The following is a 57520-nucleotide window of genomic DNA, read 5'->3' as shown; positions in this document are numbered from 1 at the left end:
CGACCTCCGCGTGTACCTGGCCGGGAACGCGTACGAGACCGATCCGCACTTCCCCGGCCTCTACTTCCAGGCCTGCTTCGTCATCGGGCCCACCGGCGATGTCGTGCTGCGCTACCGGCGCCTGCACTCGATGTTCGCGCCCTCGCCGTACGACGTGTGGGACCGCTACCTCGACGCGTACGGCATCGACGCCGTCCTGCCCGTCGCCCGCACCGAGCTGGGCAACCTCGCCGCCGTCGCGTCCGAGGAGATCCTGTACCCCGAGCTCACCCGCGCGCTCGTGCTGCGCGGGGCGGAAGTGCTGTGCCACAGCACGTCCGAGGCGGGCAGTCCCCGGCCGACCGCGAAGGCGGTCGCGCGGATCGCGCGGGCGTCGGAGAACCTCGCGTACGTCGTCTCCGCGAACACCGCGGGGATCACCGGCACCGCGATCCCCGGGGCGTCCACCGACGCCATGTCGCAGATCGTCGACTTCGACGGAATCGTGCTCGCCGAGGCCGGGCCCGGGGCGAGCATGGTGGCGCACGCCGAGCTCGATCTCGCGGCACTGCGCCGGGCACGCCGCCGACCGGGCATGGGCAACCTGCTGTCCCGCGGCAAGCCGGGGCTGTGGGCACAGGAGTTCGCGCGTGCCGAGGGCGAGCGGCCCAACGGACTCGCGGACGGTACCCCTCCGGACCGCGCGTGGTTCGCGCGCAGACAGGCCGAGACGCTGGAACGCCTCGTGAGGGCGGGAGTGATCACGTGACCGAGAGCCAGGCAGATGACCGGGCGGATGACCGGGCGGATGACCGGGCAGAGGGCCGGGCGGCAGGCTCCGTCGCAGGATTCGCGCGCGACGCCGCGCTGCGCGTACGGGATCCGCGGACCGGCCGGGACGAGCGCGCGCTGTGTCCGCCCTCTCCCGAGGCGCTGGACGCCGAGATCGCCCGTCTGCGGGCCGCGCAGCCCGCCTGGGAGGCGCTGGGCCCGTCCGGCCGTGCCGACGCGCTGCGCCGTTGGGGCCGCGAAATCGCGGCGCGCCAGGACGACATGGTGGACGCGCTGCTCCAAGACACCGGGCGACGCACCGAGTCCGTGATGGAAGTCCAGGTCCTGCTGAGCGGCATCGCCCGCTGGAGCGCCGCGATCGCCGGGCCGGGCGGCGACGGCGGTGCAGGCGGCGGTCACGGCAACCCGGTCGGCCGCGACCAGATCCGCCGCGACCAGATCGGCCGCAACGAGATCAGCGGCGACGACACGGACGGCGACACGACCACCTCCCTCCCCTGGATCGCGGTACGGACCGGCGCCCGCCCGTACCCCCTCGTCGGCGTCATCAGCCCCTGGAACTTCCCGCTCCTCCTCGGCACGATCGACCTGCTCCCCGCCCTGGCGGCCGGGTGCGCCGCGATCGTCAAGCCCAGCGAGGTCACCCCGCGGTTCCTCGGCCCGCTGCGGCGCGCTCTGGACGCCGTCCCCGAACTCGCCGCCGTCGTCGGCCTGGTCGAGGGCGGGGCGGAGGTCGGGGCCGCCCTGGTCGACCGCGTCGACGCGGTGTGCTTCACCGGTTCGGTGCCGACCGGCCGTGCGGTCGCCGAGCACGCCGCCCGCGCGTTCATCCCCGCGTACCTCGAACTCGGCGGCAAGGACCCTGCGATCGTCATGCAGGGGGCCGACCTGGCCCGCGCGGCCTCGGCGGTCCTGTGGGGCGCGACCGCGAACGCCGGGCAGTCGTGCCTGTCGATCGAGCGCGTGTACGTGCACCGCAAGGTCTTCGACGAGTTCACCGGCCTGCTGTCCGACCGGGCGGCCAAGGTGGGGCTGGCCTGGCCGGAGCTGGACAGCGGCCGGCTCGGCCCGCTCATCGACCCCGCGCAGGCGGACGTGGTCCGCGCGCACCTGGACGACGCGTACGCCCAGGGCGCGGTCGCCCTCACCGGCGGCGAGGTCGAGGAGTTGGGCGGCGGGCTGTGGTGCCGTCCGACCGTGCTGACCGCGGTGCACCACGGCATGCGCGTGATGACGGAGGAGACGTTCGGCCCGGTGATCCCGCTGATGCCGTTCCACGACACCGACGACGCCGTCCGTCTCGCCGACGACTGCACGTACGGCCTGTCCGCCGCCGTGTTCGCCGCCGACGAGGACACCGCGCTCGCCGTGGCGCGCCGCCTGCACGCGGGTGCGGTGAGCATCAACGACGCGGGGCTGACGGCGTTCGTCCACGAGGGCGAGAAGCAGTCCTTCGGGTTCTCCGGTCTTGGCGCGTCGCGCATGGGGGCGGCGTCGATACGCCGATTCCTGCGCCGCCAGGCCTTCCTGGTCAACCGCGGTCCGGTGGACGACCCGTGGTGGTGGGACTCGGACGACTGAGTCGCATCCGACGAGGGGGCAAACGAGCGGGCAGCCAAGAGCCCGAGCGAGGGATCCGAGCGAGAGACCCGAGCGAGAGATCAGGGAGGTCCAGCAAGGTGTCCATCAAGGACGAGATGCCGCTGCTCGCCCGGCACGAGGGCGAGTGGGAGGGCGAGTACATCTGGGTCGACGCCGACGGCAACGTGACCGACCGGCACGCGACTCACCTGGCCTGCACGTTCCCGGCGGACGGCGAGTGGCCGTACTACCAGGTCAACACCTACACGTGGCCCGACGGCCGGACCGAGGTCATCCACTTCCCGGCCGCCTACAAGGACCGCAACATCTGGTTCGACACCGACCGCATCAACGGCCGGGCCTGGGAGGTCGACGAGCGGACCATCTGCCTCACCTGGACGCGCAAGGACGACCCGAACGGGTTCTTCTACGAGATGATCCAGCTCGACGAAACCGGTACGAAGCGCTCGCGCGTGTGGCAGTGGTTCGAGGACGGCGTGTGCACGAAGCGCACGCTGATCAACGAACACCGGGTCGCCTGACGGTCTGTCGAGCGACGCCGCAAGATCGCCCGGACGGTGTCGAGACGCTCCGGGAGGCCGCAACATGCCGTTCGGCGGCCCTCCGCCGCCGATTCGCCCGGGTCCGGACGTCTGAATTCCGGACCTGGGCGGCGGCAGACCCGCCGAGGCGGTAACACTTCTGTCCATGACGACCCTCATCGCCGGTGCCAACGTTCCCGTCCCCGCGGGGGACCTCACCCTCGTGGTCCGCTGGGCCGCCGGCGCGCACGGCTACGGCGGCTCCGCCGTGGACGCCTCGGCGCTCCTTGTCACGGCCGACGGCCGGGTGCGCTCCGACGACGACTTCGTCTTCTACAACCAGCCGCAGGCGGCGGGCGGGGCCGTGGCGCACCACGTCGGGCAGGCCGGCACGGAGTACCTCGCCGTACGCCCCGCCGAACTCCCGGACGCCGTCGACCGCGTCGTGGTGGCGGCGTCGGTGCACGCCGGGACGTTCGGCTCGGTCACCGGCCTTGCCCTCGACCTGGTGGACGCATCCGGCACGCTGCTGGCGACGTACCCGGTCGAGGCCCGCGGCACCGAGACGGTGCTCGTGCTCGGCGAGCTCTACCGCCGCGCGGGGACCTGGAAGCTGCGGGCGATCGGGCAGGGCTACGACTCGGGGCTGGCGGGCCTCGCGTCGGACTACGGCGTGACCATCGCCGAGGACGAGGACGACCCGAACACCGCCGCCGGTCCGGCGGCCGCCGCGCAGCCCTTCGCGACGCAGCCCCCCGCAGCGCCCGCCCCCGCTTTCGGAGTTCCGGCGCCCGCCGAGCCCGGCTTCCAGGTCCCGTCCGCGGCCCCCGCGGCGTCGGCCACGGTGTCCGCCGGGCCGTCCGCGCCTCCCGGCGTGCTCCCCGTGGCGCCGCCCCCGCACGCCGGAGGCTGGGCCCCGCCCGCATACGCGGACGACACGACCATGCGGCTGCCGAACCCGGCGTCCGACCCCGACACCGCCGGACTGCCGCCCGCGATGGGCTCGTTGGTGTCGCTCCGCAAGGAGGCCGTCCGGGTCACCCTGGAGAAGAAGGGCATTCCGGGCGTCCGGGCCCGGGTCGCCGTCGTGCTGGACCGCTCGGGCTCGATGCGGCAGTTGTACGGCGGCGGCACCGTGGGCCGCCTCGTCGAGCGCATGGCTCCCGTCGCGGCCAAGCTGGACGTCGACGGCGCGCTGGACGCGTGGATCTTCGCGGACGACTTCGCCCGGCTGCCGTCGCTGCGGGTGCCGGACCTCGCCCGGTGGATCGACGCCAACGTCTACATCTCGTCCCGCAACGGCCAGTTGCCCCCGCTGCCGGGCGGCGGCGAGCGCCACCCGGACCACCTGGCCGGGGTACGCGGCGGCAACAACGAGCCGCTGGTGATCCGCGACATCATGGACTTCTACCTGGCGCAGCCCGGTGACCCGGTCCTGGTGATCTTCTACTCGGACGGCGGCGTCAACCGCAGCCGGCAGATCTCCCAACTGCTGACCGAGGCCGCGCACCTGCCGATCTTCTGGCAGTTCGTCGGCCTCGGCCGCGCCGAGTACGGGATCCTGGAACGCTTCGACACGATGCCCGGCCGGGTCGTCGACAACGCGGGATTCTTTCGCGTCGACGACTTCGACGCGGTGAGCGACACCGAGCTGTACGACCGGCTGCTGGGCGAGTTCCCGCAGTGGCTCGCCGCCGCACGCGCGCAGGGCATCGTGCGGTGATCCTCCGCCCGGCTGGGTAGAACCAGAAGCGGAACGGCGCCCGTCCACGCGTGCGCGAGGCCACGTTGCGCGACGCCACGCGTGCCTGTCCGCAACACTCCGCCACCCGACTCCCGCTCGAACGAAGGAGGTTCGTCCGGTGATCCGGCTGCGCACCACATACGGCCCCTGGGGCGAAACCCCGACCGGTGGCGCGCCGGTCCCCGGTGCCGCGGAGGTGGCGGCGTGACGACCGCGACGCACCTCACGCTGTGGGCGCTGGGACTCGGCGAGGACAACACCCCCGACGAAGTGCGCGACGCAGCCTGCCGCCAACTGCTGGACGGGGTGGGCAACGCCATCGCCGCGGCGCGGCTCGGCGCGGCCGAACCGGCGCTCGCCGTGGCCGCCGCGCTCGGCGGACCGCGCAAGGCGTCCGTCATCGGGTCGTCCGGGCCGCGCATCTCCGCACCGGCCGCCGCGCTCGCCAACGGGACGCTCGTCCACGCGCTCGACTTCGACGACACGCACGTGGGCGGCCTCGTGCATGCCACGGCGCCGGTGCTGCCCGCGGCGTTCGCGGTCGGGCAGGAGATGCGTGCGTCCGGTTCCGAGGTGCTGTTCGCGGCCGTCGCCGGAATGGAGGCGGTCTGCCGCATCGCGGCGGCCGTGCCGCATGCGTTCCACGCGCGCGGCCTGCACGCGACAGGCGTCGCCGGGGTGTTCGCCGCCGCGCTGACGAGTGCGCGGCTGATGCGGCTGGACGTCCGCCGCACCGTGAACGCCTTGGGGATCGCCGGGAGTTCGGCAGGCGGGCTGCTCGAATTCCTGAACACCGGGGCCTCCACCAAGCAACTGCACCCCGGCATGGCGGCGGCCAACGGCGTGCTCGCGGCGAAGCTCGCGGCGGCCGGGGCGAGCGGCCCGGAGAGCGTGTTCGAGGGGGAGTTCGGCTTCTACCGTGCGTACACCGACCGGTCCGTGCCGCAGCACCAGGTACTGGGCGGGCTCGGCGAGCGCTGGGAACTGCTCGGCGTGACGGCGAAGCCGTACCCGTGCTGCCAGCTCATCCATCCGACGCTCAACGCGGGTGAGCGCGTCGTGACGCAGATGGCCGAGGCGGGGGTCGGTGCGTCCGACATCGAGTCCATCAAGGTCACGGTCCCCAAGGAGACGATGGCCCTGGTGTGCGCGCCGGACAAGGCGTTCCCGCGGACCGTCTACGAGGCGAAGTTCTCCCTGGCCTGGACACTCGCGGCGATGCTGACGGACGGTTCGGTCGGGGTCGACACCTACTCCGAGGGCTGCACGCGGCGCACCCAACTGAGCGTGCTGGCCCAGCGCGTCCGCTTCGTGCAGGCTCGCGGCGGCGGACCCGCGGCGAGCGAACCGGGGCGCCTGACCGTGCGCTTCCGCAGCGGCCGCCAGTTGCGCGTCGAGGAGCCGGCCACCACGTCCGTCTCCGATACCGCGCTGATGGCGAAGTTCCACGCGAACGTCGGCGGGATGACCCCGGACTCCGAGCAATTGGCCGCGCAACTGAGGGCCTTGGGGACGGTACGCACGCTCGGGCCGCTGCTCGACCTCACCGCCACCGTGGCCGCCGGGAAGGCGGCGAAGTGAAGCTGCCGGTGGCCGTCGGCGTCGTCGGCTCCGGCCTCTTCCGGCATGCGGGCTGTGGATAACTTGCCGCGGCCGGGGTCGTGCGACGCGGCGGCGCGGCCGTACCGGACGGCCGGCCCCGGGCCGGAGGACGTCGACGTCGCGGAGGTCCGCGACCCGTTCCCGATCACCGCGCTGCTCAGCCGGCGGGCGCCGGGTTTCCGCGGCCAGGGGGAGGGACCGGATGGTGTCGCGGTCGGGGCGGCTGCGGCCCGGCCTGGCGCTGCCCTTCGACACCAACGGCGGCGGTGTCTCGTACGGCCAGCCGGGCATGTACGGGCTGTTGTTGCAGGTAGAAGCGTTGCGGCAGGTTCTCGGCGAGTGCGGGACCGCCAAGTGGCGGATCCTTCGGCGGCCGTGGCGCATGGCACCGGCGGCATCTTCCCGACCCGTGCCACAGTGCTGTCGGGGCCGGGACGGTTGAGGCGGGTGGGCATGGCGGAGACGATCGGTACGGATGAGGTCGCGGTGCCCGACGAGGTGACCGCGCCGTGGCGGAACACGACCCGGGAACGACGGTTTGTGCTGCGGCGATGCCCGGATCGCGGCCATGCGCGGTGCCGTTCCCGAACGTTGTGCACAGCCTGTGGAAAACTGACCGGCGACGACCGCGCGAGGTGCCTGTGGAATTCGAACTGAACGAGGAGCAGCGCCTCTTCCAGCGCACGCTGCGCGACTTCGTGCACAAGGAGGTCGACCCGGTCGCCGCCGAGTGGGAGCGGACCGGCCGCTATCCGACCGAAATCGTGCAAACCATGCGCGCGTTGGGGCTGTTCGGCCTGACCGTGCCGGAGGAGTACGGCGGACTCGCCGTCGACATGGTCTCGTTCGCGCTGGTCTTCGAGGAGATCTCGCGCGGCTGGATGGGCGTGGCCGGCATCCTCGGCTCGCACTCGCTCGCGTGCTGGATGATCGCGCGCCACGGCACCGCCGAGCAGCGGTCCCACTACCTGCCGAAACTCGCGACCGGCGAATGGCGTTCGGGGATCGCGCTGACCGAGCCGGACGCCGGCACCGACCTCCAGGGCATCCGCACCACCGCGCGCCGCGAGGGCGACGAGTACGTCGTCAACGGCGCCAAGACGTGGATCACCAACGCCCGGCACGCCGCGGTCCTCCCGGTGCTCGTGAAGACCGATCCGGAGGTGGTGCCCGCACATCGGGGCATGAGCGTCCTGCTGATCGACACCGACACCCCCGGGTTCGAGGTGCTGCGGGACCTGCCGAAGCTGGGCTACAAGGGAACCGAGTCCTGCGAGTTGCTGCTGGACGACGTGCGCGTGCCCGCCGACCGGCTGCTCGGCGGGGTCGAGGGCGTCGGCATGAAGCAGGCGCTGTCGGGGCTGGAGACCGGACGGATCAACGTGGCGGCGCGGGCTGTCGGGGTCGCGCAGCGGGCGTACGACGAGGCGCTGGCGTACTCGCGGCAACGCGCGGCGTTCGGTCGGCCCATCAGCTCGTTCCAGGCGATCCAGCTCAAGCTCGCGGACATGGCGACGAACCTCCAGGCGTCGCGGCTGCTCGTCTACTGGGCGGCGTCGCGGGCGGATGCGGGCAAGCGCATCGACATGGAATCCGGCATGGCCAAACTGCTGGCCTCGGAGACCGCGCTCACCAACTCCCTCGACGCGATGCGCATTCACGGCGGCTACGGCTACTCGCAGGAGTTCGTCGTCGAACGTCTGTACCGCGACGCGCCGTTGATGGCCATCGGCGAGGGCACGAACGACATCCTGCGCACGGTCATCGCGAAGTCCCTTGTGGCAGGTGTCGAGGCGATCGGCGGCTGAGGCGCGTCACGACTCGGATAGCGGTGGCGGGATGAGCATCGGCGTGCCGCGTTCGTCGCAAGTGAAGCCCACCGGAGGCGGGTTGAGCGGCATGGCCACGAGCGAGTCGTCGTGGCCGAGTGACGCCGAGCAGCGGGAGAAGGGGCCGGTGTCGGGAGCCCGTAATTTCCTGAGCTGCGGGTCGGCGCGGTACAGCAGCCAGTCGGATATCGAGCCTTCGGCGTGGTGGGCTTCGTAGGCCCTCCACAGCGTGGTCAGGCGCGCGATCGCCTGACCGTGCCGCCACCACTCCGGACACCACGCCGACTCGGTGTCGTCCGGCGCGGACTGGAAGACACCGGCTATGTAGAGGACGACGAACTCCTCCAGGGACTCGAAGACCAACGAGGGGCCTTCCGGCGCCTCGTCGTCGGCATGGAGGCTGAACGGCTGGCCCCGCAGAACGGCCGGCGGTGCGGGTGCCGTCGGCAGCGCGGCCATCGCGTCGGTGTGCCCGTGGGTCGGGGAGCAGCGGGAGAAGGTGCCGGAAACGGGGTGGCGAAGCTCGGCCAGATGCAGATCGGCTTCGCGGTACCAGCGTTCGAGGCCGGTGGCGGGATCCTCCGTGCTGCGCTGCTCGAACGCGTTCCACATCGCCGACAGGCGTACCACCGCCTCGGGGTGCCGCCACCAGTCGGGACACCAGGCGTGCACGCTGCGGGACAGGTCGATCGGGAACATCTCCGCGACGTAGGAGACGAACGCTTCGAGCGAGGGGAAGACCCGTTCCGCATCGGAGCGATCGGAGCGGCGTTCCGCGGGCTTCGCGTCGGCGGCCGCGGCGTCGGTACCACCGCCCTTGGCGTGGACGCCGCGACTGTCGTCGTACGCGGTTGCCGCCGCACGGGCCGCCACGCTGACGGGGTGGTCGGGGCCGAGCACGCGTGCGGTGTCGGCGGCGAGTTGGTGGTGGGCGCGGTGTGCCAGCTTCCGCGAGTTCCGTTCCGACTCGGTGATGGCCGCGTCCGCGACCACGTTACCGACCGCACGCACGCGCAGGGCGAACTCGTGTTCCTTGCCCAGGAGTTCGGAGGCATCCGAGAACACCTCCCGAAGCAACTCCCAGGACCGGAAGCGGTCTCCGGCATCGCAGACGGACAGTGCGTGGAGCACGCGCACGGCGAGAACATCGGTCGTATGACGACCCGCATCTCCTCCGGACAGCAGCAGTTCCAGTTCCTTCAGGCGCTCCGTGCGCATGGCCGCGGGCTCGGCAAGACAGGCGTCCAGCGCCGCGCGTGCCTCGGCGGAGAGCATGTCCTCGATGCCGTACAAGTGCCCCCCAGATCCGCCGGTTTCCTTCCGCAGCATGAGATCACCCGAGATACGAGGGCAGGCCCGGTCCGCGCCTAATGGACACCGTCGGCCGACGGCCGGTGTCAGCGCCGTGTGGTCAGCGTCGCGTTCGCCAGGGCTTCGAGGCCGGCGCTGATGCGTTCCACCGCGGTGCCCTGGTCGCGCTGGTAGCGGTACAGCTCCGGGGCCAGCGGGGCGAGCAGGAGGTCCGCGAGCGTGTCGGCGTCCTTGGCCCCGGCCTGCTGCGCAAGGTGGCGTACGTGCAGGCGCCAGAAGGCGTACGCGCCCGTCGTGTACCGCGCGGCGCCGGTTTCCGCGCCCAGCAGCAGGTGCACGTGCGTCTCCAGCAAGTCGACCATCGCCGCGTAGAACGCCGCCAGGCGCTCGGCGGGGGACGTCTCCGGCTCCGGGCCGAGCGGCGCCGGACCGCGCATGAGCTTTTCCTGGAGGGCGCGTTCGTGTTCGTCGAGCAGCGCGCGGGCGATCGAGACGCGGTCCGGGTAGCGGCGGTAGAGCGTGCCACGGCCGATGCCCGCCGCTTTCGCGATGTCGTCCATGGTCACGGTCGCCGGGTCGCGTTCGGCGAAGAGGCGTTCGGCGGCGGCGAGCACGCGGGCCCGGTTGCGGGCGGCGTCGGCGCGCTCGCGCGGCTGCGGTTCTCCGGCGAGCGGGAGGTCGGGCAGTCGGGTCATGCCCTGCACTCTAGAGCACCCGGGCGAAGAAGTGGACACATCGTCCGGTTGTGGGTATGGTCCTGCCATCGCTCAAGCGGACATAGTGTCCGCTTATGCCGCGGCGCTCCGGTGTCCGCGGCCGCCGCCACGACCAGGGGGTTTGTGCCATGTCCCAACTTCTCCACCTCGACAGCAGTGCGCGCACCGCATCGTTCTCGCGCCGCCTGGGGGCGGTGTTCGCGGACGAGTGGCAGGCCGCGGGCGGCGGATACACGTACCGCGACCTGGCCGCGGACGCCCCGCCGCCGATCCGCGAGGGCTGGACGCGCATCTGCGACACGCTGCTGCGCGAGGGCATCACCGACATCCACCGCTACGCCGAGGCCGTGCGGACCGAGGAGGAGCGGGAGGCCTGGGCGGTGGTGGAACCGCTGCTCGGCGAACTGGTGGCGGCGGACGTGGTGCTGATCGGGGCGCCGATGTACAACTTCGGCGTCCCGGCCGCTCTCAAGGCGTGGATCGACCAGGTGACCTTCCCGAAGATGGTGCTCGCGCCGCGGCGGTTCGTGGTCGTGTCGGCGCGCGGCGGGGCGTACGGCCCGGGCACGCCGCGCGAGCCCTACGACCACCAGACGCGCTACCTGCGCGACTTCTTCGCCGGGCACTACGCGGTCGATCCGGAGGAGGCGGTCCACGTGGTCCACGCGGAACTCGTCAACGCGCTGGTCGACCCCGCGCTCGCGGGCCGGCTCGGGCAGCACGAGGAGTCGCACGCGGCCGCGCTGCGGTCCGTGCGGGAGCTCGCGTCCGGGCTCGCCGACCGCACCGTCCCGAAGGAGGCCTGACCGTGCCGTGGATATGGCTGCTGCTGGCCGGCGCCGTCGAGGTCGCCTGGTCGCAGAGCATCAAGCCGACCGAGGGCTTCACCAAGATCCCCCAGACCGCGCTGTGCATCGCGCTCATGGCCACCGCCGTGTTCCTGCTGTCGGTGGCCATGCGGGACCTGCCGGTCGGGACCTCGTACGCGGTGTTCACCGGCATCGGCACGGTCGGCGCGATCGTGCTGGGCGTGGTGGTCCAGAACGATTCGCTCAACTTCGCGCGGGTGAGCGCACTGGTCCTGCTGCTGGCCGGCCTGGTCGTCGCGAAGCTGGCCTCGTCGCACTGAGGCCACCTCCCCGTCGGGGGTCCGGGAATAGCCCCGGGCCCCCGACCTGTTTGATTGGTTCGTGTCTCTTGTCGGTACGGCCGTCGCGGCCGTCGTGCTCCTCGCCGCCACTGCGGTCGGGTTTTGGCGACGGCGCACGGACGGGAGGATGCGGATCGTGAAGCCCTCCGCGGTGCCCTCGGAGGTCCCCGGGCCCCTGCTCACCGCCGACGAGATCGGCGCGGAACTCGGCAGTCGGGCGACCTTCGTGCAGTTCTCCTCGGCGTTCTGCGCGCCGTGCCGTACGACGCGGCTGCTGCTCGGACAGGTCGCCGGCGAGACGGACGGCGTCGTGCACGCCGAGATCGACGCCGAACACCACCTCGACCTGGTCCGCCGCCTGGGCGTCACGCGTACGCCGACCGTGCTCGTGCTCGACGCCGCGGGCCGCGAGGTCCGGCGGGCGACAGGCGTGCCGCGCCGCACCGAGGCCCTTGCGGCCGTCGCCCTCGCCTCGGCCCCGACCACCTGATCCGGAGACGCCTCCCTCATGGGCTTGATGGGCCTCGACCCGCGCGGACCGCGCTTCGCCGCCGCCGTCACCTCGCTGGTGCTGGCGGTCGTCCTGGTGACCGGCAGCGGGTGGCTGCTGGCGGCGCAGGCGGTCGTGTTCGCGGTCACGGTGTTCGCCGGGCCCGGCGCGTCACCGTACGGCTGGGTCTACCGCACCTTCGTGGCACCGCGCCTCGCACCCCCGACCGAGCGCGAGGACCCGCGGCCGGTGCGGTTCGCCCAGGGGGTGGGACTGGTGTTCGCCGTGGTGGGCGCGGTCGGCTACCTGGTCGGCCCCACCGCACTAGGCATCGTGGCGGCGGCGTTCGCGCTGTTCGCCGCGTTCCTCAACGCCGCCTTCGGTTTGTGCCTGGGCTGCGAGATGTACCTGCGCTTCCGCCGCGCGACCGCCTGACACCCACGGGTCGGACGCGCAAGGTGGTTCTCCCCGTCCCAGGCTCCACAGAGACCTGGGCGGGCACCCCACGGGAGCGGCAGGCTCCGTACCGAACGACCGACGACAAACGACAGAACCCCCGACAGAACCGGAGACAACCCCTCCATGAGCACGACCGACACCACCACTGTCGCCGCTTACGCCGCCCCCGCCGCGAAGGCGCCGCTGGAGCGCGTCACCGTCCCGCGCCGCGCGCTGGGCGAGCGCGACATCCTGATCGAGATCAAGTACTGCGGGATCTGTCACTCCGACATCCACCAGGTGAAGGAGGAGTGGGGCGAGGCTCCCTTCCCGATGGTGCCGGGCCACGAGATCGCGGGCGTCGTCGCGGCGGTCGGCGGCGGCGTGACGCGCCACCGGGTGGGCGACCGCGTCGGCGTCGGCTGCTTCGTCGACTCGTGCGGGACCTGCGAGAACTGCGTCGAGGGCCAAGAGCAGTTCTGCCTGAACGGTGCGACCGCCACGTACCCGATCGGCCCCGACGGGCAGCCGACGTACGGCGGCTACAGCACACACATCGTGGTCACCGAGGACTTCGCGCTGAAGATCCCGGACGGCATCAGCCTGGAGGAGGCCGCACCGCTGCTGTGTGCGGGCATCACGCTGTACTCGCCGCTCAAGCGCTGGGGCGCGGGCCCGGGCAAGAAGGTCGCGATCGTCGGGCTCGGCGGTCTCGGGCACATGGGCGTGAAGATCGCCGCCGCGATGGGCGCCGAGGTGACGGTGCTGAGCCAGTCGCTGCGGAAGAAGGACGACGGACTCGAACTCGGCGCGGAGCACTTCCACGCCACGAGTGACCCGGAGACGTTCGAGAAACTGGCCGGGACGTTCGACCTGATCGTCAGCACGGTGTCGGCGAACATGGACTTCGACGCATACCTCGGGCTGCTCAAGACGCGCGGCACGATGGTGAACGTGGGCGCGCCGTCGGAGCCGACACCGATCGGGCTGTTCTCGATCATCTCCGGCAACAAGACCCTCGCCGGATCGATGGTCGGGGGCATCCCGGAGACCCAGGAGATGCTGGACTTCTGTGCCGCACACGGGCTCGGGGCGGAGATCGAGGTCATCGCGGCGGACCGGATCAACGAGGCGTACGACCGCGTGCTGGCGTCGGACGTGCGCTACCGGTTCGTCATCGACACGGCGACGATCTGACGGAGTCGAGGAACAGGTTCCACGCTCCGCCGGCGAGGGAGAGGTGTCCGCGACGGCGATCCTTGCTGTCGCGGACACCGGTGGTCGCGGACAGGAACGCGACCTCGACACAGTCGTTGTTGGCCGTCGAGGAGTACGACGACTTGCGCCAGACCTGACCGGTAGTCACAGCTCTCCCAATCTGGTGACGAGGAACGCGTGCGATTCCTCGGGCGACAACGCGTTGTCCTTCAGGTAATCCACCATACGTCGGTGCCTTCGCACGTCGATAGCGCCGTCCCGGGCCTGGAGCCCGTTCGCGTGCTCGGCGTAGGCCACCGACGGGTCGAGTGGGTCGGGGAAGTCGAACACCGTGATGCCGCCGGAGAGCAGGGCCGACGTGGCGGTGAGCGGCACGATGTGCACGACGCAATTGGGCAGTTCGCCGATCTTCAGCACGTGCTCGACCTGTCCTCGCAGGACATCGTGTCCGCCGGTCTCGTAGCGGAACAGGCTCTCGCCCAACACGGCGGTCAGTTCCGTCGGATCCTCGCCCCGCAAAATGTGCTGCCGCCGCATGCGCACTTCGACCACGGACTCGGCGATGTCGGGGTCGGGCGTGAACGGAGTCGCGTACGTCACCGCGCGGCTGTAGCCCTCGGACTGCAACAGGCCCGGAAACATGGCCATGTTCGCCACCGCGATGCTCGACGCCTGCGCCTCCAGCGACAGGTACTCCTCCAACTCGGCGCCGATGACGTCGTATTGACGCCACCACCGATGGTCGCGGCCCTCTTCCAGCCAGCGTTCCAGACGGCCGACCTCTTCCGGGGCGACCTCGTACAGCCGACACATCACATGCAAGTCGTGACGGCTCACCGACGATTGCCCCGCCTCGATCCGGATGACCTTCCAGCGGCTCCATCCGCACGCCTCGGCCACCGCGTCGACGGTGAGGTGCGAGCCGTTGCGCAGCCGCCGAAGTTCCGCGCCCAGGCGGCGCCTTGCGTAGGTGGGTGTCGCGGACATCTGGACCTCCTTCGTCGTGCGCACGGTACGCGCATGCATGGTCACAGGTAGTCGAAACGCGAAAAGAGCACTCAATGGTGGTCAGGCACTTGGAGTGCACCGGTGCGTGCGGATACCTTTCCAGCCACATGAACCGCGTTCCCTGGCCGGGAGGTTCCATGTCTCCATCCGTCGCGTCCCACCACCACTTCCCCACGGTCATCACCGCCGTGGAGTGCGAGCCGCTCCCCGAACTCGCACGTCCCATCCGCGACTTCGTCACACGTACCGCACGACGCCTTGCGGTGTCCGACGAAACCGCAGAAACCGCCCGCTTGTTGGTCGGCGAACTCGTTGCGAACGCCGTCGTGCACAGCCGTACGTCCGCCCTCATCCGCGTCGAGGTCCTGCACGACCCCGACTGCGGACACCTCATCGTCTCCGTCGAGGACCGCGGCTCCGCCGTCCCCAAGATGCCGACCGACATGCACACGGCCCCCGACGACGAGTCGGGACGCGGACTCGCGTTCGTGCAGTCCCTGTCCGCCGAATGCGGCGTGGCCGCGTGCGTCGGTGGCGGAAAACGGGTGTGGTTCGCGCTGTCGCTGAACTAGCCGCTGGACGGACCGCTGGACTGTCCCGTCAGTCTTCCGGTGGTCCGTGCTCCCGGACCACCGTGCTGCCGTCGGCCCGGTGGTGGATGTGCGTCACGCTGCCGTACCGGCCCGCGCGGAAGCCGCGGGTCCGTTTTCAGCGGTGCTCGTGCCCGCGTCCTCAGCCGAACGCCGCCTGCACGTAGACGGTTCGGGGGGCCTGGTACTCGACCACCGTCACGAGCCGGCCCGGCTCGAAGCTCTCGCCCGGGGTCACCGGATACGCCAGGAACGCCTCCGAGCCGCCGCGCACGCGGATCATGACCTCGCCCACCAGCCCGGGGCCGACGCGCCCCGTCACCTTGCCCCGCAAGCCGACCATGCGCCCATTGTCGGGCCCGTCGGGTGCCGGGCGCTGTGCGGAACTCCCTCTGGTCGCGGGCGGCGGGCGTATGCCAGGGTGTATGTCGACAGATACACGCGGGAGCTCGGGGCACCGGGCTGAGAGGGCGTTGACGCCGCGCCGACCGCAGAACCTGACCGGGTAATGCCGGCGTAGGGAGCTTTCACATGTCGACGCACGACGCGTCCCAGCCTGTCCAGGGCACGATCGGCACGATCACCACGGGCGCGATCTCGCCCGCGCACCACAAGCAGTACCTCGTCGGATCGCGCGAAGACCTGCGCGTCCCCGTCCGCACGGTGCACCTGACCGACAACTCGACGGTGCGCCTGTACGACACCTCCGGCCCGTACACCGACCCCGCCCATGAGGTCGACGTACGCCGCGGCCTTCCGTCCATCCGCGACGCGTGGATCGACGAGCGCGGCGACACCGAGCGCTACGACGGCCGTATCGCCGCCCTCGGCGCGCTGCCCGGCACGGACGTCGTGCGGCCGCGTCGCGCGGTCGGCGGCAAGGCGGTGACGCAGCTCGCGTACGCCCGGCGCGGCGAGGTCACGCCGGAGATGGAGTACGTCGCGATCCGGGAGGGCCTCTCGGCCGAGACCGTGCGCGAGGCGATCGCGTCCGGCAAGGCGGTGCTGCCGGCGAACATCAACCACCCGGAGATTGAGCCGATGGTCATCGGCAAGGACTTCCTGGTGAAGGTCAATGCCAACATCGGCAATTCCGCGGTGACTTCGTCGATCGAGGAGGAGACCGACAAGCTGGTGTGGGCGATCCGCTGGGGTGCCGACACGGTCATGGACCTGTCGACCGGCGACGACATCCACACCACACGCGAGTGGATCGTCCGCAACTCACCGGTGCCGATCGGCACCGTGCCGCTCTACCAGGCGCTGGAGAAGGTCGACGGCAAGCCGGAGGCGCTGACCTGGGAGCTGTACCGCGACACCGTGATCGAGCAGGCCGAGCAGGGCGTCGACTACATGACCGTGCACGCGGGCGTGTTGCTGCGGTACGTCCCGCTCACCGCCCGCCGCAAGACCGGCATCGTGTCGCGCGGCGGATCGATCATGGCGGCGTGGTGCCTCGCGCACCACGAGGAGAACTTCCTCTACACCAACTTCCGCGAACTCACCGAGATTCTGCGGCAGTACGACATCACCTACTCGCTCGGCGACGGCCTGCGGCCCGGCAGCACGTTCGACGCGAACGACGAGGCGCAGTTCGCCGAGCTCACCACGCTCGGCGAACTCGGGCGCATCGCGCGGGAGATGGACGTGCAGGTGATGATCGAGGGACCGGGCCACGTACCGATGCACAAGATCAAGGAGAACGTCGACCTCCAGCAGGAGATCTGCGACGAGGCGCCGTTCTACACGCTCGGTCCGCTCACCACCGACATCGCGCCGGGCTACGACCACATCACCTCGGCGATCGGCGCGGCGATGATCGGCATGTGGGGCACGGCGATGCTCTGCTACGTGACGCCGAAGGAGCACCTGGGCCTGCCGGACCGGGACGACGTCAAGGCGGGTGTGATCGCGTACAAGATCGCCGCGCACGCCGCGGATCTCGCCAAGGGCCACCCGACCGCCCACGAATGGGACGACGCGCTCTCCGACGCCCGCTTCGAGTTCCGCTGGCAGGACCAGTTCGACCTGGCCCTCGACCCGGACACCGCTCGGGCCTACCACGACGAAACCCTCCCGGCGGCCCCCGCCAAGACCGCCCACTTCTGCTCCATGTGCGGCCCGAAGTTCTGCTCGATGAAGATCTCCCGGCAGATCCGCAACGACCACGGCGACGGCTCCTCCGCCGTCGACACCGCCTACGACGCCGACGCTTTGGCAGGCATGCACGCCAAGTCCAAGGAGTTCGCCGCGCAGGGCGGGAGGGTCTACCTCCCACTGGCTGCGGATTGACCCGAGTGAGGTCGTGAACACCGGGTTGCGCGGGTATGCGGATCGGCGCGAGTGGGCCGCTCGGCGTGCCCGACACTTCGAGGCCGCCCAGGGCTGGGACTACGAGGGGTGGCAGCGGGTGGCAGTGACTCCATGATGCGGAGAAGCAGGGTGAGCGGTGAATCGGTGCGTCGCCGACTCCACGGCCTTGTGGCGAAGACCGCGGACGAGGTCCTCGCATCATCTTTGCGGGGGTGACGTCCTGCGTTCTCGAACGCAACGCGCCTGATGCCGGTCGGTGAGGGCGCCCCGGTCCTGGGGTGCCCTCACCGACGGTTCGGGATGGGAACGCTCGGTGCGGCGTCGGGTCGGCTGATGTCAGCGGGTGCTTCGGTAGCGGGTGCTGAGGATGATGCCGGTGGCCAGGAGGAGGGCGCCGATGGTGATCAGGGCCGCGACGGGGATGCCGGTGCGGGCGAGCAGGCCCTTGTGGGCGTTGCCGTCGCCCTCGTGGTTCGGCGGGGTGTCGGGGGCGGGGCGAGCGGGGTCGTCGGGTGAGTCGCCGTGGTTGTCGTCGGGGCCGACGACGGGCGGGTCGTCGGTTGTGGTGGGGGACTTGGTGACGGTTCGGGTGGCGGTCACCGTCTCGGTGGCCGTTGCGGTCGTGGTGGCCGTTGCGGTTTCTGTCTTGGTCGCTGTTGCGGTGGTGGTCGCGGTGGCGGTTTCCGTCTTGGTCGCCGTGACGGTCGCGGTGGCGGTTTCCGTCTTGGTCGCGGTGGCCGTGACGGTGGCGGTTGCCGTTGCGGTGACGGTCGCGGTGGCGGTGACTGTGGGGCAGGGGCCCGTCGTCTTGATCTCGGCGTGGGCGGGTGGGGAGGTCAGCGCGCCTGCGTGGGCTGTTGCCTGGTTGCGTACGGTTCCTGCCTCGACGTCGGCTGCGGTGACCGTGTAGGTGCCGCGGCACACCGTGCTGTCGCCGGGGGTGCCGTGCGGCGCGAGGCTGGTGGTGTCGCAGACGACCGGCGACACCCGGTCGTCGGTGACGGACACGTCGCCGACCGGGTCGGACGTCGTGTTCGTGACGACGTACTCGTACGCGACCGTGTCGCCGACCGCGTACGTGCGGGTGTCGTCGACCGTCTTCGTCAGGCCGAGCCCGCCCAGCGGGAGCGTGACGTCGGACGGCGGCGAGGTGACCGGTTCGCCGTCCGACGTCCCTTGCGCCACGGCCTCGTTGGTGAGGTGGCCGCGGGCGATGTCCTCCGCGGTGACGGTGTAGGTGCCGGTACAGGTCGTGGTCTCGCCCGTCGCGAGTGTCGTGGTCGGGCAGGAGACGGTGCCGACGACCGGGTCGGAGACGGTCAGGTCGGCGATGTCGGTGCCGCCGCTGTTCGTGACCACGAACTCGTACGGCACGGGCGTCCCCACGACGACCGGCGTGGGCAGGGGCGGGGACTGCCGGATCTGCTTGACCAGGTTGAGTTGCGGCAGGGGGTTGGTGGGCTGAACCACGACGTTGCGCACCAGGTGGACGTCCGTGAACAGCCCCGATGAGGCGGCGAATCCGAACTTCAGCGTGGTCGGCATCGGCTGCGGCGCCGGCGCGTCCAGCACCCGTCGGAACCCGGCGCCGTCCTGGAAGTCCACGTCCACCGTGACGCGCGGGTCGGGCGCGGGCGTCACGCGGACGGTGACCGTGCGCTTCGACGGTTCCAGCAGCGTCTGCGCGTCCTGCGGTGTGGTCCCGGGCGGCAGCGAGGTCAGCGGTCCCTGCAACGTGCCCGGGAGGGTCGAGGGCCACGGCCCGGTCGTGGTGAAGTTGCTGGTCGTCGCGGTGAGGAAGCAGAAGCCCGAGGTGCCGTGGCCGGGCCCGCGCAGGGTGACCATGTTGCCGCCGGGGGCGGGGACGTGGAACTGGGTCCCGGCCGGCGAGCGCACCGGGCAGCCGTTGCCGCGCTGCTCCCAGTCACCGAAGTAGTTGCCCAGGACGTCGAGCCCGACGCCGAGGTACCCGCGGTCGACGCCGGGAAGGAACGGTTCGGCGGGGTTGTCGTCCGGACGCTTCTGCGCGTAGCCGAGGCTGCCGCCGAAGGCGCCCGGCGCGGTGAGCGACGCGGCGCCGTCGACGAGGAAGAACGCGATGCCGTCCGCGGGGGTGGCGGGCGTCGTACTGCCGTACTGCCATTGCTCGAACGTGACTTCCACGCCCTCGTTGGCGGGCAGCGGCCGGTCGTAGAGGACCGCGGCCGACTGGTCGTTGGACGCGTCGGTCAGCCGCAGGTAGCCGAACGGGGCCGCGTTGTTCGGCGGTACGGGCCCCGTCGCGGCGGCCGGGCAGCCGGTCAGGGGGTGGGTGCCCGTGCCGGGCGGGGCGGTCGCGGCGCCGGTGAGGCAGGCCGGACCGACGGCCTGGAAGCCCGCGTCGGCCGTCGCCCCGGTGAAGGTCTCCTGCAACAGCGGAGGCCCGGCCGCCCGGGGGGCCGCCGCTTCGGAGCGGGCGAGGGCGATCCCGAGGAGCGGCCCGCAGGCGGCGGCCACGAGGGCGAGGACCAGCGCGGAGATGTATGCCGTGGCCCGCCGCGCCGAGCCCCGACCGGATTCCGACAGTGATGAGACCATGACTTACGGTAATCGTACAAACTGCTCGATCGCCGTCAGGCGCGCCGGGTGCGGTCGTAGACGAGGGCCAACTCGCCGTGCTCGCCGGCGGTCTGGCTGACGAGGGTCCACCTGTTCGCCGGCAGGTCGTCGGCGAACAGGTGCGTGCCCTCGCCCAGGAAGATCGGGAAGACCATGAGCGCCAGGCGGTCGACCAGGTCGGCGGCCAGCAGGGCCTTGATGACACTCGCGCTGGAGAAGACCACGATGTCCCCGCCCTCGCCCGCCTTGAGCTCCGCGGCGACCTCGGCCGTCGGCCGGTCGACGACCGCGGCGCGCTCCCACGGCGCCTCGCGGAGTGTCGAGGACAGCACGACCTTGTCCGCCTCCACGAGCCACTTCGCGAACGCCTCGTCGCGCGGGTCCGCCCCCTCCATCCCGATGACGGTGGGCCAGAACCCGAGAAAGCCTTCGGCGTTGACCCGCCCGAGCAGCGCGGTCGTCGCGGGCTCCCACAAGCTGGTCAGGTGGGCGCGTGCGACGTCCGTGACGGCGTACGGCATCACCCACCCCATGTCGAGCGGATCCGACTTCGCGTAGCGGCCGTCGAGCGAGAGGGACATGTTGGCGACGACGCGGCGGCCGGTGGTCTGCCGGGTCATTTCGTGCTCGGTCATTTCGGGCTCCTGGTGTCAGTTGTGTCCGACGTGTCAGATGTGTCGGTCGAGTCGGTGGTGCCGTGGCCGGTGTCCCCCGTCTCGGCGGCGAGCACCGCCGCGAGGTTGTCGAGGCTCTGTCCGAAGCCGATCTCGATGCCCGCGATGAAGTCCGCGGACTCGACCGCGCTGTCGGTGACCCGGAACACCACGTCCAGTTCGGTGCCGGCGCCCGCGTCGGTGCCCGCCCGCAGATCGAGCGTGAGGTGGGCGGTGAGAGCGAGGCCCCCGCCCGGGAGCAGCGGGGAGAGGCGGTACGCCAGGTGCTCGGCCGGCCGGGCCTCGTCGACGGTGCCCTCCGCCCGCCCCGCGACCGCGTCGGTCCCGTCGGCGTCCTCCGCGTCGCGGTACTCCTGGACGATCCGCCCGCCCGGTCGAGCCTCGAACACGAGTTCCGAGACGCGCAGGTCGTCGGGTGTCCACCAGCGGGCCAGCAGCGCGGGCTCGGTGAGGTGCCGCCACACGGCCTCGGGGGGAGCCGGCAACGACCGCCGGAAGGTGAACGACCGGTCGTCCGCCCACCCCGGTACGGCCGCGGCCCGGCGCTCCGCGTCCAGGCTGCGGCCGTACCGCTCGTACGTCTCCCGCGCCCCCTCCGGCCGCTCCGCCGTCTCCGCGAGGCGGCCGAGTGCCTCCGCGAGGTCCCGCAGCGGCCCCGGCCGCAACGCGTAAATGCGGCGCTGACCGGTGCGTCGGGAGGTGACGACGCCGGCGCGCTCCAGGGTCTGGAGGTGCTTGGTCGTCTGCGGCTGCCGCGCCTCGGCGAGCTGCGCGAGAACACCGACCGACCGCGGGCGCTCGGCCAGCAGCGTGACAAGCCGCCAGCGCGCCGGGTCGGCCAGTGCGGTGAGGAGTGCGTCCATGACCAAAGTATTCGCTGGAACGAATATTCGTGTCAAGGAATATCTTTGGATGTGCGGAAGCAGGCGTCGGGCCGCCTGCTTCAGGCGGCCGGGTTGTCTTCCGTGGTCGGCGCGTAGTCGAGGTGCGGCGGATACGCACACGTCCGCGTCGTCAGCAGGTCGACCGCGGCGGTCAGCCCGTGCTTCCGGCCGGTGCGCCGCTGGCTGTGGGCCCAGTCGCCGCGGGCGAGGACGTCCGCCGCGGTCCCGCGCACCCACTCGTGATCCCCGTGGTACCGCAGTTCGGCCTCGACCGTGCGCAGCAGGCGCCGTACCACGACCGCGGCCGGCAGCGGGCTGCTCGACATCGGGTCGACCAGGTCGCCGGACAGCCCGGTGCGCGCGGCCCGCCAAGTCATGGCGCGCAGAAAGCTGTTCGGGAACCGCGGTGCCGGACGGCCGGCCCGGACCGCCGCGCAGGCGTGCGCGACCAGGGCCCGGAACAGCGCCGCGATCAGCACCGTGGTGTCAAGGTCCGGGACGGCGTCGCACACCCGCAGCTCGATGGTCGGCACGTGCGCCGACAGCCGCAGGTCGTGGTAGATCATCCCGGCGTCGCCGACGACCTCCGAGCGGATCAGCCTGGCCACCAGGTCGTCGTACTCCGCCGCCGACGCGCAGTACGGCGCGGGGCCCGCGGTGGGCCAGCGCTGCCACAGCATGGTGCGCCAACTCGCGTAGCCGGTGTCGTTGCCCAGCCAGTAGGGCGAGTTCGCGCTGAACGCCAGGAGGACCGGCACCCACGGCGAGATCCACGCCATCGCGGGCGCGGCGACGTCGCGGTCGTCGATGCCGACGTGCACGTGCATCCCGCAGATCACCTGTTCGAGCGCGATCTGCGCGAAGTTCTGCACATTGTCCAGATAACGACGCTCGGGGGTGGCGACCGCATCCTCCAGCCGCATCAGCGGCATCGTCCCCGCGGCGGCCGGCTTCAGGCCGAGGCCGAGGGCGGCACCCGCCAGGAGGGCGCGTTTGCGTGCCAGGTCGTCCCTCAGGCGCGAAAGATCGGTGTGCGGTTCGCTGTTCGTCTCGACTGTGGTTTGCTTGCCTTCCAGCGTGAATCCGGCCGCGGGCAGGTGCGCCAGCACGGCCGTGGCCGCGGGACGCAAGTACCGGGTGCCGCTGTCGACGAGGTGGAATTCTTCCTCGATCCCCACAGTTGTCACCTAGGGCAACTCCCTTGTACGCATGAGTGATAGGCCCGAGGGTGAGCAGCGGGCGGACAATGGTGACCCGGTGTGGCCCGCCGTCACAATCCACTATGCGAGACAAAGCGCGCGACGTCTGCGGCGCGCCGGTTCGCGTCCAGTCGGCATCCGGTCAGCGGCCGGTCGACAGTCGATCGATATCTGCCGCCGGATGACCGGACGGCGGATCCTCCCCCGCGTGGTCTGTCTGCCGCAGGACGAGTTGCTGGGCACACTGGCTGGGTGACTGCGACTTCTCTGGGCAAAGGCGCGAACATTCCGGTGGCCGCCTCGGCCGTGCACGCCGTCCTGGCCTGGACGCGGCGGCCGGGTACGCCCGATGCGGACGCGTCCGCGCTGCTTCTGACCGGCGCCGAACGCGTGCGTGACGACGACGATTTCGTGTTCTACAACCAGCCGCGGCACGCTTCCGGCGCGGTACGGCACCTCGGCAAGCAGACCGCGGGCGAGGCGGCGTGGGACGCCGTCGAGGTCAACCTCGCGAGGGTCGAACCGGGCATAGAGCGGATCGTGCTGTGCGCTTCGGCCGACGGCGGGACGTTCGGCCAGATGAGCGGGCTGGTGCTGCGGCTGTTCGAGGCCGGAACGCAGGTCGAGATCGCCCGGTTCGAGATGACGGCGACCACGGAGACCGCGTTCGTCAGCGGCGAGCTGTACCGGCGGGGCGGGCAGTGGAAGTTCCGCGCGGTGGGCCAGGGGTACGCGGCCGGACTCGCCGGGATGGCAACCGACTTCGGCATCACCGTGGACGACCCGCCGTCGGCGGCCCGGCCCGCGACCACGTCGGCCTCGACCACGCCGCCCGCGGCTGCCCTGCCCGCGCCGGCCTCGCGTCCCGCCGCACCCCCGGCCCCGACACCCCCGCGGGCCACCCGGACGACCGCCCCGCCCCCGCCCCCGCCCCCGCAGCCCACGCCCGCGTCCCCGACTCCGGCAGCCGCCGGGAGCCCCGGAGTTCGCACCGCCAAGGGCGAGGACCGCCTGCCCGTCGACATGCGCAAGCGGCTCTCGCTGCGCAAGGAGCAGGTCGCCGTCAGCCTCCGCAAGCACGGAGCCGAGGGCGTCCGCGCGCGCGTCATCCTGGTCCTGGACGCGTCCGGCTCGATGAGCCCGCTCTACGACAAGGGCATCGTCGCCGACGTCGTGGAGCGCATGGCAGCCGTCGCCGCGCAACTGGACGACGACGGCGCGATGCAGGCCTGGACGTTCGCCACCCACTCGATGCGGCTGCCCGACCTCGTGCTCGGCGAGCTCCCCGAGTGGCTGCGGCTGCACGTGCGAGTCGGCGAGATCAGCCTGTTCGGCCGACCGTCCAAGCGCAAGAAGGGACTTCACCCGCTCCAGGTCGACATGCGCATGGTCGGCATCCAGAACGAGGAGCAGAAGGTCATCGCGGACGTGCGTACGTACGTCCGCCGGACCCCGGCCCAGGACCCGACTCTCGTGCTGTTCTTCTCCGACGGCGGCGTCTACCGCAACAACGAGATCGAGAGCGAGCTGCGCGCGGCCGTCGAGGAGCCGATCTTCTGGCAGTTCGTGGGCCTCGGACAATCCGACTACGGCGTGCTCGAACGCTTCGACACCATGCCGGGGCGCCGCGTCGACAACGTGGGCTTCTTCGCGGTCGACGACATCGTCCAGGTCTCCGACGCCGAGTTGTACGACCGGCTGCTCTCCGAATTCCCGTCCTGGATCAAGGCCGCCCGCGCGGCCCGGATCCTCTGAACCGCCGCTGCCCGAGGAGCCGCCGATGAGCCCCCGACGACGGAAGCCGAACCAGGACCTCTTCGCCAGAATGGCCGAGAAGTTCTCGGACGAACACGGCGTCGACACGGGAACCATGTTCCGCAGCCCGGGACTTCGCGTGGACGGCAAGGTCTTCGCCTTCCTCGGCCACGACGGCGGCCTCATCGTGAAGCTCCCCGAGGACCGCGCCCGTCTGCTCGTCGACGAGGGCACCGCCGAGCGCGTGACGATGGGCACGCGGTCCATGCGCGAGTGGGTCGCCTTCCCCGCGCAGGCCGACGAGGCGGCGACGCTCGCGCTCTGGCAGCGCATGGCACGCCAGGCCAGGACGTACGTCGGCTCCCTGGGCGACGCAAGCTGACCCGCGCCCCGCGCCCGAACCGCCTCCCCCCCCGACGCCTCCGCCGTCGCACCCGCACGCGCCGCCCGGCACCGCGGGCCGGGAGCGCGGAGCGGCCGGGTCCGTCAGCGGACCACGTCGGTGGGGTGGTCGCCTTCCGGTTCGTGCCGGCGTTCGCGTTCGCGGTTGCGCGGGCGGCGGCCGTTCCCGTTGCGCGGCGACTGGAGCGGTATCACGCGCGCGTCCGTCCCCGCCGCGGTGGCGAGCATGGTGGCCATGAACGGCAGAACTCCCCGGTGCAGTACGGCGGCCTGCCATTCCTCACGGGCCAGCCGGACTTCCGTGTCCACCGCGGGAGTACGCCGGTTCCGCCCCGCGTGCAGCAGCATCGCCAGGCCCGCCAGCATCGCCGCGGCGAGGGCGATGACCAGGGAGGCCACCCCGACCAGGCGTACCGGCGCGACGCTCTTGTCGTGGTCGGTGGTCGCCTTGATGACGTAGTAGGCGACCAGGAACACCGCCGCCGAGACCGCCGCGACGATGATGGTGATCGACGTCGCCAGCGCGAAGACGCCGACGCCTTCGGGCGTCTCCGCAAAGGGAGTTGCCGCCTGTTCGCTCTGCGAGGGATTGGCGCGTTCCTCGCTGTCGACGAGGCGCCGGTACTCGCCCGGGGCCTTGGCCGCGATCGCGTCGGCGTGCGCGAGCGTCGCGGTGCGCAATTGCTCGGCGTTCAGTTCCGGCGAATCCGCCAGTGCCTGGGCGATGTCGTCCAGGTGCAGCGCGTCGTCGACGATCCGCTCGAACTGCCGCCGGTGTTCCTCGTAGTGGAACGGGTGAGGGTGCTGGTCGTTGTGCATCGGATCCCCCGAGATCGACCGCGCGAATGGGCCCGCGTCTGCCCCCGTTCCGCCGAACCCTCGGGAGGCGACGCGTCGGAGCCCGGTACGACGACCGGCTCGGGTCGATCGTTCGCCCGCCTCGCAACCCGGCGGCGGCGGAGCGGATAACCCGATGGTAAAGCCCGGAACGGTGGTTTTGCCCCAGGGAATTCCCTCTTGTGTGCCAGGGTTGTGTTTTTCGGCGAAATAGGCTCCCGGCGAATCGACATCACGCCGACGGCCACCTGGCGAACCGGTTGTCAGCCGTATTCGGGATCCTCGTCGATGTCGTAGACCATCCCGATCGTCTCCTCGTCCGCGCTCGTCGGCGCCGGTGCCGGGCGTTCGCCCAGCGGCAGCCGGGCGACCAGGCACGGCCCGCCCAGGTAGATGCCGCCGTCGAGGTTGATGACCTGCCCGTCCGCGTACACCCGCGGGCCGGTGATCGTCGACGGGTCCTCACCGGTCTGGTACGGGATCGGCGTGTGCCCGTGCACGATGTGCCGTCCGCCCAACTCGCCCAGCAGGTCGGCGGCGGCGTTCGCCCCGGCCTCGCCCATGAAGGCGCCGCGTCGGGTCAGATTGCGGAACAGGTCCCAGCACGGCAGGGGCTCGGGGTCGCGCAGCATCTCGGCGATCTCGCCGTCGATGTCCTCGATGGTGCTGCCGTATTCGAGGTACGCGTTGCTGTCCGAGTGGATCAGCAGATACCCGTCCACCACCGCCGCGACGGGCTGCGAAGCGAGCCACTGCGCCTGCGCCTCGGTGAACCGGTCCAGGTCCCACTGCAGGCCGCCGTTGCGCAGCCAGATCTCCCGGAACGTGGTGGCGCCCCCGGCGACCGGCACCGGGTGGTCGCCGAAGAAGTACACGCCGAGCAGCAGGATCTCGTGGTTGCCGAGCAGCATCCGCGAACTGCCGCCGTCGGCCGACGCCTCCTCGGCCAGGCGCATCGCGAGCTCCACGACGCCGATGCCGTCCGGGCCCCGGTCGGTGAAGTCGCCCAGGAACCACAGGCGCGAGGCACCCCCGCTCCAATGCGCGTCCTCGTCGATGAGGCCCTGCTCGCGCAAGGCGGCCTCAAGCTCGTCGAGATGGCCGTGCACGTCGCCCACCACGTACAGCGGCGCGTCCTCGACGTCGACCGCGCCGCCTGTGCCGGGCGCTCCCGAGGCGATGCTCACGAGACGATTCCTTTCTTCCGCGCCCCCACGCCTGCCCAGCGACCGCGGTGGGGGTGACGCCTGTCATGAAGCATGACGCACCGCGGAGCTGTACGGCTGCGGTGGCCGGGGTGCGAACACCATTCGATCACCGTCCGATTCGCCGTCGTTGTCACCGTTCGATTCACCGTCTGATGAGGACGCCGTGCCGTGACCGTATCTTGCGCGGGCGAATCGGGGAACGGTACTGCCCCCAGACATGGCGCGTCCCGCGTAATCCGATGCGTGTCGCGGACACCGGCTGCACCGTACGGGCGGGATCGCCAAGCGGACAAACCGTCAGAACCCGGTGGTGCCACGGCGTGTCGAGGCCCGCACCGACAGCCGGATGGGCACCGTGCGCTGCGCGGGAACCCGCGGGCCGACGCGCGCGGCGTCCTCCTCGATCACCCCGACGAGCAGCTCGACCGCGCTGCTTCCGGCCACCCGCGGCTGGAGGCTGAGCGTGGTCAGCCCGGGTTCGGCGGAGTGCGCCGACTCCTCGCCGCACGCGGCCACCAGCAGGTCCTCCGGTACGCGCAGCCCGCGGGCCCGGGCGGCGGCCAGCAACTCGCCGCCGCAGCCCTCGTGCAGGCCGTACACGGCGTCGGGGCGCAGCGCGGCCGGCAGGTCGAGCAGCCGGCCCGCGGCGGCGCCCGCGGCACCGGAGGTGTTGGGCGGGTACGCCTCGACCAGCGGCTCGCGCCCGCGCCCGGCGCACCAGGCGCCGTACGCGTCGACGCACCGCCGCGCGTACGTCCCCTCCTGCGACGTGAGCAGCGCGATGCGGCGTGCGCCGGCGTCGGAGAGGTGGTCGAGGACGGTGTCCATGGCGAGGGCGTGGTCGATGTCGACCCAGCCGTGCACGGTGCTGTCCCCGGGATGCCCGCCGGTCACCACGGGCACGCCGCGCCGCAGCAGTTCGCGGACCATGGGGTCGTCCTCGGCCGGGTCGACGACGATCGTCCCGTCGAGCGCCACGTTGCTCCACACGTCGTGCCGCGAGGAGGTGGGCAGCACCACGAGGGCGTAGCCGCGGTCGAGGGCGGCGCCGGTCGCGGCGCGCACCAGCTCGGTGAACCAGCCGTACTCGGTCAGCGCGAACGGTTCGGCGGCGTGGTTGGTCGTGGTGAGCCCGATCAGCCCGGAGCGCCCGGTGCGCAGCGTGCGGGCGGCCGCGGACGGCCGGTAGCCCAGCCGGTCGGCCACCTCGCGCACGTGCACGCGGGTGGAGTCGGGCAGTCTGCCCTTGCCGTTGAGGGCGTCGGAGACGGTCGTGATCGACACCCCGGCCGCGGCAGCGACGTCCCGGATGCCGACGCGTGCGGGCCGCCGTCCGGGAGCCCCCTGGTCAACAGTCATCGGCAACGACAGTAGGGCCGTTCGGGTCATCTGACGCCGGGCATGGGCTTCCTTTTGCGAAGAAACCATTTTCCGCATACCTGGTCCTGAAGATGCCCTTTGCAGGAACGCCGCCGCCCGGTCGGTCGGGGGGCGGTCGGGGCAGTGCGGATGTCGGGCCGCGAGGGGGCGGGAACGCCGCCGCCCGGTCGGTCGGGGGGCGGCCGGGGCAGTGCGGATGTCGGGCCGCGAGGGGGCGGGAACGCCGCCGCCCGGTCGGCCGGGGTCGCCCGGGACTCGGTGGATGTCGGGCCCGCTAAGAGGCGGGAACGCCGCGGGGCGGGTCGGGGGTCGGCCGGGGACGCGGTGGATGTCGGGCCGCGAAAGGGCCGGGGGTCGGCGGCGCCGGTTCGGTGTGCCCGGCGGCGCTTCGTCGGTTGGGGGAAACGTAGGGTGAGGCAGGGTCCGCAGCGGTCGGGGGTCGCTTTGCCCGCGGATCGGGGTGGGGGGCTCGGCCGTTCCCATCCCCTTCGACCCATCCCTTCGACGGCCATCTGTGGAGGACGACGGTGACCCACGACAACCCTGCCGGCGGCGGGCCTCGCCTGCGCGGCGTGCTCGACACCCTGCCCGCGTACAAGCCGGGGCGTCCCGCCGCGGCCGGGTCCGGGGCGCCGTCCTACAAGCTCTCGTCCAACGAGAACCCCTACCCGCCGCTGCCCGGCGTGCTGGAGAAGGTGGCCTCGGCCGCGGCGTCGTTCAACCGGTACCCGGACATGTCCTGCGGCGAGCTGACCGCGGAGCTGGCCGCGCACTTCGGGGTCCCGCCGGAGCACGTCGCGACCGGCACCGGCTCGGTGGGCGTCGCGCAGTCGCTGCTCCAGGCGACCTCGGGGCCGGGCGACGAGGTCGTCTACGCGTGGCGGTCGTTCGAGGCGTACCCGATCATCACGCAGATCTCCGGCGCCACTTCGGTGCAGGTGCCGCTGCTGCCGGACGAGGGCCACGACCTCGACGCGATGGCCGCGGCGATCACCGACCGGACCCGCCTGGTGTTCGTCTGCAACCCCAACAACCCGACCGGGACCGCGGTACGCCGCGACGCGCTCGTGCGGTTCCTGGACCGCGTGCCGTCCGACGTGCTGGTGGTGCTCGACGAGGCGTACAAGGAGTTCGTGCGCGACCCGGAGATCCCGGACGGCGTCGAGCTGTACCGGGACCGGCCCAACGTCGCGGTGCTGCGCACGTTCTCCAAGGCGTACGGCCTGGCCGGCCTGCGGGTCGGGTTCGCCGTCGCGCACGAGCCGGTGGCCGAGGCGCTGCGCAAGACCGCGGTGCCGTTCGGGGTGAGCCAGCTCGCCCAGGACGCCGCCGTCGCTTCGCTGCGCTCCGAGGACGCGCTGCTCGAACGCGTCGACGCGCTCGTCGCCGAGCGCACCCGCGTGGTGGACGCGCTGCGCGCGCAGGGCTGGACGGTCCCCGAGACGCAGGCCAACTTCGTCTGGCTGCGACTCGGTGCGCGGACCCTGGAGTTCGCCGCCGCGTGCGGCGCCGCGGGCGTCACGGTGCGCCCGTTCGACGGCGAGGGCTGCCGCGTCACGATCGGGGAGAAGGAGGCGAACGACCTGTTCCTGGACGTCGCCTCGCGCCTGGTCTGAGCCCGGGGACGGGTGCATCCGGAGATCTCCACGGGGGTCGGTACACGAGCCGCAAAGGCCGCGTACCGACCCCCCGTGTTTGGTACGGGGACCCCCTCGCTAGAGTTTGTGAACGGATGCACAAGCGCGACTTTGTGAATGCATGCACAAAGTCGTCGTGCCCATCACGCCGTCCGCGGTGCCGCTACCTCCGGGTTCCTCCCGGTATGGGGCCCGGCCAAGGGGTGCGGCGTGTTTGATCCCGGCCGGATCATGTGCCGTGCATCGTAAGGAAACGCAGTAACAAGTGCATTGATGATCAAGAAGTTTCAAAAACCAGCAAGCCCGGCTTAAGGCTTCAAGCAGCAGCAACCCATGCATACCGACCAGAACGACTTTTCGGAGGAGGTCGTCCGTGGACCTCGCCCTCGATCCGCTGGACGTCGCCAGGTGGCAGTTCGGCATCACGACCGTCTACCACTTCCTGTTCGTCCCCCTGACGATCGGGCTGTCGACGCTCGTCGCCTGCCTCCAGACCGCGTGGTATCGCACCGGCAAGGAGCACTACCTCCGGGCCACGAAGTTCTGGGGCAAGCTCTTCCTGATCAACTTCGCGATGGGCCTGGTCACCGGCATCGTGCAGGAGTTCCAGTTCGGCATGAACTGGTCGGACTACTCCCGCTTCGTCGGTGATGTCTTCGGCGCCCCGCTCGCGATCGAGGCCCTGGTCGCGTTCTTCCTCGAATCGACCTTCCTGGGCCTGTGGATCTTCGGCTGGGACCGCCTGCCGAAGCGGATCCACCTCGCGACCATCTGGGCCGCCGCGATCGGCACGATCCTGTCGGCGTACTTCATCCTCGCCGCGAACTCGTGGATGCAGCACCCGACCGGTTACCGGATAAACCCCGAGACCGGCCGCGCCGAGCTGACCGACATCGTGGCGGTGCTCACCCAGAACACCGCCGTCAGCGCCTTCGCGCACGTCATCACCGCGGCCTTCCTGACCGCCGCGGCGTTCATCGTCGGCATCAGCTGCTGGCACCTGCGCAAGCGCAACGAGGTCGAGGTCTTCCGGCCCTCGCTGCGCCTGGGCCTGTGGGTCGCGGTGGTCGCGGGCCTCGGCGTCGCGGTCACCGGCGACTTCCAGGGCAAGATCATGTACGAGCAGCAGCCCATGAAGATGGCCTCGGCCGAGGCGCTGTGGGACACCGAGCAGCCCGCGCCGTTCTCGATCTTCGCGTACGGCGACGTCGGCAAGGGCCACAACAAGGTCGCCATCGAGGTGCCCGGCGCGCTGTCGTTCCTCGCCAAGAACGACTTCGACGCCGAACTGCCCGGCATCAACGACCTCCAGCGCGAGATGGAGGCCAAGTACGGGCCCGGCGACTACCGGCCGAACATCCCGGTCACGTACTGGGGCTTCCGCCTCATGATCGGCTTCGGCATGACGTCGTTCGCCGTCGGCGCGATCGGCTTGTGGCTGACCCGCAAGAAGCGCGCGCTGCCCACCAACAAGTGGATCTGGCGCGCCGGCCTGTGGACGCTCGCCTTCCCGCTCGCCGGCAACTCCTTCGGCTGGATCTTCACCGAGATGGGCCGCCAGCCGTGGGTCGTCTTCGGCGTCCTGAAGACCGAGTCCGCGGTGTCCCCGAGCGTGTCCGCGGGCGAGGTGCTGACCTCGCTCATCGTCTTCACGCTGCTGTACGGCGTGCTCGCGGTCGTCGAGGTCGGCCTGCTGCGGCGCTACGTCATCGCCGGCCCACCGGAGATCGAACCGGAGAAGCCGCGCGAACCGGGTGGTCCCGACGGCGGCCCGGACGCGGACGCCGGGCGGGACGCCGAGGACGACGCCGACCGCCCGCTCGCCTTCGCGTACTGAGCGCGGGCCCGGACCCCAGCAACTCGAACGAGGCTTGCGATGGAACTCACCACCGTCTGGTTCATCCTGATCGCCGTCCTGTGGATCGGTTACTTCTTCCTGGAGGGATTCGACTTCGGCGTCGGCATACTCACCAAGGGGCTCGCGCGCGACGAGACCGAGCGCCGCGTCCTCATCAACACCATCGGGCCGGTCTGGGACGGCAACGAGGTGTGGCTGATCACCGCGGGCGGCGCCACGTTCGCCGCCTTCCCCGAGTGGTACGCGACGCTCTTCAGCGGCTTCTACCTGCCCCTGCTGATCATCCTCGTGGCGCTGATCCTGCGCGGCGTGGCCTTCGAGTACCGGGCGAAGCGCGACGACGCCAAGTGGAAGCGCAACTGGGAGAACGCGATCTTCTGGGGCTCACTGGTCCCGGCGTTCCTGTGGGGCGTCGCGTTCGCCAACATCGTGCGCGGCGTCAAGATCGACGCCGACAAGGAGTACGTGGGCAACGTGCTCGACCTGCTCAACCCGTACGCCCTGCTGGGCGGCCTGGTCACGCTCGTGCTGTTCACGTTCCACGGCGCGGTCTTCGTCGGGCTCAAGACGGTCGGCGAGATCCGCGAGCGGGCCAACGCGCTGGCCTTCAGGCTCGGCCTTGTGACGGCGGCGCTCGCGCTGGCGTTCCTGGTCTGGACGCAGGCGGACAGCGGCAACAACAAGAGCCTCGTCGCGATGCTGGTTGCCGTGGTCGCGCTGCTGGCGGCACTCGCGCTCAACCGGATCGGGCGCGAGGGGTGGACGTTCGCGATGTCGGGGCTGACGGTGGTCGCGGCGGTGGCGATGCTGTTCCTGGCACTGTTCCCGGACGTGATGCCGTCGAGCATCGACTCCGCCTACAACCTGACCACCTCGAACTCGGCGTCCACGTCGTACACCCTGAAGATCATGACCTGGGTCGCGGTGATCATGACGCCGGTCGTGCTGTGCTACCAGGGCTGGACGTACTGGGTGTTCCGCAAGCGCATCGGCACCAGGAACATCCCGACCACGGTGCCGCACGGGGCGGGCTGAGACCGGACGGCCCGCTCGGGCCGGAACGCACCACGAGCACACGGGACGCCGCGACCGAGCGGCCCGTACGACGGAAGAGAAGATGAAGCCCGTAGACCCGCGCCTGCTGCGCCACGCCCGAGCCACCCGGGGGTTCCTCGCCCTCACGGTCGTCCTCGGGGTGGTGGGCGCGGGCCTGGTCATCGTGCAGGCGGGGCTGCTCGCGACGCTGATCGTGGGGGCGTTCGAGGACGGCAAGGGCCTCGCCGACCTGCGTACGCCGCTGATCGCCCTCGCGTTGGTCGCGGCCGGACGGGCGCTGACGGCGTGGCTCACCGAGGTCGCCGCGCACCGCACGTCGGCGGCGGTCAAGTCGCAGTTGCGCCGCAAGCTGCTCGCGCACGTGATGCGGCTCGGGCCGACGTGGCTCACCGGTGCCCGGACCGGCGAACTGACCACGCTGGCCACGCGCGGCATCGACGCGCTCGACGGCTACTTCGCCCGCTACCTGCCGCAGCTCGTGCTCGCGGTCGTGGTCCCGGTCGCGGTCGTCGCGCGGATCGTCACGGGCGACTGGATCTCGGCCGCCACCATCGTCGTCACGCTGCCGCTGATCCCGGTGTTCATGGCGCTGATCGGGATGGCGACGCAGAAGTACATGGACCGGCAGTGGGACGTGCTCGCGCGCCTCGCCGGGCACTTCCTCGACGTGGTGGCGGGGCTGCCGACGCTCAAGGTGTTCGGGCGCGCGAAGGCGCAGGCCGCGTCGATCCGGAAGATCACCGACGACTACCGCAAGGCGACGCTCAAGACGCTGCGGGTGGCGTTCCTGTCGTCGTTCGCGCTCGAACTGCTCGCGACGATCTCGGTGGCACTGGTCGCGGTGGGCGTCGGGCTGCGGCTCGTGGACGGCGAACTGGACCTGCACACGGCGCTGGTCGTGCTGATCCTGGCGCCGGAGGCGTACCTGCCGCTGCGCCAGGTGGGTGCGGAGTACCACGCGAGCGTCGAGGGGCTGACGGCGGCGGAACGGGTGTTCGCGATCGTCGAGACGCCGGTGCCGGGGGACGGGCTCGCGGGCGGGGCGGAGGTGCCGGGGCCGGGCGCGGTGGTGCGGATCGAGGACCTGACGGTGCGCAGACCCGACCGGACCGAGCCCTCGGTCGCGGGCGCCTCGCTCGTCCTGCGGCCGGGGGAGACGACGGCGCTGGTCGGGCCGAGCGGCGCGGGCAAGTCGACGGTGCTGGCCGCGCTGCTGGGGTTCGTGGCGCCGGACTCGGGGCGGATCACCGTCGGAGGGGTGGACCTGGCGGACCTGGACGGGGACGCGTGGCGCTCGCAGATTGCGTGGGTGCCGCAGCGGCCGTACCTGTTCGCGGGGACGATTGCGGAGAACCTGCGGATGGCGGCCCCGAAGGCCGACGACGCGGCGCTGCGGCGGGCCCTGCGGGCGGCGCACGCCGAGGAGTTCGTCGCGGCCGCGGGCGGGCTGGACACCGTGTTGGGGGAGGACGGCGCCGGTCTGTCGGCCGGTCAGCGCCAGCGCCTGGCGCTGGCCCGGGCATTCCTCGCAGACCGTCCGGTGCTGCTGTTGGACGAGCCGACCGCGAATCTGGACGGGGCGAGCGAGGCGGCGGTGGTCGACGCGGTCCGGAAGCTGGCGCTGGGGCGCACGGTGCTGCTGGTGGCCCACCGCCCGGCGCTGCTGGCGGTGGCGGACCATGTGGTGCGCCTGGAGCCGCCGGTCGGATCATCCGACAACGCGCCCCCACTCCGGGGGTCCGACGGAGTGGTCGCCGAAAAGCACAGGCGTCGTCCACAGGACGAGGTCGTCGGTCACATTGACGAGACGTTGCCCACCGCCCGCACGACGACAGCGGCCGCGGCCGCGCAGACCGACGTCCCGGACTCGGCCCGGGCAACGCACGCCGGCCGACCCGCCATCGCGACCACGGTCGACCCCCAGCCGGTCGGCGAGGAGGTCGGCCCGGCCGCGGCAGGGGTCGGCGCGGCGGGCGTCGTTCGCGGGGAAGTCGGTGGGAGAGAGGAGGTCGGCCCGGCCGCAGTGGGTGTCGGCGACAGCACGGCCTGCACACCGCACCCCTCCACCTTCCGCCGTCTTCTCGCCCTCGCCCGGCCCGTCCGCTCCCGACTCGCGCTCGCCGTGTTGCTCGGTGCGGTCGCGCTCGGCAGCTCGGTCGGCCTCATGGCGACATCCGCGTGGCTCATCTCCCGCGCGTCGCAACACCCGCCCGTGCTCACGCTCATGGTCGCGGTCACGTCCGTCCGCGCGTTCGGCATCTCACGTGCGGTCTTCCGCTACGCCGAACGCCTCGTCTCCCACGACGCCGCCTTCCGCATCCTCGCCCGCCTCCGCGTCACCGTCTACGAACGCCTCGAACGCCTCGCCCCCGCCGGCCTGCCCGCCTTCCGCCGCGGCGACCTGCTCTCCCGCCTCGTCGCCGACGTCGACGCCGTGCAGGACTTCTTCCTCCGCGCGCTGCTCCCCGCCGCGGTCGCGGCCGTGGTCGGCGTCGCCGCCGTCGGGGTGACCGGTGCGTTCCTGCCCGAGGCGGGCGCGGTACTCGCCGCCGGGCTGTTCGCCGCGGGCGTCGTCGTGCCGTGGACCGCCGCCCGGGTGGCCCGCCGCGCCGAGCGCCGCATCGCCTCCGTGCGCGGCCAACTGTCCACCGGCGTCACCGAACTCCTGCACGGCGCCCCCGAACTGATCGCGGCCGGCGCCGCTCCCGCCCGGCTCGCCGCGCTGGACGGCACCGACGACCGGCTGCGCCGCACCGAGGCCCGCCAGGCGCAGGGCGCCGGGCTCGGCGCGGGCCTGGCCGGGCTCGCCACCGGCGCCACGGTGTGGGGCTGCGCGGCGGTCGGCATCGCCGCCGTCGCCGCCGGGCGCCTGGACGGCGTGCTGCTCGCCCTCGTCGTCCTCACGCCGCTCGCCGCCTTCGAGGCCACCGCCGTCCTGCCCTCGGCCGGACGCCACCTCGAATCCTCCCGCCGCGCCGCCGCCCGGGTCTTCGAGGTCGTCGACGCACCGGAGCCGGTACGCGAACCGGCCCACCCCGTACCCCTGCCGCCCGCCCCGCACAGCCTCCACGTGCGCGGCCTGACCGCGCGCTGGACCCCCGAGGGCCCGCCCGCCCTCGACGCGGTCGACCTCGACCTGGCGCCCGGCCGCCGCATCGCGGTCGTGGGGCCGAGCGGTTCCGGCAAGACGACGCTGGCCAACGTGCTGCTGCGCTTCCTGGATCCCGAGGACGGCGATGTACTCCTTGCGTCCGCGACCGGCCCGCACCCCGAGCCCGACGCCGGAGCCGCCCTCACCGACCTCGAAGGCGACGCCGTACGCCGCGTCGTCGGCCTCTGCGCGCAGGACGCCCACATCTTCGACAGCTCCGTGCGCGAGAACCTCCGCTTCGCCCGGCCCGGCTGCGACGACGCCGCGATCCGCGACGCCCTCGCGCGCGCCCGCCTGATCGACTGGGTCGACAGCCTGCCGCGCGGTCTCGACACGATGGTCGGCGAGCACGGCGCCCGCATGTCGGGCGGGCAGCGCCGGCGGCTCGCGCTGGCACGCGTACTGCTGGCCGACTTCGACATCGTCGTACTGGACGAACCGGCCGAGCATCTTGACCTCGCGACCGTCGACGCCCTCACCGCCGACCTGTTGGCCGCGACGCGGGACCGCACCACGGTGCTCATCACGCACCGCCTGGCCGGGCTCGAAGACGTCGACGAGATCGTGGTCCTGGACGCGGGCCGCGTCGCCCAACGCGGCACATGGGCCGATCTCGCCGACGCCGAGGGGCCCTTCCGCGACCTGCGCGACCGCGAGGCGGCTGCCGAGTCGGCCCTGCGCACGGGCTGAGCCCCGTTCCGCCACCCGACCTATATACCCCGCAAATTCCGCAAAACAGCTTAATCTCTGACCATGGTGGACACTTCCGACCCCGGCTTCGGCGCCGTGCCCTCCGGCGGCTCGCGGCTCCCCGAGCTCGCCGCGCTCGGGCTCGACGACCTCGTCGCGGAGGTGGCCGAACGCCTGCAAAGCGCCGCGGCCGCCGGGGACCGCCTGCAAGGTCTCCTCGAAGCGGTGGTGTCGGTCGGCGCCGACCTCGACCTGCACGCCACGCTGTACCGCATCGTCGAGGAGGCCGTGGACCTCGTCGACGCCAAGTACGGCGCGATCGGAGTCCTCGGCCCCGAGGGCGCCGACCGCGGGCTCATCGACTTCATCCACGTCGGCCTGGACCAGGCCACCGCCGCCGAGATCGGCGACCTCCCGCACGGGCGCGGCATCCTCGGGCTGCTGATCGACCGCCCCGAGGCGCTGCGCCTGGACGACCTGACCCGGCACCCGGCGTCGTACGGCTTCCCGGCCCACCACCCGCCGATGCACTCGTTCCTCGGCGTCCCGATCCGGCTGCGCGACGAGGTCTTCGGCAACCTCTACCTCACCGAGAAGCGCGGCCGGGCCGGATTCAGCGTCGAGGACCAGCAGATCGTACGCGCCCTCGCCGCGGCCGCCGGAGTGGCGATCGAGAACGCCCGGCTCTACGAGCAGGCCCGTGAGCGCGAGGAGTGGATCCAGGGCTCCGTGGACATCACCACGACGCTGCTGGGCACCGAGGACCCCGACGAGGCCCTGCAAGTCGTCGCGCGCCGCGCGCGGGCCCTCGCGTCCGCCGACTTCTCGGCGATATACCTTCCGCAGCCCGACGGTTCGTACCTCGTGGAGATCACCGACGGCGAGGACGTCTCCTCGCTCGGCGGCACCCCCATCCCCGTCGGATCGCCGCTCGCCCGCCTGATCGACGCGGGGCGGAGCATGTTCATCGCCGACATGAGCACCGACCCGCGCGTCATGCTGGAGCAGTCCCGCGCGTTCGGCCCCGGCCTGTTCGTGCCGCTCGCCGCGGGCGACCGGGTGCTCGGCGCCCTCGAACTCGACCGCAGCATCGGCGCGGTGCCGTTCACCGCCACCGAACAGGCCATGTTCCAGGCGTTCGCGGGCCAGGCGGCCGTCGCGCTGATGCTGGCCGACGCGCAGCGGGACCGCTCGCGGCTGGCGGTCTACGAGGATCGCGACCGCATCGCCCGGGACCTCCACGACCTGGTCGTGCAGCGCCTGTTCGCGACCGGCATGATGCTCCAGGGCGCCGCCCGCCTGGCGAAGGTGCCGGAGGTGATCCGGCGCGTCAACCAGGCCGTCGACGAGCTGGACGCGACCATCCGCGAGGTCCGCAGCACCATCTTCGCCCTCCAGCAGGGCCCGGAGGACGCCGGATTCGGCGTCCGCGCCCGCGTGCTGCGCGAGGCCTCGTCCGCGAGCGGCGCGCTCGGATTCGAGCCCTCCGTGACGTTCGTGGGCCCGGTCGACTCCCGGATCCCCGACGAGGTCGCCGAACACCTGCTCGCCGCGCTGCGCGAGGCGCTGTCCAACGCCGCACGGCACGCCAAGGCCTCGCGCGTCGAGGTGTCGCTGGTGGTCGAGGACGACGCCGTGCTGACCGTCTCGGACGACGGCGTCGGCATCCCGGAAACCGGGCGCCGCAGCGGACTCGCGAACCTGCGGGCGCGGGCCGAGGAGCTGGGCGGCTCCGCGGAGTTCGGGGCGGGGCCGGACGGCGCGGGCACCGCGGTGACCTGGCGGGCGCCGGTCTGATCCGCGGCGTCGGCTGCCGTCCGGGCTGCCGTTCGGGCCGCGGTCCGGGCTGTTCGGGCCGTCGGCGCCGCGGTCCGACCGCCGTCCGCGCTGTCGTGCGGGCTACGGCCGGTGGTTCTCCGCCTTGGTGCGCGCGACGTACGCCGCCGCCTGCGTGCGCCGCTCCATGCCGAGCTTCGCCAGCAGGCTGGACACGTAGTTCTTCACCGTCTTCTCGGCCAGGTGCAGGGACTCGCCGATCTGTCGGTTCGTCATGCCCTCGCCGATCAGGTCGAGGATCTTCCGCTCCTGCTCGCTGAGCGACGCGAGCCGGTCGTCCTGCCGCCCACCGCCCCGCAGCCGCTCCAACACGCGCGCGGTGGCCGCGGGGTCGAGCAGCGACTTGCCGGACGCGACGTCGCGCACCGCGCCGACCAGGTCCGAGCCGCGGATGTCCTTGAGCACGTAGCCGGAGGCGCCGGCCATGATCGCGTCGAACAACGCCTCGTCGTCGGAGAAGGAGGTGAGCATCAGGCAGCGCACGTCCGGCATGGCGGCGCGGATCTCACGGCACACCTCGACGCCGCTGCCGTCCGGCAGGCGTACGTCCAGCACCGCGACCTGAGGACGCGTCGCCGGGATGCGTACCAGGGCCTCGGCGGCGCTGCCGGCCTCGCCTACGACGTCGATGTCCGCTTCCAGGGAAAGCAGCTCGAACACGCCGCGACGCACGACTTCGTGATCATCGAGAAGAAACACCCGGATGGTTCCATTTTCAGTCACTTGTACAGATTCGCACGGGTTGATCCGTTCTGCTGGCACCGGCCCTCCGGAAAGGTCCCGAACAGGCCTCTGAACAGGGGTGATCGCGGCCGTCCGGGAGGTCCGGGGACGGTCCGGGAGGGGGTCGTTGTGGGCGTCCGACAAAGCGGATCGGAGTTCTCCGGGTGGTTGCCGCTATCTGCCGCGCTGACCGACGGGTAACGTTCCCGTTGTGCGGTCGTCGGGGAGTTCCCCGCACCGCATGCCTGTGCGCAGGTGCCAACCCGGATTTACCCGGGAATTCCTAGGACATCCTAGGAATGTAAAGCCACCGTGTCGTGGCCCGGTATGTCGCGCACACCCCGCGCGGTAACCGGACCCGGCAAGCCGGATTCGGTCCACGGCGATCCCGCGGGCCGGACAGACCGAGGAGAGAACGTGGCAGTGGACCATGTGGGAGGGCCCGGGACGGGCGCAGTCCTCCCCGACCCGGCGGGGCCGGGTCCGGACACGGGACGGACACCGGGGCTGGTCCAACTGCTCACCCCGGAGGGTGAGCGGGTGGAGCACCCCGACTGGTCGATCGACCTCACCGACGACGAATACCGCGGGCTGTACCGCGACCTCGTCCTCGTCCGCCGCTTCGACGCCGAGGCCACCGCGCTGCAACGGCAGGGCGAGCTGGGCCTGTGGGCCTCGCTGCTCGGCCAGGAGGCGGCCCAGGTGGGCTCCGGACGAGCCCTGGGCGAACGGGACTACGCGTTCCCGACGTACCGCGAGCACGGCGTGGCGTGGTGCCGCGGTGTGGACCCGCTCAACCTGCTGGGCATGTTCCGCGGGGTGAACCACGGCGGGTGGGATCCCAACAGCAATAACTTCCACCTCTACACCATCGTGATCGGCTCGCAGGCATTGCACGCGGTCGGATATGCGATGGGCATGCAGCGCTCCGGCGGCGACGCGTCGGTCATCGCCTATTTCGGCGACGGCGCCTCCAGCCAGGGCGACGTGAACGAGGCGTTCACGTTCGCGGCGGTCTTCAATGCCCCTGTCGTGTTCTTCTGCCAGAACAACCAATGGGCCATTTCCGAGCCGACCGAACGCCAGATGCGCGTGCCGCTCTATCAGCGCGCGGCCGGATTCGGATTCCCCGGGGTCCGCGTCGACGGAAACGACGTGCTGGCCTGTCTCGCCGTCACGCGCGGCGCGCTGGAGCGGGCCCGGCGCGGCGAGGGCCCGATGCTGATCGAGGCCTTCACGTACCGGATGGGCGCGCACACCACGTCCGACGACCCGACCCGCTACCGGCTCGCCGCCGAGCTGGAGGCGTGGAAGCTCAAGGACCCGATCGAGCGGCTGAAGGCGTTCCTGCACAAGAACGGCCTCGCCGACGCCGACTTCTTCGCCGAGTTGGAGCGGGAGAGCGACGAGCTGGCCAAGCGGGTGCGGCAGGGCGTGCGCACGATGCCCGACCCGGACCCGACGCTGATGTTCGAGCACGCGTACGCCGAGGCGCACCCGCTGGTCGACGAGGAGCGGGCCGAGTTCACCGCGTACCACGCGTCGTTCGCCGAACAGGGCGACGGCGGCAGCCAGGAGGGTGGGCACTGATGGCCGGGCAGTCGGGCGGCAAGCCCACCCAGATGACGATGGCGCAGGCCATCAACGCGGGCCTGCGGCGGGCCCTGGAGGACGACCCCAAGACCCTGGTCATGGGCGAGGACGTCGGCAAGCTCGGCGGCGTCTTCCGGGTCACCGACGGACTCCAGAAGGACTTCGGCGAGGACCGCGTCGTCGACACGCCGCTCGCCGAGTCGGGCATCCTCGGCACCGCCATCGGCCTCGCGCTGGCCGGCTACCGGCCGGTGGCGGAGATCCAGTTCGACGGGTTCGTGTACCCGGCGTACGACCAGATCGTCTCGCAGCTCGCCAAGATGCACGCGCGGGCGCTCGGGCACGTGAAGGTGCCGGTCGTGGTGCGCATTCCGTACGGCGGCGGCATCGGCGCGGTCGAGCACCACAGCGAGTCCCCCGAGGCGTACTTCGCGCACACCGCCGGTCTGCGCGTGGTGTCGCCGTCCAACCCGGTCGACGCGTACTGGATGATCCAGCAGGCCATCCGCTCCGACGACCCGGTGGTGTTCTTCGAGCCGAAGCGCCGGTACTGGGCCAAGGCCGAGGTCGACCCGGCGGCGTCCCCGGACCCTCTGCACTCCGCGCGCGTCGTACGGCAGGGCCGGGACTGCACGCTGGTCGCGTACGGCCCGATGGTGCAGACGTGCCTGGACGCCGCGTCGGCGGCGGCCGCGGACGACGGGCGCGATCTTGAGGTGATCGACCTGCGCTCGCTCTCGCCGGTCGACTTCACGGCCGTCGAGGAGTCGGTGCGGCGCACCGGGCGCCTGGTCGTCGTGCACGAGGCGCCGACGTTCCTCGGGATGGGCGCGGAGATCGCCGCGCGTGTCACCGAGCGCTGTTTCTACCACCTCCAGGCTCCCGTGCTGCGGGTCGGCGGGTACCACTCGCCGTATCCGCCGTCGCGGATCGAGGAGGAGTACCTGCCGGACCTCGACCGGGTGCTCGACGCGGTCGACCGCTCGCTGGCCTGGTGACGCAGTGGTGAGGAGCGATTCAGTGGCGCGGAGCAGGCAGTTCGTGATGCCGGACGTCGGCGAGGGCCTGCTGGAGGCCGACATCGTCGCGTGGCAGGTCGCGGTCGGCGACAACGTCACCGACGGGCAGGTGATCGTCGAGGTGGAGACCGCCAAGGCGGTCGTGGAACTCCCGTGCCCCTTCGACGGCGTGGTGACCGAACTGCTGGCGTCCGAGGGGGACACGGTCCCTGTCGGGGCGCCGATCATCACGGTCGAGTTGGCGGGCGGCGCGTCCGACGGCGGAACGGGCGCCGACGCCGGTACGAACGGCGTGGCCGCGGAAGGCGGCAGCACGAACGGCGCCGTCCCCGACGGGGGGACGGCGAACGGAGCGGGAGACGCCGACGCGGCGAACCCGGGTGCCGGGCGCGAAGCGGTCCTGGTCGGCTACGGCGTACGCGCGACCAGCGCGCACCGCCGCCCGCGGACCAGACCCGCAGCCACGGCACCGGCGGTGACAGCCGCACCGGCCGCCCCCGCCGCACCGGCCGCACCGGCCGCACCCGCGAAGTCGGCCGGGACGGCGCCCTTCCACACGCAGGGTTCCGCGCCCGGCAGCGTGCTCGTGCTGGCCAAGCCCCCGGTCCGCAAGCTGGCCCGGGACCTCGGCGTCGATCTCGGCGCTCTGGTCCCGACCGGGCCGGGCGGCGTCGTCACGCGCGAGGACGTGCACGCGGCGGCCGAGGGGACCGGCGTACCGGCACCTGCGGTGGCGGCGGACGGCGGCGAGCGCCGGGTGCCGGTCAAGGGCGTACGCAAGGCGACCGCGCAGGCCATGGTCGCCAGCGCGTTCACCGCCCCGCACGTCACCGAGTGGGTGCAGGTCGACGTGACGCGCAGCGTCAAGCTGGTCGGAAAGCTGCGCGGGCTGCCGGAGTTCGCCGACGTCAAGGTGTCGCCGCTGCTGCTGGTCGCCAAGGCGCTGCTCGGTGCGGTGCGGCGCAACCCCGACGTGAACGCGTCGTGGGACGAGGCGAACCAGGAGATCGTCCTCAAGGACCGCGTCAACCTGGGCATCGCGGCGGCCACCCCGCGCGGCCTGCTGGTGCCGAACATCAAGGACGCGGGTGGGCGTTCGCTCGTCGACCTGGCCAAGGCGCTGGGCGAGCTGACCGCGACCGCGCGGGCCGGGAAGACCCGGCCCGCGGATCTGTCGGGCGGCACGGTCACCATCACCAACATCGGGGTGTTCGGCATCGACGGCGGTACGCCGATCCTCAACCCCGGCGAGGCCGCGATCCTCGCGGTCGGGGCGATCCGTGAGATGCCCTGGGTGCACAAGGGCAAGGTGAAGCCCCGTCAGGTCACCACGCTGGCCCTGTCGTTCGACCACCGGCTGGTGGACGGCGAGTTGGGCTCGAAGGTGCTCGCCGACACCGCCGCGGCGCTGGAGCGGCCGGAGCGGCTGATCGCCTGGAGCTGACGGCAACGCGAGGAGGTCTGCGAATCCGCCGCCTGGTCGGTGGATTTGCAGACCTCGACGCGTGACGCCGAGATGACGCAGACCGACTCGTGGCGGGTGTGGGGCGGCTGACGCCGGACGCTCGGCGTCCCGGGCCGACCCCAGGGCGCGGTACGCCGACCGCGCCGCCACCGCCCGACGTGCGGTGAATCGCCCGTGCGGGTGCCTCCCCGCACCGCGCGCTACAGCGTGACCGCGATCTCCGCCAACACCCGGTCGGCCGCGCCGCGGTCGCCCTCGATCTTCAGGTCCGCGGCGGCCGGCCGGATGCGTCCGCACATCAGCCGGGCGAACGTCTCCCAGTCGGTCGACAGCGTCACCAGCGGGGCCAGCGCGACCTGTTCGCCGATCCTTGCCTGCCCGTTCGGCCCGACGGTGACCGTGCGCATGAACTCCAGCGGCCCGTGGACGTCGAAAACCACCGCGTGCCCGGCCGCGATGCGCGCGTCCTCCGCGACGACGCGCGGCAGTTGGGCGAGCAGGAACTCGCGCGACACCTGCGCGGCGGGCGAGTCGAGGCCGCCGGAACGGCCGACCGCCCGGCGTACGTCCTGCTCGTGCGCCCACACGTCGAACGTCCGCGAGCGCAGCAAGTGCTTGTACGGCGTGCTGCGGCCCATCATGCCGCGCACCTCGGTCTCGGGCGCGCACTCGCTGTCCCGCAGCATCCGCAGGCGACGGCCGATCACCCAGGTCAGCTCGCCGGTCATCTCCGCCGCGGTGTGGCAGCGCCGGACGTCCACGGGTATCTCGCAGTAGCGGCTGAACTCGTCGCCCGGCCGCACGTGCGCGAGATCGCTCGGCAGGTTGTGGATCGGCCGTGGGTCGCCCAGCAGCTCCAGCTCGACGCCGATGACGTGCGAGACGACATCGCGGATCGACCAGCCCGGGCACTCCGTCGCGCGGTTCCACTGCCCCTCGGTCAGCCCGGCGCAGACGTCCGAGATCGACCGCACGGACTGCTCCCACGCGTCGACGAGATACTGGAGTTCATTGCTCACGGCGAACCTCTGGGTGTCGGGACGCCCCGTCGCGGCCCGTCTGCGACCGGGCGTTCATGCAGGCACGTTACGCTGCGCGGAAGCCCGGGGCAGCCGGTTCGCGCGAAGCGGCCCGGGCTTGCCGGGATGTTCGGCGGAGGTTCCGGTGACGGGACCGGTTCAACGGTCAGCGGGATGTGGTGGTCTGCGTGCGCGTGTCCCTGATTCAGCTCGATGTCGACCTGTCCGTGCCGAAGGCCGACCGGCTCGCCGACGCACTGCGCACGGTGCGCGGACGTGAGGACGATCACCTCGTCGTGCTGCCCGAACTCTGGCTCGCCGGCGGCTGGGACTACGCCCGTTGGGACGAGGACGCCGAGACCCTGGACGGCCCCACCGCGCAGGCCCTCTCCGACGCCGCGCGCGACACCGGGGTCTGGCTGCACGGCGGCAGCATCGTCGAGCGGGGCGACGACGGCGCGCACTACAACACGTCGCTGGTGTTCGGCCCGGACGGCGCGCTGCGCGCCACGTACCGCAAGATCCACCGCTTCGGCTTCGACAGCGGCGAGGCCGCGCTGATGGGGCCGGGCGCCGAGATCGTGACGCTGCCCACGCCGTTCGGCACCCTCGGCCTGGCCACCTGCTACGACCTGCGGTTCCCCGAGATGTTCCGGCTGCTGCTCGACCGCGGCGCCGAGGTCCTGGTGATCCCGGCCGCGTGGCCCGCCCGCCGCGTCGAGCACTGGCGCCTGCTGGCCCGCGCGCGGGCGGTCGAGAACCAGGTCTTCGTGCTCGCCTGCAACACCGCCGGGTCCCAGGCCGGTCTGGCGCAGGGCGGACACAGTGTGGTCGTCGACCCGTGGGGCGAGATCGTGGCCGAGGCCGGGCCCGAAGGGCGTGTGCTGACCGCGGAGATCGACACCGCGCTGGTGGCCAAGACCCGGGTGGACTTCCCGGTGCTCAAGGACCGCCGCCTCGGCTGAGCGCGTCTCCGACACCCGACGCGCGGCACCCGGAATCCACCTCCGGTCCTGCGCGGATAACCGGGGCGCAGGTGTTTGACTGGAGATCATGAGCAGCACGCCGCGCCGCGTCCGTGTCCGCGCCCCCGAGCTCGTCGGGGCCGGCGGGTGGATCAACACCGGGGGCTCGGCCCCCACGCTTGCCGGACTGCGCGGCAAGATCGTCCTGCTCGACTTCTGGACCTTCTGCTGCATCAACTGCCTGCATGTCCTCGACGAGCTGCGGGTGCTGGAGGAGAAGTACCGCGACGTGCTCGTGGTCGTCGGCGTGCACTCGCCCAAGTTCGCGCACGAGGCCGACCACGACGCGGTGCTGGCCGCCGTCGAGCGCTACGAGGTGCACCACGCCGTCCTCGACGACCCGGAGATGGCGACCTGGCGGCAGTACGCGGTGCGCGCGTGGCCCACGCTCGTGGTCATCGACCCGGAGGGGTACGTCGTCGCGCAACTCGCCGGGGAGGGCCACGGCCACGCCATCGACGCGCTGGTCGCCGAACTGGTCGGCGAGCACGAGGACAAGCGCACGCTGCACCGCGGCGACGGACCGTACGTCCCCGCCGAACCGCCGCGCACCGACCTGCGGTTCCCCGGCAAGCTGCTGCGGCTGCCGTCCGGCACCCTGCTGGTGTCCGACGCGGGCCACCACTCGCTCGTGGAGCTGGCCGACGACGGCAGCACCGTGCTGCGCCGCATCGGCAACGGCCACCGCGGTTTGACGGACGGCGGCCCGCGGCACGCCTCGCTGGCCGAGCCGCAGGGGCTCGCGCTGCTGCCGGCGGAGGTCGCCGCGCACGTCGGCTACGACATCGTGGTGGCGGACACCGCGAACCACGCGCTGCGGGGCGTGTCGCTGGCGACCGGGACCGTGCGCACGGTCGCCGGGACCGGGCGGCAGTGGTGGCAGGGCGGCCGGACCTCGGGGGCGGCGCGCGAGGTGGATCTGTCGAGCCCGTGGGACGTCGCGTGGTTCGGCGGCCGGGTCGTCGTCGCGATGGCCGGTGTCCATCAGTTGTGGGAGTTCGACCCGGTCGGCGAGTCGGTCGACGTGCTGGCCGGGACGACCAACGAGGGCCTGGAGGACGGGCCGGTCGAGAGCGCGTGGTTCGCCCAGCCGTCCGGCCTGGCGGTCTCGCCGGACGGGCACACGCTGTGGATCGCCGATTCCGAGACCTCCGCGCTGCGCGAGCTGACCGACGGGCGGATCACCACGGAGGTCGGCGCGGGGCTGTTCGACTTCGGGCTGCGGGACGGGCCGGCCGACCGGGCGCTGTTGCAGCACCCGCTGGGCGTCACGGTGCTCCCGGACGGCTCGGTGGCGGTCTCCGACACGTACAACGGCGCGCTGCGGCGGTACGACCCGGTCGCGCGCGAGGTCACCACGCTCGCCACCGAGCTGCGGGAGCCGTCCGACGCCGTCGTGGTGGCCGACGACGACGGCGTGTACCTGATGGTGGTCGAGTCGGCCGGGCACCGGGTGACCCGCATCCGTGTGCCGGACGAGGCCCTTTCGGTGCCGGAGCAGGCGCACCACACGACGCGTCCGCAGGTCGAGATCGCGCGCGGCAGCCTGCGCCTCGCCGTGGTGTTCGACGTACCGCCGGGCCAGAAGCTGGACGACCGGGAAGGCCCCGCGACGCGCCTGCTCGTGGACGCCAGCCCGCCGGGCCTCCTCGTCGCCGGGGAAGGCCCGGGCACCGAACTGACCCGCACCCTGCTGCTGGACGAGTCGGTCACCGAGGGCGTGCTGCACGTCTCCGCGATGGCGGCCTCCTGCGACGCCCTCGGCCCCGACGGCAAGCCGATCGAGTACCCGGCGTGCCACATCCACCAGCAGGACTGGGGCATCCCGGTCCGCCAATCCGCCGACGGCGCCCCCGAACTCCAGCTCTCGCTGGCCACGATCACGCCGTCGTCGGACACCTCGGCCTCCGCCGAATAGCCGGACCCGGCTCAGCTCTCCAGGAAAGCGTTCATCGCGGAGGCGAGGAGGTACGGGTCCGAGGCGCCGCACAGTTCGCGGGCGGAGTGCATCGACAGCATCGCGATGCCGACGTCCACCGTCTCGACGCCGAGGCGCGTCGCGGTGATCGGGCCGATGGTCGAGCCGCAGGGGATCGAGTTGCGGCTGACGAAGGTCTGCCACGGCACGCCCGCACGCTCGCAGGCCGCCGCCCAGACCGCGCGGCCCGAGGCGTCGGTGGCGTAGCGCTGGTTCGCGTTCACCTTGAGGATCGGGCCGCCGTTCGGCAGTGGGTGGTGGTCCGGGTCGTGGCGCTCGGCGTAGTTCGGGTGCACGGCATGGCCGACGTCGCTGGACAGGCACAGGGTGTCGGCGAACGCGCGGGCCTGGTCGTCCCAGCCTTCCGAACCGACGATGCGCCGCAGCGTGTTCTCCAGCAGCGGGCCGCCCGCACCGGTGGTCGACGCGCTGCCGACCTCCTCGTGGTCGAACGCCGCCAGCACCGGGATGTGCGCGAGGTCCCCCGCAGGTGCCGAGGCCGCGGCCAGCAGCGCCGCGAGGCCCGCGTGCACCGAGACGAGGTTGTCGAGCCGTGGTGCGGCGAGGAGTTCGCGGTCGCGGCCGAGGTACGCCGGGGGCTGCACGTCGTGCACCATCAGGTCCCACCCGGCCACGTCGCCCGCCGCGACGCCCGCCTCCTTGGCGACGTACTCGACCAGCTCGCCCTCGACGACCGGCCCGAGGCCCCACACCGGTGTCATGTGGACCTGCTTGTCGAGGGACATGCCCTCGTTGACCGAGCGGTCGAGGTGGATGGCGAGCTGCGGTACGCGCAGGAGCGGGCGGTCCACGAACACCAGGTGCTCGCTGCCGTCCTTGAGCGCGAGACGGCCGGAGAGGCCGAGGTCGCGGTCGAGCCAGGTGTTCTGCAAGGTGCCGCCGTACAGCTCGACCGCCACCTGCCGCCAGCCGACGCGGCCGGTGTCGGGGCGCGGCTTGACGCGCAGGTTGGGGGAGTCGGTGTGGCCGCCGACGACGCGGAAGCCGGTCGGCCCGGAGACGCCCTCGGGCACGAACCACGCGATGAGCGCGCCGCCGCGCAGGACGTAGCGGCCGCCGGGGCCGCCCGCCCAGCGGTCCGTCTCGGCGAGGCGGCGGAAGCCGAGCGCGTCGAGCCGCTCGGCCGCGTTGGCGACCGCGTGGTACGGCGACGGGCTGGCCGCGATGTACCGGATCAGGTCGTCGGTGTGCGCCCGGTCGAACCGGTGGCCGAGGGGCTGTCCGTGCGGGGAAGTCATGGTGCTCCTGTGCGCGGCGCGACGCCGCGGTGGTCGTCCTGGGGCCGTCCTGCGGGCGTCCGGGAGGTCTTCTGGGGGCTCGCAGCCGAGAGTACGCCGGGAAGCGCCCCTACGGCTCCGGCCTCGCTCCGTGACCAGGCCGGGCAGCGCCCGTACGGCTCCGGCCTCGCCCCGTGACCAGGCCGGGAAGCACCCGTACGGCTCCGGCCTCGCTCCGTGACCAGGCCGGGAAGCGTCCGTACGGCTCCGGCCTCGCCCCGTGACCAGGCCGGGAAGCACCCGTACGGCTCCGGCCCCGCCCGGCCCCGCCCTCGTTCGGCACCCACCCCCGCCGCCCAGGCCGGCACCACCCCCCGCCGCCCAGGCCGGTGCCGGCCCCCGCTGCCCAGGCCGGTGCCGGCCGGCGCCGCGCCGCCCCAGCCGGCGGGATTGCTTAGCGCCCACTACACATGTGCTACGTTTCTTTCTGTTCCGAGCACTACATAAATCTTGGGGAGACCGCCATGAGCACCACCACCGCCACCGCAGCCACCTCCGCCGGCGCGCCCGCGCTGCACGGGAAGTCCGCACTCGTCACCGGCGGCAGCCGCGGCATCGGTCGCGCGATCGCCGAGCGCCTGGGCCGGGACGGCGCCCTGGTCGCCGTGCACTACGGCAGCGACGAGCGCGCCGCGAAGGAGACCGTGGCCGCCATAACCGGGGCCGGCGGACGGGCCTTCGCGGTCGCCGCCCGGCTCGGTGAACCGGGCGACGTCGACCGGCTGTTCGCGGGGCTGGCCGACGGCCTGCGCGAGCACGGGGAATCAGGCCTCGACATCGTCGTGAACAACGCCGGGATCGGCCTTTCGAAGCCCATCGAGGACGTCGCACCGGCCGAGTTCGACGAGGTGTTCGCGGTGAACGCGAAGGCGCCGTTCTTCATCGTGCAGCGCGCCCTCCCGCTGTTGCGCGACGGCGGCCGCATCGTCAACGTCTCGTCGGGCGTGACGCGCATCGCGTTCCCCGAGGCGATCGCCTACGCCGCCACGAAGGGCGCCCTCGACGTCTTCACGCTCGCCCTCGCCAAGCAGCTCGGCGCACGCGGCATCACGGTGAACGGCGTCGCGCCCGGCGTCGTCGACACCGACATCAACGCGGCCTGGCTGCGCGACAACGCGGAGGCCAACGCGTACTGGGCGAGCCGGGCCGCCCTCGGGCGCGTCGGACGCCCGGACGACATCGCCGACACCGTCGCGTTCCTGGCTTCCGACGCGGCCCGCTGGGTCACCGGCCACCTCCTGGACGCCACGGGCGGCTCCGACCTGTAGGTCGTGTCTGCCCGGCAGCCTGAACGCTCGCCTCGCCGCAACACCATGCGAGGACGAGCTCCCGGCAGCCCCGAGCGCTCGCCGCGCCCTTCCGAACGCGTCAGCGGCGCGGCGAGCGTCCGACCACGTTCCCCTCGGCATCCGCGCGCAGCGAGGCGCCGCCGTAGGAGTCGCTGACCGTCACGGTGATCTCCAGGGCGCCGGTCCCGGCCGCGTGCCGGACCGAGATGTGCCACGTGTCGGGCGTCAGGCCGAGCGTGGCCTTCGCCTCGACGACCAGGAACAGCAGGCGGTCGTACGGCAGCGCCCGCAGGTCGATGAGCGGCCCGTCCGGCTGGCGCGTCCCGTGCGGGCCCGTCGCCTCGGCCTTCCCGTCGCGGAACCGGAACGAGTCGACCAGGCCGGGCGCCGACGCCTTGGGCGCGGCCACGCTCACCATGTCCTCGCCGATCCCGACCTCGGTGGCCTTGTCGGTCCCCATCAGGGTGATCAGCGCCTCCGCCGCAGCGCGCATCCGGCCCGGCACGAGCATGGCGTCGCCGGTGATCCGGACCGTGCTCATCGTCGTGGACGTGCTCGTGACGGTGGCCGGGCGCGGTCCGCTGCCGCCGTCGTCGTCGAACAGGTCGCCGCGGAACGCGAACACCACCGCGGCCGCCCCCAGCAGCAACCCGACCAGCATGAGCAGGCAGAACCCGCACCCCTCGGCCGGCACCGTGGCGAGCGTGGACTCGGGGGCCGAGTCGACCGACTCCTCACGCGCCCGGCGCGCCCACCCGGCGTCCGGCTCGGTGACGATCTCGACCTTCCACAGCCGGTCCGGCCGGTACTCGACCACCACGATCCCGGCGGGCCGGTAGTCCGGGATGTCGACGAGGTTGATGTCCTGCGTGAACTTGGCGCGGTACGCGGGTGCGTCGTCCGGCGCCACGGTCAGCACGAACTCGACCGGGATGTCCCCCGATTCGGACGACAGCGCGCGGCGGCTCTCGATCCGGGCCAGCGCCCGCCGCGGACCCGCGGGCGGCGGCGTCGAGCCGCGGCGTACCGCCTTGCGCACGACCAACAGCAGGACGACCGCCGCGACGAGCCCGCCGCCGACCGCGAGCAGGCCGGTCCGGCCGGTGACCGGCCCCACGACGAAACAGGCGACCGCCGCGCCGAGCAGCCCGCTCGACACGAACCCGCGCAGCATCGCGGCCGCGCCGATCTTCTCGGCCCCGTCCGCCACCCCTGCCCCACCCGCCGTGCCGGTCGTCATAGCGGTGATTGTGGCGTGCCCCGGTGGCCGCCGTACGGCCGGGAGGCGAAAAGGCGGTCCCCCGTACCCGGGACGGAAAGGGTACGGGGGACCGCCTGCTGACAATCCGTCAGAAGCGCACCGCGCGAGCGCGGATCAGAACGCCTCCTCCGGCAGCTCCATGAGCGCGTTGTCGGTCTCCTCGGCCATCACGCGCTGCGGCGTGAGCAGCGGCAGGACGTTGCGCGCGAAGTGCTTCGCCGCCGCGACCTTGCCCTGGTAGAAGGCCTTGTCGCGGGCACTGGCGGTGTCCAGCTTGGCGAGCGCCACCGAAGCCTGGCGCAGCAGCAGCCAGGCGACGACCAGGTCACCGGATGCCATGAGCAGGCGGGTGGTGTTCTGCCCGACCTTGTAGATCGAGGTGATCTCCTGCTCGGACGCCATGAGCTGGGTGATCAGCGTGCCGACGATGCCCTGCACGTCCTCGGCCGCCCGGGCCAGCAGCCCCCGCTCGGCGGCGAGCGTGTCGCCGCCCGCCTCGGAGGCGATGAACTCCTGGATCTCGCCGGCCACCCGGGTCAGCGCCTGGCCCTGGTCGCGGACGATCTTGCGGAAGAAGTAGTCCTGGCCCTGGATCGCGGTGGTGCCCTCGTAGAGGGTGTCGATCTTGGAATCCCGGATGTACTGCTCGATCGGGTACTCCTGGAGGAACCCGGACCCGCCGAAGATCTGGAGCGACTGGGCGAGCTGCTCGTACGACTTCTCCGAGCCGTAGCCCTTCACGATCGGCAGCAGCAGGTCGTTGACCCGCTCGGCCTCCTCGTCGCGGCGCCCCTCGGCCTCGGCCTGCGCGATGCGGTCCTGCCAGGTGGCGGTGTAGAGCACCAGGGCGCGCATGCCCTCGGCGTACGCCTTCTGGGTGATGAGCGAGCGGCGCACGTCCGGGTGGTGCGTGATGGTCACGCGCGGCGCGGCCTTGTCGGTCATCTTCGCCAGGTCGGCGCCCTGCACGCGCTCCTTGGCGTACTCCAGGGCGTTGAGGTAGCCGGTGGAGAGGGTGGCGATGGCCTTCGTGCCGACCATCATGCGCGCGTACTCGATGATCTTGAACATCTGCGCGATGCCGTTGTGCACCTCGCCGACCAGCCAGCCGACGGCCGGGACCCCGGCGTTGCCGCCGAAGGTGACCTCGCAGGTCGTGGAGACCTTGAGGCCCATCTTGTGCTCGACGTTGGTGACGAAGGCGCCGTTGCGCTCGCCCAGCTCGCCGGTCTCCCAGTCGAAGTGCACCTTGGGCACGATGAACAGTGACAGGCCCTTGGTGCCGGGGCCGGCGCCCTCGGGGCGGGCCAGCACCAGGTGGACGATGTTGTCGGACAGGTCGTGCTCGCCCGAGGTGATGAAGCGCTTGACGCCCTCGATGTGCCACGTGCCGTCGTCCTGCTTGACCGCGCGGGTGCGCCCGGCGCCGACGTCGGATCCGGCGTCCGGCTCGGTCAGCACCATCGTGGAGCCCCACTGGCCCTCGATCATGCGGGCGGCGACCTTCTTCTGCTCCTCGGTGCCCAGGACGTGCAGGACGTGTGCGAAGTCGGGGCCCGCGGCGTACATCCACAGGGCCGGGTTGGCGCCCAGCACCAGCTCGGCGACGGACCAGCGCAGCGAGAGCGGGCAGGTGGTGCCGCCCAGCTCCTCGGGCAGCGCCAGGCGCCACCACTCGGAGTCCATGTACGCCTTGTAGCTCTTCTTGAACGACTCGGGCAGCGTCGCCGTGTGAGTCGAGGGATCGAAGACCGGGGGGTTGCGGTCCGCGTCCGCGAAGGAGTCGGCGAGCTCGCCTACTGCCAGGCGCTCCACCTCGGTGAGGATCGAGCGCGCGGTGTCGGCGTCCATCTCGGCGAACGGGCCACTGCCGTAGACCTGCTCGCGGCCGAACACCTCGAAGAGGTTGAACTCGAGGTCGCGGAGATTCGACTTGTAGTGACCCATGGTGTGGCTCCGCCTGTTCGTTTCCGGCTGGTTGTACTGACTGGTAACCCAATGATTCTACCCGCCGGTAACTTTGGCAATCCCCGACCCGGCCGAATGGGCGCCCCGGAGGCGCTAATCTCGGATGTCGTGTACGGCTACGCGACCGAGGAACCGCAGGTACGGGCGGATGGCCCGAGCCTGACCGACGCCGTGCGCGGATTCGCCACCGGCCTGATGAGCGGCGAGGACTTCCAGTCCGTCTTCATAGCCTCCAAGGTCTTCTGTCCCCGCGGCGAACGGCCGGGCTTCCTGGCGCTGCACAACACCCCCGAGCCGGTGATCCCCATGTTCTCCTCCCTGGAGGAGCTCAAGCGGTACGCCGGCGAGGAGTCCCGCCACTTCACGGTCACCGGCGCCGAGGTCCTCGACCTCCTGCCGAACGGCTACGGCTTCGTGCTCGACCTGGACGGCGAGCACCGTGTGATGTTCGACGCAAAGGCGATCGAGCAAATGATCAACTTCGCCATGCGCCGCATGTACGGCTGACCGGCGGCTGGTCTTCTCCGGCGCCTTCGTCCTCAGCGGTCGTCTTCTGCCGTCGTCTTCAGCGGTCGTCTTCAGTAGTCGTCATTGGTGGTCGTCACCAGCGGTCGTCTTCCGGCTTGGTCTTCCGGCTGGTCGTCAGCCCTGGTCCTCGGCCCGAGTCTTCAGTCCGTGTCTTCAGTCCTCGTCTTCCGCGCAGCCCGGGGCGGCGGCATTCTGCCCGGCCGGGTGTGGTCCATGTACCGCTGATCGGCTGAACGCACTGGCGTGTTCGGCTGATTCAGCGGCTTCAGCCGCGAAGCGGTACTAGGCTCGTTGCTGACTGGCCAACTGCCATAAGGCAGAATGCCGTACGTGTGTTTGACATATCTTCAGCACCTTTGAGTGCCAACCGAGGCAGGGATCAGCTATGCCCCAGAGTCCGGACCCGCTGGTTTCGCTTGGCCGACTGAGGGCCGAACTGCGGCGGCTTCGGGAGCAACGCAGGTACACACAACAGCAGGTCGCCGATGAGATGGACTGGTCGCTCAGCAAGCTCATCCGCATCGAGGGCGGCCGGAACCGGATCTCCACCAACGACCTTCGTGTGCTGCTCAACCACTACGGGGTCGAACCCGCCCAGCAGGAACAGTTGTTGGCCCTGTCCAAGGACGTGCGCCGGACCGCCTGGTGGGACCGCTTCGCCGATGTGATCAGCCGGGACTACGCGGCGTACATCGGCTACGAGACCGTCGCCTCGGTGATCCGCAACTTCGAGATCACCATCATCCCCGGCCTGTTGCAGACGCCGGAATACGCCGAGCAGGCGATGCTCAACACCAGCGGGCGCAGCGGTCCGATCAGCCCGAAGGCGATCGAACTGCGCATCGAGCGGCAGAAGTTGTTCGAGCGCGAGACGCCGCCGGAGACGCACTTCATCATCGACGAGTCGATCATCCGCCGAGTGGTGGGCGGACGCGCGGTGATGCGTGCCCAGTTGCTCCACCTGCGGACCATGGCGCAGCGGCCCGACCTGACGCTCCAGATCATGCCGTTCAGTGAAGGGCTCTACCCGCGCCACCGGCGCGGCTACGTGGTCTTCGAATTCCCGGACGACACCTCGCTCGTGCTGTACATCGAGGGTGCCGAGGGCAGCATGATCATCTCCGAGCCGACCGAGACCAAGCCGCAGGAGTACCTGGAGTCCTTCTGGCAGTTGGAGGAGGCCGCGGCCGCCGCGGATCCCATCAAATTGATCGATGACGCGCTGGAACGCCTTACTTGAGGCAACTCCCCCTTGTCACAACGCCGATGCTGCTGTGCAATGGAACCGTGGTCAATGTGCCATATGGCATTCGTCTCTAGGGCGTATCGCCAAGTGGTAGAGCGGTAGCGGTCACAGTGGCATACAGAGGGGGTGTGAGCATGGGCGGTACGCGGCGTCGCGGCGCAACGGGGGCGCTCATGCCCGCAGTTCGGCCGATCGGCGGGTCAGCCCGTCGGTCCGTCGGCCGGTCGTCCGGCCGGTCGGTCTGTGTGCATCCGCGCCACGAAGTCCGACCACGCGCCGGCGGGGAAGCTGAGCGGGGCACGGAAGGGGCGTCGGGAGTCGCGTACCCATACCGACGCGTCCGATCGGGCCTCGACACAGTTCCCCTGTTGGGCGCTGTAACTGCTGCGGTACCACGCCGGCTTGGTGCTGATGATCTCTGCCACGCCTTCTTCTCCCTCAACACTGGACACGAGAAGTCAGCCGCAGCGGGGGTCGTGGCGTCGTTGGCACGAGGGTCCGCAACGGATGGCGGCAACTGCCGCCGCTATATGGAGGATCCCCAGAATCGCCGACGAACGACACAAAGTCGACAGGGGATTGCCCCTTCGCACCGGGCGAGGTCACCGTGCCCGGCGGGAAGGGGTGGAGCGCCAGGGGCGCAAGAGTGCGGTCCGACGCCTCCCCCCTGCGGCGCTCGTGTATGTGGGGGAGAGACGGCACGCCGATTCGCGGTCGGCACCCCGTCTCTCCCCGTCGAATCGCCGGCAGCAGCCTTCGCGGCCCCCGGGACTCGCGCCAGAATCCCAGGCTATCGAAGGGTGTTGGCGGTGGTAAGGGCCCACGGCCCGCCGCCGTCCGCCACGGGGCGTGCGGTGCGCCGTACTTCGGTATCGGGGGATGTGATCCCGTCATGTTCGAGACCAGCAACGTACGAGTTCCCAACGGTTCCACGGTAACCGTCCACACGCCGCACCCCGGCTGGACGGGCCCGGGCGTCGCCCTGGTCGTGGTCGTCCTGGTCATCCTCGGAGCGATCCGCGGCAACCCGGACGAGCGGCCCGCGACCCCGCGCGAGGTCTCCATAGCGCAGCCCGAGGGCGTCGCGCTCTTCGCCGAACCGAGCGCCGATTCGCCTCAGTTGGCGCATCTGGCGGCCGGTCGGACGATCGAGGTCCTCTGCCACACCGACGGGCCCGAGTCCGTCGGTTGGGGCGGCACCAGCGGTATCTGGGACCGCGTCAGCATTGACGGCCTCACCGGGTTCGTCCCGGACACCGCCGTCAACACACACGTGACCGTCGACAAGATCGCCGATCCCTGCTGAGCAGGGGACGGACGGGGGACGGCGGCCACGAGAAAACGTCCCGCACCGCGCGGTCCGCGGTGCGGGACTCTCGTGTGGGTGCGGGGGCTTGGCACCCGGGGGTGGGACACCTGGCCGCCAAGGGAGGGTGTCCGCGTGTGCCTCGGTTGCGTGTGTTGATGCCCCGAGAGGTGCGGGTCGAGCGGGGTGATGCGTGTCCTGCGGGCGCCCGGGCGGTGTTCAGGCGGGGCGTTTGCCGTGGTTGGCGCGGTTCTTCCGGCGGGTCTTCCGTTTCCTCGTCTTCTTGGACAAGGTGCCTCCCCTCGACGGTCCAGGAGCATTACCCCGTGTGAAGGGGCACTACGCGTCGGGGAGTTGACCGATCGGCTCGCGAACGCCGCGCGAACCGCCGCCGGATCGCGCGGAACTCACCAGGGGAGGCACATCCACGGGCCGACCGGCCAGGACCCGGGGAGGGGTTCGAGGCGGCGGGATGCGGATGTGGATGGGGTGCGGGTGGAGGGGGTCGGTGACGCCGTCGTGGGTGAGGCAGCAGGGTTGGGAGCAGGGGGAGTTGCGGCGGCGGCAAGTGCGGCGGTGGCAGGTGCGGTGGTCCGTGCGGTGCGGCGGCGTACCGCGTACACGACCAGTCCGGCGGCGACGACCGCGGCTCCGGCGATGCTCGCGGCCGTGCCGATGCGCTGCTGCATGGCGAGGCCCGCGAAGTGGCCCAGGGAGACGAAGGACGAGGCCCATATGGCCGCGACGACGACCTGCGTCATGCCGAAGACGCGGTAGGGGACGCGGGCGCGGCCGGCGAGGCGAGGGGTGAACGTACGCAATCCCGCGATCCACTGGGCGATCGCGATCGACCACACGCCGTGGCGCGCCACCATGCTCTCCGCGCGCTCGATCGTCGCGTGCAGGCGGCCGGCGGGCCGGGCTCTCCCGGCGTGGTGGCGTCCGCGCAGATAAGCGAGCTGGCCGCCGAGCACGGCGGCGGCGATAGCGACGGGCATCGCGGCCGACAGCGGGACCTCGCCGAGGCGCGTCACCAGGCCCAGGGTGAGCAGCAGTGTCGAGCCCGGGAGGACGAGGCCGAAGAGCAGCGCGGATTCGGCGGTCACCGCGAGGCCCACCACGAGGAGGACCAGCGGCGCGGGCATCACGCTCATCACGTCGTGGACCACGGAGACCTCCCGTCCGGCGTACCGGCTCCCACAACGGTCAGCACGCGCAGGCGCGGATCTGTTCCCGGGCGGGGCCGGCTGCGCTGAATCGGCGCAAAGGCGACGGGGTGTGGCCGGTGGGCGACTGTCGGTGCGTCGTGGCGGGGGAGCCGAACACGGGTCGGG

At 71.7% G+C, this 57520-nt stretch carries 50 protein-coding genes and 1 pseudogene (1 of these 51 only partly in view); 31 read left to right on the top strand and 20 right to left on the bottom strand.

Annotation, left to right across the window (positions count from 1 at the left end; translation table 11 throughout):
• From ACRX5S_RS07275 to ACRX5S_RS07240, 8 genes and pseudogenes are all read left to right on the top strand, one after another.
• On the top strand, positions 1–748 hold the 3' portion of the coding sequence (locus ACRX5S_RS07275; protein ID WP_436771942.1) for a nitrilase-related carbon-nitrogen hydrolase. 317 nt of this gene lie to the left of the window's left edge; the window shows 748 of its 1065 coding nt (coding positions 318–1065); its start codon lies off the left edge, out of view; its stop codon occupies positions 746–748.
• The gene (locus ACRX5S_RS07270) at positions 745–2352 is read left to right on the top strand and encodes an aldehyde dehydrogenase family protein (RefSeq protein ID WP_436771941.1); all 1608 of its coding nucleotides are present in this window, start codon (positions 745–747) and stop codon (positions 2350–2352) included. The genes ACRX5S_RS07275 and ACRX5S_RS07270 overlap by 4 nt, the downstream gene beginning before the upstream one ends.
• Before the next feature lie 98 nt (positions 2353–2450).
• Positions 2451–2894, top strand: a complete 444-nt coding sequence (locus ACRX5S_RS07265; protein WP_436771940.1) for a hypothetical protein — start codon at positions 2451–2453, stop codon at positions 2892–2894.
• Between the two features lie 166 nt (positions 2895–3060).
• Entirely contained in the window at positions 3061–4617 is a 1557-nt protein-coding gene (locus ACRX5S_RS07260; protein ID WP_436771939.1) for a vWA domain-containing protein, read from the top strand.
• A gap of 225 nt (positions 4618–4842) precedes the next feature.
• Positions 4843–6219 (top strand): MmgE/PrpD family protein, encoded by a 1377-nt coding sequence (locus tag ACRX5S_RS07255; RefSeq protein WP_436771938.1) that lies wholly within the window; start codon positions 4843–4845, stop codon positions 6217–6219.
• A 45-nt stretch (positions 6220–6264) separates the two neighbouring features.
• A pseudogene (locus ACRX5S_RS07250) lies at positions 6265–6456 on the top strand (thiolase C-terminal domain-containing protein); the annotation flags it as partial.
• Entirely contained in the window at positions 6443–6682 is a 240-nt protein-coding gene (locus tag ACRX5S_RS07245; RefSeq protein ID WP_436771937.1) for a thiolase C-terminal domain-containing protein, read from the top strand. The pseudogene ACRX5S_RS07250 and the gene ACRX5S_RS07245, both read left to right, overlap by 14 nt.
• A 199-nt stretch (positions 6683–6881) precedes the next feature.
• Positions 6882–8048, top strand: a complete 1167-nt coding sequence (locus ACRX5S_RS07240) for an acyl-CoA dehydrogenase family protein (RefSeq protein ID WP_436771936.1) — start codon at positions 6882–6884, stop codon at positions 8046–8048.
• Positions 8049–8054: 6 nt separating this feature from the next.
• Here ACRX5S_RS07240 and ACRX5S_RS07235 read toward each other — a convergent pair whose 3' ends face one another.
• On the bottom strand, positions 8055–9398 hold the full coding sequence (locus tag ACRX5S_RS07235; protein ID WP_436771935.1) for a DUF4913 domain-containing protein: 1344 nt from the start codon (positions 9396–9398) through the stop codon (positions 8055–8057).
• 68 nt (positions 9399–9466) lie between these two features.
• Positions 9467–10075: a TetR/AcrR family transcriptional regulator gene (locus ACRX5S_RS07230; protein WP_436771934.1), complete on the bottom strand. Its 609-nt coding sequence runs from the start codon at positions 10073–10075 to the stop codon at positions 9467–9469.
• Positions 10076–10224: 149 nt separating this feature from the next.
• Here ACRX5S_RS07230 and ACRX5S_RS07225 point away from each other — a divergent pair, with 149 nt between their 5' ends.
• The 5 genes from ACRX5S_RS07225 to ACRX5S_RS07205 all read left to right on the top strand — a co-directional run bounded on the left by ACRX5S_RS07225 (position 10225) and on the right by ACRX5S_RS07205 (position 13371).
• Positions 10225–10902: an FMN-dependent NADH-azoreductase gene (locus ACRX5S_RS07225; RefSeq protein WP_436771933.1), complete on the top strand. Its 678-nt coding sequence runs from the start codon at positions 10225–10227 to the stop codon at positions 10900–10902.
• 2 nt (positions 10903–10904) lie between these two features.
• Positions 10905–11225 carry a DMT family transporter gene (locus ACRX5S_RS07220; protein ID WP_436771932.1) on the top strand — a complete coding sequence of 107 codons (321 nt, stop codon included), beginning with the start codon at positions 10905–10907 and terminating at the stop codon, positions 11223–11225.
• A 148-nt stretch (positions 11226–11373) separates the two neighbouring features.
• Positions 11374–11736: a thioredoxin family protein gene (locus ACRX5S_RS07215; RefSeq protein WP_436772234.1), complete on the top strand. Its 363-nt coding sequence runs from the start codon at positions 11374–11376 to the stop codon at positions 11734–11736.
• Positions 11737–11763: 27 nt separating this feature from the next.
• Positions 11764–12171 carry a DUF4395 domain-containing protein gene (locus ACRX5S_RS07210; RefSeq protein ID WP_436772233.1) on the top strand — a complete coding sequence of 136 codons (408 nt, stop codon included), beginning with the start codon at positions 11764–11766 and terminating at the stop codon, positions 12169–12171.
• 147 nt (positions 12172–12318) lie between these two features.
• The gene (locus tag ACRX5S_RS07205; protein WP_436771931.1) at positions 12319–13371 is read left to right on the top strand and encodes an NAD(P)-dependent alcohol dehydrogenase; all 1053 of its coding nucleotides are present in this window, start codon (positions 12319–12321) and stop codon (positions 13369–13371) included.
• Here the strand turns inward: ACRX5S_RS07205 and ACRX5S_RS07200 are convergent.
• A complete protein-coding gene (locus tag ACRX5S_RS07200) occupies positions 13349–13540 on the bottom strand; it encodes a DUF397 domain-containing protein (RefSeq protein WP_436771930.1) in 192 nt (63 codons plus the stop codon). The genes ACRX5S_RS07205 and ACRX5S_RS07200 overlap by 23 nt on opposite strands.
• Positions 13537–14379 carry a helix-turn-helix domain-containing protein gene (locus tag ACRX5S_RS07195; protein ID WP_436771929.1) on the bottom strand — a complete coding sequence of 281 codons (843 nt, stop codon included), beginning with the start codon at positions 14377–14379 and terminating at the stop codon, positions 13537–13539. The genes ACRX5S_RS07200 and ACRX5S_RS07195 overlap by 4 nt, the downstream gene beginning before the upstream one ends.
• Positions 14380–14537: 158 nt before the next feature.
• On the opposite strand from ACRX5S_RS07195, the gene ACRX5S_RS07190 reads away from it, so the two are divergent.
• Positions 14538–14972 (top strand): ATP-binding protein, encoded by a 435-nt coding sequence (locus ACRX5S_RS07190; RefSeq protein WP_436771928.1) that lies wholly within the window; start codon positions 14538–14540, stop codon positions 14970–14972.
• Positions 14973–15132: 160 nt separating this feature from the next.
• Here ACRX5S_RS07190 and ACRX5S_RS07185 read toward each other — a convergent pair whose 3' ends face one another.
• Entirely contained in the window at positions 15133–15333 is a 201-nt protein-coding gene (locus ACRX5S_RS07185; RefSeq protein ID WP_436771927.1) for a hypothetical protein, read from the bottom strand.
• A gap of 188 nt (positions 15334–15521) precedes the next feature.
• Here ACRX5S_RS07185 and thiC point away from each other — a divergent pair, with 188 nt between their 5' ends.
• Positions 15522–17282 (top strand): phosphomethylpyrimidine synthase ThiC, encoded by a 1761-nt coding sequence (gene thiC, locus ACRX5S_RS07180; protein WP_436771926.1) that lies wholly within the window; start codon positions 15522–15524, stop codon positions 17280–17282.
• A 357-nt stretch (positions 17283–17639) separates the two neighbouring features.
• Here thiC and ACRX5S_RS07175 read toward each other — a convergent pair whose 3' ends face one another.
• The 4 genes from ACRX5S_RS07175 to ACRX5S_RS07160 all read right to left on the bottom strand — a co-directional run bounded on the left by ACRX5S_RS07175 (position 17640) and on the right by ACRX5S_RS07160 (position 22646).
• The gene (locus ACRX5S_RS07175; protein WP_436771925.1) at positions 17640–19880 is read right to left on the bottom strand and encodes a DUF7507 domain-containing protein; all 2241 of its coding nucleotides are present in this window, start codon (positions 19878–19880) and stop codon (positions 17640–17642) included.
• 35 nt (positions 19881–19915) lie between these two features.
• A complete protein-coding gene (locus ACRX5S_RS07170) occupies positions 19916–20521 on the bottom strand; it encodes a dihydrofolate reductase family protein (RefSeq protein WP_436772232.1) in 606 nt (201 codons plus the stop codon).
• Between the two features lie 11 nt (positions 20522–20532).
• The gene (locus ACRX5S_RS07165; protein ID WP_436771924.1) at positions 20533–21438 is read right to left on the bottom strand and encodes a metalloregulator ArsR/SmtB family transcription factor; all 906 of its coding nucleotides are present in this window, start codon (positions 21436–21438) and stop codon (positions 20533–20535) included.
• A gap of 80 nt (positions 21439–21518) precedes the next feature.
• The gene (locus tag ACRX5S_RS07160; RefSeq protein WP_436771923.1) at positions 21519–22646 is read right to left on the bottom strand and encodes a carboxylate-amine ligase; all 1128 of its coding nucleotides are present in this window, start codon (positions 22644–22646) and stop codon (positions 21519–21521) included.
• A 264-nt stretch (positions 22647–22910) separates the two neighbouring features.
• Here ACRX5S_RS07160 and ACRX5S_RS07155 point away from each other — a divergent pair, with 264 nt between their 5' ends.
• Complete coding sequence (locus ACRX5S_RS07155; protein WP_436771922.1) at positions 22911–24413, top strand: VWA domain-containing protein; 1503 nt, start codon at positions 22911–22913, stop codon at positions 24411–24413.
• A gap of 25 nt (positions 24414–24438) precedes the next feature.
• Entirely contained in the window at positions 24439–24795 is a 357-nt protein-coding gene (locus ACRX5S_RS07150) for a hypothetical protein (RefSeq protein ID WP_436771921.1), read from the top strand.
• A gap of 104 nt (positions 24796–24899) precedes the next feature.
• Here the strand turns inward: ACRX5S_RS07150 and ACRX5S_RS07145 are convergent, their stop codons facing one another.
• The 3 genes from ACRX5S_RS07145 to ACRX5S_RS07135 all read right to left on the bottom strand — a co-directional run bounded on the left by ACRX5S_RS07145 (position 24900) and on the right by ACRX5S_RS07135 (position 28219).
• The gene (locus ACRX5S_RS07145) at positions 24900–25634 is read right to left on the bottom strand and encodes a hypothetical protein (protein WP_436771920.1); all 735 of its coding nucleotides are present in this window, start codon (positions 25632–25634) and stop codon (positions 24900–24902) included.
• A 281-nt stretch (positions 25635–25915) separates the two neighbouring features.
• Positions 25916–26839: a metallophosphoesterase family protein gene (locus tag ACRX5S_RS07140; RefSeq protein WP_436771919.1), complete on the bottom strand. Its 924-nt coding sequence runs from the start codon at positions 26837–26839 to the stop codon at positions 25916–25918.
• 318 nt (positions 26840–27157) lie between these two features.
• The gene (locus ACRX5S_RS07135) at positions 27158–28219 is read right to left on the bottom strand and encodes a LacI family DNA-binding transcriptional regulator (RefSeq protein WP_436771918.1); all 1062 of its coding nucleotides are present in this window, start codon (positions 28217–28219) and stop codon (positions 27158–27160) included.
• Positions 28220–28767: 548 nt separating this feature from the next.
• On the opposite strand from ACRX5S_RS07135, the gene hisC reads away from it, so the two are divergent.
• The 5 genes from hisC to ACRX5S_RS07110 all read left to right on the top strand — a co-directional run bounded on the left by hisC (position 28768) and on the right by ACRX5S_RS07110 (position 38429).
• Positions 28768–29856, top strand: a complete 1089-nt coding sequence (hisC, locus tag ACRX5S_RS07130; RefSeq protein ID WP_436771917.1) for a histidinol-phosphate transaminase — start codon at positions 28768–28770, stop codon at positions 29854–29856.
• A 394-nt stretch (positions 29857–30250) separates the two neighbouring features.
• Positions 30251–31714, top strand: coding sequence for a cytochrome ubiquinol oxidase subunit I (locus tag ACRX5S_RS07125; RefSeq protein ID WP_436771916.1), 1464 nt, complete (start codon positions 30251–30253; stop codon positions 31712–31714).
• 39 nt (positions 31715–31753) lie between these two features.
• Positions 31754–32770, top strand: a complete 1017-nt coding sequence (cydB, locus tag ACRX5S_RS07120; RefSeq protein WP_436771915.1) for a cytochrome d ubiquinol oxidase subunit II — start codon at positions 31754–31756, stop codon at positions 32768–32770.
• Positions 32771–32852: 82 nt separating this feature from the next.
• Positions 32853–36632, top strand: coding sequence for a thiol reductant ABC exporter subunit CydD (gene cydD, locus ACRX5S_RS07115; protein ID WP_436771914.1), 3780 nt, complete (start codon positions 32853–32855; stop codon positions 36630–36632).
• Between the two features lie 63 nt (positions 36633–36695).
• Entirely contained in the window at positions 36696–38429 is a 1734-nt protein-coding gene (locus tag ACRX5S_RS07110; protein WP_436771913.1) for a GAF domain-containing protein, read from the top strand.
• A 102-nt stretch (positions 38430–38531) separates the two neighbouring features.
• On the opposite strand, the gene ACRX5S_RS07105 is transcribed toward ACRX5S_RS07110, so the two are convergent.
• Entirely contained in the window at positions 38532–39191 is a 660-nt protein-coding gene (locus ACRX5S_RS07105) for a response regulator (protein ID WP_436771912.1), read from the bottom strand.
• 417 nt (positions 39192–39608) lie between these two features.
• Between ACRX5S_RS07105 and pdhA the strand changes: the two genes are divergently transcribed.
• From pdhA to ACRX5S_RS07090, 3 genes are read left to right on the top strand one after another with little or no spacing between them, the layout of a single operon-like run.
• A complete protein-coding gene (gene pdhA, locus ACRX5S_RS07100) occupies positions 39609–40781 on the top strand; it encodes a pyruvate dehydrogenase (acetyl-transferring) E1 component subunit alpha (protein ID WP_436771911.1) in 1173 nt (390 codons plus the stop codon).
• A gap of 32 nt (positions 40782–40813) precedes the next feature.
• A complete protein-coding gene (locus ACRX5S_RS07095) occupies positions 40814–41782 on the top strand; it encodes an alpha-ketoacid dehydrogenase subunit beta (protein ID WP_436772231.1) in 969 nt (322 codons plus the stop codon).
• 46 nt (positions 41783–41828) lie between these two features.
• Entirely contained in the window at positions 41829–43247 is a 1419-nt protein-coding gene (locus tag ACRX5S_RS07090) for a dihydrolipoamide acetyltransferase family protein (protein WP_436772230.1), read from the top strand.
• Positions 43248–43468: 221 nt separating this feature from the next.
• Here the strand turns inward: ACRX5S_RS07090 and ACRX5S_RS07085 are convergent, their stop codons facing one another.
• A complete protein-coding gene (locus tag ACRX5S_RS07085; RefSeq protein WP_436771910.1) occupies positions 43469–44287 on the bottom strand; it encodes a maleylpyruvate isomerase family mycothiol-dependent enzyme in 819 nt (272 codons plus the stop codon).
• Between the two features lie 188 nt (positions 44288–44475).
• Here ACRX5S_RS07085 and ACRX5S_RS07080 point away from each other — a divergent pair, with 188 nt between their 5' ends.
• The gene (locus ACRX5S_RS07080; RefSeq protein ID WP_436771909.1) at positions 44476–45252 is read left to right on the top strand and encodes a carbon-nitrogen family hydrolase; all 777 of its coding nucleotides are present in this window, start codon (positions 44476–44478) and stop codon (positions 45250–45252) included.
• An 88-nt stretch (positions 45253–45340) separates the two neighbouring features.
• A complete protein-coding gene (locus ACRX5S_RS07075; protein ID WP_436771908.1) occupies positions 45341–47230 on the top strand; it encodes an NHL domain-containing thioredoxin family protein in 1890 nt (629 codons plus the stop codon).
• A gap of 11 nt (positions 47231–47241) precedes the next feature.
• Here ACRX5S_RS07075 and ACRX5S_RS07070 read toward each other — a convergent pair whose 3' ends face one another.
• Positions 47242–48549 carry a M18 family aminopeptidase gene (locus tag ACRX5S_RS07070; protein ID WP_436771907.1) on the bottom strand — a complete coding sequence of 436 codons (1308 nt, stop codon included), beginning with the start codon at positions 48547–48549 and terminating at the stop codon, positions 47242–47244.
• A 503-nt stretch (positions 48550–49052) separates the two neighbouring features.
• On the opposite strand from ACRX5S_RS07070, the gene ACRX5S_RS07065 reads away from it, so the two are divergent.
• Positions 49053–49856: an SDR family oxidoreductase gene (locus tag ACRX5S_RS07065; protein ID WP_436771906.1), complete on the top strand. Its 804-nt coding sequence runs from the start codon at positions 49053–49055 to the stop codon at positions 49854–49856.
• A 100-nt stretch (positions 49857–49956) separates the two neighbouring features.
• Here ACRX5S_RS07065 and ACRX5S_RS07060 read toward each other — a convergent pair whose 3' ends face one another.
• Both ACRX5S_RS07060 and ACRX5S_RS07055 read right to left on the bottom strand, forming a co-directional pair.
• Positions 49957–51117, bottom strand: a complete 1161-nt coding sequence (locus tag ACRX5S_RS07060) for a hypothetical protein (protein ID WP_436771905.1) — start codon at positions 51115–51117, stop codon at positions 49957–49959.
• Between the two features lie 135 nt (positions 51118–51252).
• Positions 51253–53085 carry an acyl-CoA dehydrogenase gene (locus tag ACRX5S_RS07055; protein WP_436771904.1) on the bottom strand — a complete coding sequence of 611 codons (1833 nt, stop codon included), beginning with the start codon at positions 53083–53085 and terminating at the stop codon, positions 51253–51255.
• Positions 53086–53136: 51 nt separating this feature from the next.
• Here ACRX5S_RS07055 and ACRX5S_RS07050 point away from each other — a divergent pair, with 51 nt between their 5' ends.
• Both ACRX5S_RS07050 and ACRX5S_RS07045 read left to right on the top strand, forming a co-directional pair.
• Complete coding sequence (locus tag ACRX5S_RS07050) at positions 53137–53613, top strand: SseB family protein (protein WP_436771903.1); 477 nt, start codon at positions 53137–53139, stop codon at positions 53611–53613.
• 406 nt (positions 53614–54019) lie between these two features.
• A complete protein-coding gene (locus ACRX5S_RS07045) occupies positions 54020–54874 on the top strand; it encodes a helix-turn-helix domain-containing protein (RefSeq protein ID WP_436771902.1) in 855 nt (284 codons plus the stop codon).
• 206 nt (positions 54875–55080) lie between these two features.
• Here ACRX5S_RS07045 and ACRX5S_RS07040 read toward each other — a convergent pair whose 3' ends face one another.
• On the bottom strand, positions 55081–55305 hold the full coding sequence (locus tag ACRX5S_RS07040; RefSeq protein ID WP_436771901.1) for a DUF397 domain-containing protein: 225 nt from the start codon (positions 55303–55305) through the stop codon (positions 55081–55083).
• Positions 55306–55772: 467 nt separating this feature from the next.
• On the opposite strand from ACRX5S_RS07040, the gene ACRX5S_RS07035 reads away from it, so the two are divergent.
• Positions 55773–56186, top strand: a complete 414-nt coding sequence (locus ACRX5S_RS07035) for a hypothetical protein (protein ID WP_436771900.1) — start codon at positions 55773–55775, stop codon at positions 56184–56186.
• Positions 56187–56405: 219 nt separating this feature from the next.
• On the opposite strand, the gene ACRX5S_RS07030 is transcribed toward ACRX5S_RS07035, so the two are convergent.
• Together ACRX5S_RS07030 and ACRX5S_RS07025 are read right to left on the bottom strand one after the other, a co-directional pair.
• Entirely contained in the window at positions 56406–56477 is a 72-nt protein-coding gene (locus tag ACRX5S_RS07030; protein ID WP_372498534.1) for a 50S ribosomal protein bL37, read from the bottom strand.
• A gap of 116 nt (positions 56478–56593) precedes the next feature.
• Positions 56594–57355, bottom strand: coding sequence for a DedA family protein (locus ACRX5S_RS07025; RefSeq protein ID WP_436771899.1), 762 nt, complete (start codon positions 57353–57355; stop codon positions 56594–56596).
• Positions 57356–57520: the final 165 nt, after the last annotated feature.

The organism is Yinghuangia sp. YIM S09857, assembly GCF_051388915.1.
GTDB lineage: Bacteria > Actinomycetota > Actinomycetes > Streptomycetales > Streptomycetaceae > Yinghuangia.
The sequence above is the reverse complement of the archived record's forward strand: the minus strand, read 5'-3'. Positions and strand labels throughout refer to the sequence as shown.

Excerpts from the sequence above, each read along its gene's own strand:
- ACRX5S_RS07035 (WP_436771900.1), top strand. The coding sequence starts at position 55,773 with ATGTTCGAGACCAGCAACGTACGAGTTCCCAACGGTTCCACGGTAACC.
- ACRX5S_RS07065 (WP_436771906.1), top strand. The coding sequence starts at position 49,053 with ATGAGCACCACCACCGCCACCGCAGCCACCTCCGCCGGCGCGCCCGCG.
- ACRX5S_RS07185 (WP_436771927.1), bottom strand. The coding sequence starts at position 15,333 with ATGGTCGGCTTGCGGGGCAAGGTGACGGGGCGCGTCGGCCCCGGGCTG.
- ACRX5S_RS07205 (WP_436771931.1), top strand. The coding sequence starts at position 12,319 with ATGAGCACGACCGACACCACCACTGTCGCCGCTTACGCCGCCCCCGCC.
- ACRX5S_RS07060 (WP_436771905.1), bottom strand. The coding sequence starts at position 51,117 with ATGACGACCGGCACGGCGGGTGGGGCAGGGGTGGCGGACGGGGCCGAG.
- ACRX5S_RS07245 (WP_436771937.1), top strand. The coding sequence starts at position 6,443 with ATGGTGTCGCGGTCGGGGCGGCTGCGGCCCGGCCTGGCGCTGCCCTTC.
- ACRX5S_RS07175 (WP_436771925.1), bottom strand. The coding sequence starts at position 19,880 with ATGGTCTCATCACTGTCGGAATCCGGTCGGGGCTCGGCGCGGCGGGCC.
- ACRX5S_RS07075 (WP_436771908.1), top strand. The coding sequence starts at position 45,341 with ATGAGCAGCACGCCGCGCCGCGTCCGTGTCCGCGCCCCCGAGCTCGTC.
- ACRX5S_RS07070 (WP_436771907.1), bottom strand. The coding sequence starts at position 48,549 with ATGACTTCCCCGCACGGACAGCCCCTCGGCCACCGGTTCGACCGGGCG.
- ACRX5S_RS07165 (WP_436771924.1), bottom strand. The coding sequence starts at position 21,438 with ATGGACGCACTCCTCACCGCACTGGCCGACCCGGCGCGCTGGCGGCTT.
- ACRX5S_RS07210 (WP_436772233.1), top strand. The coding sequence starts at position 11,764 with ATGGGCCTCGACCCGCGCGGACCGCGCTTCGCCGCCGCCGTCACCTCG.
- ACRX5S_RS07055 (WP_436771904.1), bottom strand. The coding sequence starts at position 53,085 with ATGGGTCACTACAAGTCGAATCTCCGCGACCTCGAGTTCAACCTCTTC.
- ACRX5S_RS07235 (WP_436771935.1), bottom strand. The coding sequence starts at position 9,398 with ATGCTGCGGAAGGAAACCGGCGGATCTGGGGGGCACTTGTACGGCATC.
- ACRX5S_RS07225 (WP_436771933.1), top strand. The coding sequence starts at position 10,225 with ATGTCCCAACTTCTCCACCTCGACAGCAGTGCGCGCACCGCATCGTTC.
- ACRX5S_RS07215 (WP_436772234.1), top strand. The coding sequence starts at position 11,374 with ATGCGGATCGTGAAGCCCTCCGCGGTGCCCTCGGAGGTCCCCGGGCCC.
- ACRX5S_RS07045 (WP_436771902.1), top strand. The coding sequence starts at position 54,020 with ATGCCCCAGAGTCCGGACCCGCTGGTTTCGCTTGGCCGACTGAGGGCC.
- ACRX5S_RS07260 (WP_436771939.1), top strand. The coding sequence starts at position 3,061 with ATGACGACCCTCATCGCCGGTGCCAACGTTCCCGTCCCCGCGGGGGAC.
- ACRX5S_RS07050 (WP_436771903.1), top strand. The coding sequence starts at position 53,137 with ATGATTCTACCCGCCGGTAACTTTGGCAATCCCCGACCCGGCCGAATG.
- ACRX5S_RS07090 (WP_436772230.1), top strand. The coding sequence starts at position 41,829 with ATGCCGGACGTCGGCGAGGGCCTGCTGGAGGCCGACATCGTCGCGTGG.
- ACRX5S_RS07135 (WP_436771918.1), bottom strand. The coding sequence starts at position 28,219 with ATGACTGTTGACCAGGGGGCTCCCGGACGGCGGCCCGCACGCGTCGGC.
- cydB (WP_436771915.1), top strand. The coding sequence starts at position 31,754 with ATGGAACTCACCACCGTCTGGTTCATCCTGATCGCCGTCCTGTGGATC.
- ACRX5S_RS07190 (WP_436771928.1), top strand. The coding sequence starts at position 14,538 with ATGTCTCCATCCGTCGCGTCCCACCACCACTTCCCCACGGTCATCACC.
- thiC (WP_436771926.1), top strand. The coding sequence starts at position 15,522 with ATGTCGACGCACGACGCGTCCCAGCCTGTCCAGGGCACGATCGGCACG.
- ACRX5S_RS07195 (WP_436771929.1), bottom strand. The coding sequence starts at position 14,379 with ATGTCCGCGACACCCACCTACGCAAGGCGCCGCCTGGGCGCGGAACTT.
- cydD (WP_436771914.1), top strand. The coding sequence starts at position 32,853 with ATGAAGCCCGTAGACCCGCGCCTGCTGCGCCACGCCCGAGCCACCCGG.
- ACRX5S_RS07230 (WP_436771934.1), bottom strand. The coding sequence starts at position 10,075 with ATGACCCGACTGCCCGACCTCCCGCTCGCCGGAGAACCGCAGCCGCGC.
- ACRX5S_RS07110 (WP_436771913.1), top strand. The coding sequence starts at position 36,696 with ATGGTGGACACTTCCGACCCCGGCTTCGGCGCCGTGCCCTCCGGCGGC.
- ACRX5S_RS07095 (WP_436772231.1), top strand. The coding sequence starts at position 40,814 with ATGACGATGGCGCAGGCCATCAACGCGGGCCTGCGGCGGGCCCTGGAG.
- ACRX5S_RS07150 (WP_436771921.1), top strand. The coding sequence starts at position 24,439 with ATGAGCCCCCGACGACGGAAGCCGAACCAGGACCTCTTCGCCAGAATG.
- ACRX5S_RS07145 (WP_436771920.1), bottom strand. The coding sequence starts at position 25,634 with ATGCACAACGACCAGCACCCTCACCCGTTCCACTACGAGGAACACCGG.
- ACRX5S_RS07170 (WP_436772232.1), bottom strand. The coding sequence starts at position 20,521 with ATGACCCGGCAGACCACCGGCCGCCGCGTCGTCGCCAACATGTCCCTC.